This is a genomic window from Tenacibaculum sp. A30, assembly GCF_051200845.1.
Taxonomy (GTDB): Bacteria; Bacteroidota; Bacteroidia; order Flavobacteriales; family Flavobacteriaceae; genus Polaribacter.
In genome coordinates this window covers 2,253,947-2,311,617 of the sequence record NZ_CP195160.1, presented here as the reverse complement: position 1 = coordinate 2,311,617, position 57,671 = coordinate 2,253,947, and the positions used below count along the sequence as shown (strand labels likewise).

Genomic DNA, 57,671 nt, shown 5'->3' with positions numbered 1-57,671 from the left:
AACTAATTTTATAGCTATAACCTTTAGGTTTAAATTTTATAACAGTATCTAATCTTTTTTTTGTATCAATAATTTGTAGGCTTTGGAAATCAGAATCTTTGAATGCTTTCACAATTGGCTCAAGCAACTCACATTCAAGCTTTTGTTTATACGTCGAACTTTCAAAGCCTTTACGAATTTCTTTTTTGAGCTCTTTACCTTCTAACTTTTTATTGGTATTTGGAGATTTATAGAACATTTTTTTTCGTTTTCTATATCCCATTTTATTGCTGTTTTACAACTTATAAAAAGTAATAGAATAATTAATTTAGTGTATTTCATATTGAAATCTATTTTAGTTTTTTACTAATCTAAAATATTCAAGACTCTAATTCCTCTCCTAGTTGGAAACTTCTACTTTTGCTTTATTTTCATGAAACATTCCATCATCTTTTAACATTATTTCTCTTCTTATAAATATAGATTCATCCTCCATTGAATTATAACTATAAACAATAATATTATTAGAATCTATTGTAAAACACTCATGATAAGAAACATCTTCTAACCCAATCCCAGATGTAACCAACCTTACTCTATCTATTAATTTATTCTGAATGTTATTATAAGTGAGTAATTCTAAATTGTAACCTATAGGACTAATGTCTCCTTCTATAGTTTCATCAAATATTTTATTTAACAGTATAAAAAAGTCAATCTCTTTATAATTAGATTTTACTCTTTCATATAGATAATTCTCTGAAAAAAAAGTCCTTTTAATGTCTTCATCTTTATTTTCTAACAAAAAATAATAATAAGAAGGCTGATACTTTTTAGTTGAACTATTAATTTTTTCTATTGTTGTTTTATATAATAATCTATCTTCATCAGGACTTAAAACATTTAAACTATCAGTATTTAATTGAATATAGTATTCAATATTTTTAATAGTATTTTGCTCTTCTACAATATCTTTATCACAGTTATTTTCAAAAATTTTATTTTCTATAAACTTTACTTTATAAGCAAAACTTTTATTACCACTTTTCTTCACTTCCTCTTTATTAGTGTTCCCTTTATCTTCTTTTTTATTTACATTGGTAGTACATTGTGTTAAAAAAAGAAGCGAAAGAATAAATATACTTTTCATCATTTTTTATATTTTCTCTAGTTGAGAAACTTTTATTATTTTGTTTACATGAGATAAAAACTATCAAGAGTAGCATTATTAAACTACTTTTTCTCTTTAATAAATTTTTTACCATAAACATTTGATAGTTTAATCTACTCTTTATAATAAAAACTATTTACTCTTCTTTATAAAAGAACCTGTATCATTTACTGTAAACTCTTCTGAACTTAACAATTTATATTCAGAGCTTAAGTCATGTCCTTTAACTAGAAAATCATATACATATATGTGTAAGTTTTCATCAACAAAAAATACTTTTTCATTCTGTATATACATAGCCCCTAAATATTCACCCTTATAGCTTTGTGTAAAATACTCAGTAGTATTTAAAACTTCTATTTCTGCTATTATATTATTTTGAGAATCTATTGTTACTAAATATCCTCTATTGGCTTCTTCACTTTCAGCATTGAATACTTTTTCAGACATGTCCTTTCCTATCGTGGTTACATAACAAAGTGAATAGTTTCCTGTTCTATATAACACCCCATATGGATAATTCACAGTATTCCTTTCAATATACTCTATTTTAATATTATTTGGTAAATAAAATGTTTTTTTTATATCTGGGATTTCTAATCCTTCTCCCTCTATTTTAGGGTTTAGCTCTTTTAATTTTCTATACCCTAAAATTGCTTTTCCGAAATGCAATTCATCAAACCAACCTAGGTCATTGTATTCATATTTAATTAAATCTTCATTTCCAAAAGGTAAATTATTAACCTTGGGGGGTTTTGATTGCTCATTTTTAGCAATCAGTTTTTGGTTTCTTTTGTTGTTATTTTGTTGTTTACAAGAAACAGTCAAAACAAGCAGAAAAATTATTATCCTTCTCATTATTTCTTATAATTTGGAGTAAAGCTACCTGAATGTAGATGATCGTTATGATATTTATCTTTGGTTCCATGTGTATAACTCATACTACTACCTACATAGTGTAACTTAAACCCAAAGTCCCATAAAGCATTAATAAATTTTTGTTCATCCGTTTTTTTGCTTAAATAACATGTGTCAATACTTTGTCCATTAACATGAGTTGTACTAGGATAACAGCTAGAATCTTCATAAGATGACCCAGTGGATTTAACATCATTAAATCCACATTTCGCAAGAGCTCCAAGAAATCCTGCAAATAGTTCTGGATTAGAATAAACTCTTAATGTTTCATGAAAAGTAAATTTTATTTTTGTATTTCCTTTTGAATAGTTCACCTCTTTCATTTTGACTAATTTTACTTTCCCTGTGCCTTTCTCATATATTCTATACTTAATTCTAAAGCTCCCTTTTGTTATTATATCTCCATCTGAATAAATCCTTGTTTCTTCTGCATCAACCCCTTCTTTATCATATGTTATAGTCTTTACAGCTGTCTGTTTATCTTCCTCCTTTTCCTCATCTTCTCTAAATCTATTAGATGATAATGTTTTCCCCTTTTTAAGTTTATCTACTTCAATAACATCAAAGTTTCCTAAACTATGTTTGCCTCCTTCTTTATCATGATAGATATAACTCACTTCTTTCAATCCTTTAAAATCTAGTTTACTTATTTCTCCCGTATGATAAATATTTATGATATTTTGATTTATTAACTCAAACCAATTTCCTTCTCCATAATACCAGTAGTTCGGACGGTTATCAAAAATTTCCTCATATTTTACTTCAAACCAATTTTGATTTGCAGACTCTGCATCTACAACCATAAACAGCTTCGTTTTTTTATCGGTTGTTTTATTTAGAGCTTCTCTGTATTTTTTCTGATCTTTCTCTTCTTTAGGTGATAGTGTAACTGCGTCTATTGCAAAGTTTCTAAAATCTTCAGCATTTGATATGTTCTTTTTATTTTGCTCTGTAAATCTACTTACATACGTTTCAATAACACTAGTCTTTTTACCATCTTGCTGTAAAACTATAGGACTATCTTTTTCTACTAAACATTTTTTTTCGGCTTGTTTTAAACTTAACTTTATGCGTTTATTAGCCATATTTTCGGTTTCAACTACCATATACACCTCATCTCCTAAATTAGCATTAGCTAGTTTTGTAAACTCTATTTTTGGCAGAATTAAAGGAATATCAATACAATCTCCTTTTGTATATGAGTCTTTTTTAAGTACCTCTACTATGTGAGCAACTGTTGTCTGCTGTTGCTTTTTTTGTAAACCTCCCTTAATGTTTTTATAAATAATTGTTGCTATCTTTTCCTTACGAGCTTTTGTACTTGTATTATTGCTCCCTTTGAAAGTATAACTTTCTGTTTCTCCTGTTTTCTCAGTACCTTTAATCTCTTTTTTTGCCAAATAAGCTTTTTTTACTCGTTGGGTTTTAATTTTCAGAGTATTACTTGGTTTTACGGTTAATGTTGCCATAGCTAATTAATTTTGTATTGTTTCTCTTTCTCCTTCTTGTTGAACAACTACACGTAACTTCAATTTATGTTCGCTACTAGTTACCTTAAAATCTTTTATAATATCGTTTTCTATAACCTTATCGTTGTATACAAAATCTTTGGTGTGGTTACTTAAATCAATATCTATTGTTTGTCCTATAGCATTTTCTGTTTTCAATACTAAGTACACTTCTTCTCCTGTATGTGGTTCTGCTTGTTTATTACCTTCAAGGTCGGTATAGTAACAAGTAAAACGCGGTGTTGTATCTTCTTTAGCTTTGTATGGTGTAGCTTCTTTTATTGGTATAAAACTTTCTTGCCAGTGTTTTATATAACGTGTAGTACTTTTTTTACTCCAGCTAGAGTTATTAAAAAATCGGTAGTCTTGCATGGCAGGAGATATGGTTAAAGTAACCTGCATACCTGACTGATTACAAAACTTTTCATGGTAATTGATGAGTGTACCATCTTGAAAGTTGTATTCAAAAATTTCTAATCCGTCATAATCATCTTGATAAAAAACAATTTTACCGTCTCTTAACTGATATAAGTCAAAAGGATATGGTATTTTTTTGTTTTCGGTTCTGTCTGCGATTATCCACTCTAAAAAACTATCATCATACATTTGCGATTCAAATGTAACCGAGATGGTTCCTCCCATTAAGGCAGAGGTAGGTTTTCCGTTCCAATCAATAAGTCGATTGTAATTTAAATTTGTATTGAAAAGTTCTCGTTCTTCTCCACATACAAATAGCTTTGCTTTAACATTCATTTTTAGGCAATTTTCGGGTTCTTCCTAACTATTAACTAGGGCAATAGTTCTAAAGGTATGAAGTACACTTCACTTCTATAACCTTCTTCTACTTTTTGCAACTTATTTTTTAAAAATAATTCTTCTAATTTATCTATTTTTTCATATTGTTGAAAATAAAACTTTTCAAAACCATTTTTTCCTACTCTTTTTCTTGGCAATTTATATATTCCTAAACAGTAATATCCTTCATGATTTAAAGGAATTCCTGATTTAAAGTAAAATAAATCTGCTATTGTTGCTTTTCTACTTAAAACATATCTATAGGCAGCTTTGTTTAATATTTTTATTTGTTTTTGGTACAATCGTTTTATTACTCTTCGCTTTTTTCTTGTAATGGGTTTTGCCATTTGAGGAAATGTGCTGCGATAATTTTCTATTAATTCTATAATTTCATCTTTATCTAAGACATAGCCTTTTTTTATTATACTATCGTTAAGTAATGATACTTTTTGGTACAATACTTCATGTAAATTGTTTCTGCTTAATTGAAAAAGACGTAAGCTGTCTGTATTTAACTCTTTATATCTTGTTTTTATCGTTGTGCTTGGTTCACTTCTTAAAACTCCTAGTTTTTTATTAAAGTAATTTAACGAGGATATAAGCTTATTATTTGTTAATGTAGATCTTTTTAAAACAGTATCTATCGCTTTTTCTAAAGATAGAGGAGTTAATGAACTTTCTATTCTTGGAAAAATAACGCCTCCATTAAAAAGGCTATTATCTGGAGCATCGTACACATAAATATTATCTTCATCAGCAGGTATCTTTTTTAGGATATTGTTTTCTACTATAATTTCATTATCCACAATAAAATTCTTGATAAATTCATTATAATATTTTCCTGTTTTATACAAAAACTCTTTGCTTCCTAATATATAATTCTGAGATCTTACACTTTGATTATTGTCTAATTGTGCAAAAATAATTTTAGGTGATTTTTTAGCTATTTTTTCAAAAAAAGTATCTTTTTGCCTTTTAATATCATTCGTGTTTTCTTTGCTTGAAGCAATGATGAAGAAATTGTTTTCAAAACGCTTATTTTCATCTGAAAAATTATCTATTACATAATTTACTGCTTTGGGAATAGACATTGTTTTTTCAACGTATTCTACAGCTAAATTGTTTTGATTACTTTCTATAAAAGATTCAACAAAGCTAATCCACTCTGAAAAAGAGCTTGTTTTTTCTAATATTGCTGTTCCTTTTCTATCGACTAAAATTGCAGAAAAACTGTATTGAGCTTCAGTAGGTTCTTGAAATAAGGTTATGTATAAACTTTGTAATGAGTTCAATATTTTTTTTAGATGTTCGCTTTCCTCATTTTTAGAAATAAAATGGAAGTTTACTACCTTCGACTCCTCTTTCATAAATTTTATTTCTTTTGTATAAAAGCTATTTCCTTTTACATTAATAAGTTTATTTTTATCATGATTCCAAACATGTACTGGAGCTATCAAGTCTTTAGTAACATCTGTTTTTAAGTTTTTATATCCTGTATATAAGTATTTAGACAATACATCTTCACCTGTAAGTTGAATTGTATCTTTATTACTAACTGCCAATAAACTATCAGTGTCATTTATAACATATACTTGACTTTGTCCAATACGTGTAATTAAGTTTGATGGTATCCAACCTACTGTTTGAGAAATAGAGTCTTTTAAAACGGGTTTATCTGACACAAATACTGCTTTCCCTTTTTCATCGTACTTATAAGGATACACTATTTGATTAGATACTAACTTCTTATTAGACTTTGTTCTAAAAAAAGGGTCTTTAAACACATTTACAGAATCTACTTCCATATAAGGCTTTAAATCAAAAAGTCGTAATGTTTTATCAGTACCTACTTTATATTTTATTGGCTTATTGTTACAGGTTTCTATAAAAGAGTGATTGTACTCTATAACATTATTTACAGGTATCCAGCCTAAATATTCTACCTGTTCAGTATCTTTAAAGTTAAACTTATCTCCATAAAACATAGAAAACAACCCTTTAGGTTTCCCTATTTGATCTGGATTCGCTACTACTACTTCATATGAATTTTCTTTTTCATCAATTACATATAAGGGAGTTAACAATCCTTTTTTCTTAAACTTCTCTTGAACGTAAGGTCCTTTGTAAAAAGAATTGTTTTCTCTATCAGAAAAAACCATTTTTAACGAAGCGTCGTGCTTAGTTTTTACTTTTTTAAGATAGTTAAATCTATTTTCTTTTACTTCTTTTACTTTTTCATATTTCCCTATAGTTTGCGATACAATAGGAAAAGAATATAGCGACAGAAAAAAAATAAAAAGTGTTATTTTTTTTTGCATTATTATCTTAGTAAACTTTGTGTTACATTTAATCTTCTGAAACATTTAATTGTATCTATTTCAACTTTATTAATTATTATTTTGCTTCTTTTTTTATTTTCTAGGTAGTGTAAACCTTGACAGTAACTAAAAAAGTCATTATATCTCCCTCCATTAACAATTACTAGTATATCTTCAGCTTGATTACATGTATAGTTATTTTTTATATAGTTTAAGTTTTTATAAAAAGTACTCCTATCTGTAACTTTACTATCTGCTATTGCTTGAAGTCTTTTTCTAATGTCATTTTGAACAACCCCTAAAGAGTCTACTTTTTCTAGCTCTTCAACTTTTTCAAACCTTGGTAAGATTCTTATGTTATGATATATAGGATATTTTAATGTGTTTGTTTGAAGCTTTACTCTGTAATCTCCAGGTTTACTGTACCTATAAATAACTTGTTCTTCATAAGCGTCAACTGTTCCTGTTTCTCCAAACTCCCAATACCAAGTGTTTATTCCTTTTCCTTCGGTAAAAAACACTAGTTCTTCACCTACATAACCTTCATCCACTCCATGTAATGTTACCAAAGAGTCTCTAGCTGAAATCTTAGGTAAAGAAACAACTCCTATTTGTTTTGATACAGTGAATTTATCGTTTATTTTTATTGACACAAGGTACTTTCCTTCTTTACGATATTTATAGTCAATATTACCTCGTTTTACAATAGAATCTCCATTCCCCATGTGCCACACTACTTTTCTCCCCTCAACTAAACTTGTATCGTTTAGAAGAAAAAACAATTTTTCTCCAACTTCAAATTGGTAATTACTATTAGACTCAGACACATAAAAATCTAAGTTACTAAGTCTTGATTTATAGGGTGCAAATATTGCTAGTATAAGTACTAATAGCGCTATAAAAATTAAAGCCGACAATTTAAATTTATTAGACATACTCTTATATTTAAATGTTAGCTTTACATTCTTCTAAATTCTCTTTCAAAACTTTATTATTTCTTTTTAAAGCATTGTATTCTTCACTCAAGTCGAAAAACATTTTAAGCGTTTTTGATGATTGAACTCCAAAAATGTATCGGTTATTCATATCGTTATCTCTATAAATTTTTTTGTATAGTTGGATTTCTTTATCTAATTCATCTAACACCTGAATTTGAATAACATCAAAAGGTATTTCTTGAATTTTTTTATGTGTTTTTTTTATTCTTTTTGTATACTCTTCTTGAACATCAAAAATTTCTTCTGAAGCATCAATACTATTCAGTAACTCTTTGCTTTCCACTACAGGTACTTTAAAAATAAATTTTGTTAGTATTATAAATACTACTGTAGATATTATTATAAACAAAAGAGAGAACCTTATTTTTTCCCAAAAAACTTCATGTTTATCCATAGCTTAATCTTTATTTAAATCCTTATTTAAATCTTTATACTTTTCTCTACATTTTTCTAACTGCTCTTTATTAGCCTCCCTTGTATTAACTTCTTTGTTATAACTTTCAAGAAGTGACTGTATATTTCTTATTTCTGATAAAAACTCACCGTAAATTTTGTAATAGTCATTTTCTTTTTTTGTACTATCAATACTTTGTCTTATCTCAACTCTAGTATCGGTAATAATCTTTTGCATTTGCCTATATTCTCCTATATTTCGTCTTTTGTTTTTTAAGCTATATAAATTTTTAAAAAGCTCTTCCATTTTAAAATTTAACATTGCTTGTTTTTTAAAAACTTCATTGTAGTGAGATTGTTTACTCTCAATTAAAACAACTCCTTGTTCTGCAATAATTAAAGTAACATATAAACAAAAAAACACAACAACTCCTGTTAAAGAAAACGATGCTAAGAACTTAAGTATTTGTTTTTTTCTCTCTTTGTGATTTAAAGCTTTCATAAGAAATTAGTATTAATCAATTATACTCCAAGTACTATTTTTCCCTCTATTTCTATTGAACTGTGAACCTGATTCTTCGTTAATTACGATGTTATCCTTTCTTTGTCCTATATACTCTAACTCACTCATCTTTTTAAACACTCTCTCTAACATAACTACAAACCTATTTAACACATCAAAAGTCTCAGCTATTTCTATGTGATTGTATTTAACGTTTACAGCATCTACTATAGCATCAAGAAAATCAGAAGGTTTAATATCTGTCCATTGATAATAATATTGTAACAGTTGTTCTTTCTCTTTATCATCCATAATACTTAAACAAATAGAAAGCTTGTTTGCTAACACCACTAACCTATCAACCAAATACATAGGTGATCTACTAGTAGAAATATTTTCTAAATTAAAAATATTATCACTGTAGTACTCTTGCAGTTTACTGCAAATTGAAAAGGTATTGGCTACTAATTTATTACTGCTTTTTTGCCCATTATTTTTTTTGAAAATTTTAATCGAATAGTTTTTAGACTTAATAAGCATTTGTAATAACCCTTTTCCAAATCCTTCTAACCTTTCATTAGATGTTAAATTAACAACAGGAGGCACATAACTTTCATCAATAGAAAACAATCCATTTGTCCATAACACCTTTCCTATGACCAAAAAGTGTTCTTTTAAAAAGCTAGTATTAATTTTTGAAACAGGAAGTGTATGTAATTCTAATTTTGGTAAAACGTTTGGATGGTGTAGTGGTATAACCTCAGGGTCAGGAACACCTACTGGCAAATACTCAAAAGGAGACAAAGACAGCATTATATAAAACTCTTCACTTTCTGTCTTGTCAAAATCAGACGTTTTTAAAGTTACAGAAGGTGAATTTGCTCCATACAAATCACGATGGTACATAATTCTATATCCTTTTTCTGTAATTGCATTACACGATTTAAGCTTTATCACTAAAGAATTATCTCCATCACTTAAAACATCTAATTGTAAGTTTTCAAAATCAGCTCCATTTTCAATTAAACCATACTCATAATTTTTAAGAGAAACCGAATTATAATCTTTTATAGTTTCAATTGTATTATTATAGTTTTTAAAAAAATGTTCTGCAGATATTTTTACTCCGTCAGTCCAGTTTATCGGTAAATAATCCATTTTGTTATTTTTCTTATTCATCATCAATAGTATTTAGTGCAGTTCTTCTTATGTATATAGTTTGTTTATTTCTTATCCTGTTAAATTTCCCATCTTTTTCAGCATCTAAAACCTTTGTAAATAGTGGGAAGTTAAACCACTTGTTGGTATAGAATATCCAACCAATGGGTTCTCCGTCTAAATAAGTATCAATCATTCTATCAGGAAATCTAAAATTTTGATCTTCTATAAATCGATTAAACCACATACCTACTGATACTTCCATAGGTAACTTTACTGAAAAAGAGCTATAGTTTTTATCTTCTGGATTTCTTTTAATTTTCACTGTAACCTGTATTAGTTTAAAAACATCTACATTATCCCAGTACATATCACTAACCCCATTATCTGAAACATTCCAAGCTTTATAAAACGGTTTTGATATGTTTAAAAAGTAACCTAAAGACATTGAGTATAATAATGGTAACGCAAACCAAATTATTGACAACATAGCCCAAAGTGCATAAGGGAGATCACTTATTTTTTCAAAGATTAAATAATACAACCATGCAGAAAGAACCATTACTATAAAAGCAAAAAATAGTGTATGGAATTTGTTGTCTAGCCCTATAGACTTGTAAAATTTTGTATTCTGAAAAAGCATAAAGAATACACCTATAAAGAGATAACACAAAACCGTGAGTATTAATCCCACCCATACAAACTCATACTTTAATAAACTGATTAAAACAGGTGCTATCAAAATAAGGGTAAGTAACAAAACTAAAACTATCGCCTTTTTTATATTAAAAGACTTTTTAACTTTTACTATATTATTTAACACCATTAAAGAAATAATGGCTATTAATGGTGCTAAAAGAAATTTTAAAAAATATACTATTATTATGTTCATAACTTTTTCTTTTCTTATTTAGTTAAATATGAATCATATCCTAAAAATCTTTCAGATAAAACAAAAGATTGATCAGAATTTGTTTGGTAAGTAATATGAATTTTTCTTGAGGAAATTAAAAAGAAGTTTAACACTTCCTTTATTTGTAAAACACTCTTTTCTAAAACCTTAAAATTCTCAACTTCTTTTTCTAATATTACCACTACCTTCACATCATCTATCTCACTATAAAACTCTCCACTCAATCCTAGGTCAACTCCTAAAACTGCATCTCCCAAGCTTAAAAAAGGAGATTCGTTTATAACACAAGGCACATAGCTAAGTTGTACTTTTAAGCCTAAAACTACTTGTATTAACTTTTCTAATTCAACTAAATTTTCTTTAAAAAATTCAGATTTACATAAATTGAGAAATAGTTTATACAAAGACTCATCTGAAACTTGTAAATCAGAACCTATGATCTGTTTAAAAATATTTAGCAGATTTTGTTTTGATTTTTTATCTGAGAAAAAATTTAAGCTTCTGTTATTAATTCTAACTCTTTCTTTAAAAATTTCAGTATCGAAAAGAGTAAAGAAGTTAATATCTCCTTTTTCTTTTTCTCTATTCCTACGAATCGTATCAACTACTTCTTTTTTGTTATCAGAATTGACCCCTAAAGAAAGAGGATAAAATAAAATTTCTGGTAGCTGATGGTATATACTATTTCTACTTAAGTTAACAACTAAGTTCTCTTCAAATCCTGTATCTTTAGCTATAAAGTTTGAATTAATAGACAAAACATCTTTAGATTGAGCTCTAGTATTCATACCGTGATTTTTCACAATTAATACTTCTGAGACATCTTTTTTTAATAAAAACTCTAATTCTTCAATAAAAACCTCACCTATAAAGTTAGATGTCATATTACGAACAAGCTCGTCTATAACGGTATCATTTTCATTTACACTAGCTCCCATACAAGATTATTGTTTTTATAATCTAATAATACATGATCTCCTTTATTTACCTGTTCAGAAACTATCATTTTAGATATTATCTTTTTCACGTATGTTCTTACAACTCCTGCAATGGGTCTGGCTCCATACTTTTGAGAAAATCCTTTTTTTGACAAGAACTCTAAAGCTTCATCAGAAATATCTAACACTATTTGTTTTTGTTGTTCTAATTGCTTTCTTAGTTTATTAAAGTGTATTACTAAAATATCTTGTGCTACTTTTTGATTTATTGGCGCAAATGGAACTACTTCTGTTAACCTCCCTAAAAATTCTGGTCTAAAGTGTTGTGCCATTACCTCTATTAACTCATTTGAGGTCGGAATTTTTCCTCCTGTTATTTGCTCAGCAATCCATTGACTACCTATGTTAGATGTAAAAATGACAATCGCATTAGAGAAATCTCCTTCTCTTCCTAATTTATCATGAATTACTCCTTCATCCATTAATTGTAGAAAAACATCATACACAGAACTGTGAGCTTTTTCAATTTCATCAAATAAAACTACTGAATATGGACGCTGTCTAATTTTTGTTACTAACATCCCTCCTTCTTCATATCCTACATAACCTGGAGGTGCCCCATAAAGTAGCGCTGCTGAATGTTCCTCTTTAAATTCAGACATATCAAAACGAATCATTGCTGTTTCATCATCAAATAGTAACTCTGCTAATGATTTAGTTAATTCAGTTTTTCCTGTTCCAGTAGGTCCTAAAAAGAAGAAAGAACCAATTGGTTGTTTAGGGTTACTAAGTCCACTTCGCGATTCAATAATAGCATCAGAGAGTGTTTGAATAGCGTTTGACTGCCCTTTAACTCTTTCTTGTAACTTTTTATCAATATTTAAAAGACGTTCTTTTTCTTCTGTTTGAATTTTTCCTAAAGGAATGCCTGTAATTTCTGATACAACAGCTTCAATATTCATTTCACTTACAATATCAATAGGCGTCTTAGCTAGCTCTTTTAACATTGATAAGAATTCATCAACCTTCGATATTTCTTGTTGTAAATCTGGATTATCAGATACTAAATTAAATGACTTGGTAACTTTTGAGGTTTGAATAACACTAACTTTTCTATAAATAGTATTGTATATTAATTGTAAATCTGAAAATTCAAACTTTTCCGAGTCTTTAACTTCATTAAACTCTTTTTCTATTTTTCTAACCTCTGTTAATACCGTAGCGTTGCTCATCTTTACAGCTGCTACAGTTTTATCTATTAAATCTATTGCACCATAAGGTAACTTCTTTTCCTTAAAATACCTTTTTGAAAGATGTATAGATTCCTCAATTGCTCTATCTGAAATTTTAATATCAAAATGTAGTTCCAACCTTTTTTTATGTCTATGTAAACACTTTAACATCTCTAGGCTACCTAATTCCTCTAGCTTCAATATTTCTAATTTACCATCTATAGGGTGTCTTTCAAGATTTTTCCTGTATGAATCTGAATTAATTGTAAAAATCATATTAATACGCCCTTCACTTAATTGAGCGTTTAAAATATTAACAATAGCATTGGTTTTTCCTGATGCGTTTTCAAGCAATACATGAAGATCATCAATAACTAATATGGAAGGAGCATCAATAGACTCTAATTTCTCAAATAGTTCTGATATTTTCTTATTTACATCATTTTCAGAGCTTGCTCCTGCTAATAATTTTGGGACATTGAGTTTAAACACTAAGTGACTTTTCAAATACTCATCTGTACTATTACTCAATTCTCTTACGAAGTAGTTTACTGTTGCTGTTTTTCCTATACCTGAATCTCCTACTAAAATAACTCCCTTGCTTTCTGATCTTTCAAAATTTTCTAAAATCAATCGAACTTCTTTTTCTCTACCTAAGATTAAGTTTCCTTTTTGTATTACCTCTTCTGTTTGAAGGTCTTCGATATAGGAACTTATTGCAGAAATATTTTCCTTAACGTTTGATTCTAAAAAAGTGGGAGTATTAGCATTGTAATGATTTAAAATATCTTGTTCTGTTATACCTAATGTTTCTATTTGTTGTCCAGAATACACAACTCCCTCTCTTACAACTGCTGTAAAAATACATAAGGCATCAATATTTTCCGTTCCTAATTTAATTTTTGAACGTTCAGATTCTTCGAAAACCTTAGCAACTTCATGGTCTGGATTTACATCTCCAGAAGCTTTTAGTGGAGTTGACTTATACATTTCTTTCATTACCTCAAACCACTCAAGAATATAGTTAGCATCTTTACCCATGCTATCAATAATCTCTTCTAAACCAGTTGGTTCATTAATTAGCGATGTTATTAAATGACTAACACCATAGGTACTTTGATTTTCTCTGTAAGCAATACTTTTAGCTCTTTTTATGCTTGATAAAGCACTTGAACTGTAATCTTTTTCTATCATTTTTTTATAAAAAATACTTTATATGTTATATTTGATATTGATCTTTTTTCTAATTCTTTTTCAAGATAATAACTGAAAAGGTTTTGTTTTTCTTCAGAAATTAACTCTCTCTTAGTTTTTATGTATATATCTGTAGTTCTAATTAATCCTTTTTTCTTTTCTTTTGATATTGCAACACCATCTTTTATAGAAAGGCTCTCAACAAAATGCCCTATTTTATTGTTTATAAAACTTTTAACATCTTCTCTAGTTACAATTCTTTCTCTAGTAAGTAACCCATAGCGCAGTCCATTTATTTTGTCGTGCTCCTCTTTTCTTATATGCCCACCTATTGTATCTGTTTTGAGTTTTATTTTACTATCAATAAACTTACCTGTTCTATACTGATTAAAAGTATAACTAGTATTGATATCATTTGCGTGGTTTGCATTAGTTAGCCAATACTGAAATTCATAATTAAAGGCATCTTTATGTGGATAGGTTAACAAAAATGTTTTGTTATTATTTGCATTAACCTCACCAAACTCTAAATGAATTTTCTTATCAATCTCATCTAGTTTTTCATGCAAATCATCTAAATATGCTTGAATAATATCATACCCTATTGCAGAAAAAGCACTACCCTCTTCTCTTACAGTTTGAGAAGTTTTACTTAACATCATCTTAGCACTTCTTGTATCAAACCTTCCTATGTCTCCAAAGTAGAGAGAATAACCTCCTTCAAGACTTTCTGTAGAGTTTTCTATAACGTTACTATAACTATTTCCTTTATCATCACTTAAACTTTCTATATTTAAAAAGTAGTTTTCACCTTCACTCAGTACCGATAAGATCCTTCCATTTTTTCTAAAGTTATGTTGTTTATACTCTAACTTTCTATTAACTACTGGAAAAGTATTTAAACTTACCTCTATTCCTTGTAGTTTCTCTCTAGAAAAAACTTCTGGTAACTTTACTTTAAACCATAAAAGCTTTTTATCTAAATCTTCAGGCTCAATAAAAAAATCAGTTTGCTCTCCAAATAATTCATTTATTGTTTTTTGTTGTCTACAAGACTCATTTAAATTTAAAGTATAAAAACAGTCTTCATAAAAAGAAATTACATCTTCAAAGTAGTGAACTTCTTTGTTGTTATTTATTAAAACTTCCTTATCTAGAAACATTTCATTCTCATCAACATCATACACCTTCATTGTTTTTAAAAAAGGTAAAAGCGAAGTATCTTTTAGTATAAAACAAAGAGATAGATTATTAGTTTCTTCCAATAAATCATCTAAAATTTCAACACCAAACCAAAGTTCGTAATCTTTAATTTTCTTTTCTTCAGATAAATAAAGAGCATCCTCCATGTTACCAAATCGGTTTTCACAAACCAACAACTTATCATCGTACCCTAAATATTTAATAGATGCATTTATTAGCTTTTTTGTAATAATTGGAGTAAAAAAAACATCTAACTTATCTTCTCCAAATCTTCTCTTTGAGCAATAAAAATGATCTGAAACATTTAATTGTGTCGTATCGTCTTCCGGCTGAGCTTTTAATAAAGCATGTGAAGGTGATGGTAAGGACCACTTGTTACTTACCAAAATTCTGGATAACCTATCTAATAATTCTTTATCTGAAACATCTATTTGTTGGTGTAATTTTGATATTTCATAAGCAAAAGTATGTAAAAGCAAGTCTAAAATAGGATCTACACTCCTTTTATCTTTAATGCCCCATAATTCCATCGAACGCAATAGCATTCGATTTTTAATTTTCATAAAATATTCGTCTCTCATTGCTATTTTTATTTTTTTTATTGTGATAAAGGACTAATGTAAAAAAGTGTAGCAAAATTAAATGGCGCATCGGTTTCTATAATTGTACCAAATACTTTAATTTCTGCTTTTCTTCTTACATGAACATCCGTAGTCTCAGCATCATCATCTATTTCAGATAACCTTACACTAACTCTAATATCCTTGAGTCTTGGCTCATACTCAACAAAGGCATAATATAAAGAATCTTTAACTTTTTCTTCCCATTTATTAATTTTAACCAATTGGTTAAATTCTAAATCCCAAATATCGGAACCATAATTCGGTCTTCCAAAAACCTCACCTTGTTTTGAAGTAGCAATTATCATGAGGTGTTGAGCTATGGATTCTTCAAGTGTACACCCCAATCTATTATTTTCTTTATTTCTTTTTGTTATACTGGAAAAGTCTAGGGGGATCTTCAAATAATTCATTTTTCCTTAATTTTTTTCTGTAAAAATAATTTTTTTTATCAAATATTTAATAGATTCGTAGCAGAATAAAAAAAATTATTATGGCAATGTACAATTACGGAATTGGAGGCAATGAAGTTAAAGTTGATGCTAATGAATCAATCGCAAACATTTCTTCCAACAAAACTTTATTAATCCAAAAACTTACCGACGAAGCTCCTGCAACCCCCGAAGCTATCTATGGTTTAGACACAATCGAAGCTGTATTCGAGAAGTTTTCACCTTCAGTGAATCTTGAACACACCGATGAAAATGGCGCCGACGTTAAAGAATCTTTAAATTTCAACAATTTAGGTGATTTTAATGTTGAGAACATTAAGGCTAATAGCTCTTTTTTAAATAAGCTAGATATAGAAAAAGACCAGTATCTAAGAATTTCAAGACAACTATCTTCTAACAGAGCGCTAATGAAAGCACTTAGTAACCCTGAAACAAAAGATACCTTTATCAAAATTTTAGAAGAGTCAATTAAAGAAATCGAGCAAGCCGAACAATAAAACCAAAAAAAAACATAATTAGCTATGTCTACAAAAGTAAAAACGCAGCAATCGGAAGTAGTTAAACAACAATCCCCTAGTCAAGAAGTAGCTAACGCTATTGATGGCATAAAAGAGTACGGTGGTTTCTCTTTTATCGAAAACATCGTTGATGGTTACTCTAACTTGAACCCAAAAAGAAAAGCTAGAAAAAGTCTATTTTTAAACGACGAGCAGTGGAAAGGAGAAAGAAAAAACTTAAAAAACAGACTTTCTGTTTGGTTAGAAATTCTTAAAAGTAGTGACAGTATCGAATCAATGTGTGATACTGCAAAAGAAAAATCTACCAGCATAGAAAGTGTTTTAAATTACAATCTTAAGAAAACCTTAGAAAAAACAAAAGAACTAGAAACCTCTTATAGATCAGTAGCTTTATTCTACAAAAACACCGAAAAAGACAAAGTAAAAAACATCACCATCTTAAATGCCGATTTAAGTCAATTAAAAGATTTAGAAAATCCTCTTTTTATAGACTATGTATCAAATGAGTTTAAACAAAACTTTGATAGATTAGATTTAAAAGACAACTACTCTATATTAGTAGTTCCTGGTTATTTAGGATCTAACGTAGTCTTAGACAAATGGTCTAAAATAGCACATGACAACAAAGCTGTTTTATTAACAGACTTCCAAGATCTTGAAACACCTGACGACATTGTTGACATGTTCTCAAATGCAAATCACTCTGGTGGCGAAATTCACAAATCAAACACTTTAATGACTTGTAACTGGCTACTAGGAAGAAAAAAAGAAGATGCCGTGGGTGAAGAAGACAACCTATACGTTCCGCCATCTTCTGCTTTGGCTGGTAAAATATATCACACATTAATGTCTCAAGTAGTAGCAGGTAAAAAATTTGGAGGTATTAATGAGGTAGAAAGTGTACGATTCGATCTTAAAAAGAGTGAAATTTCAGAAATTGAAAAAATGGGACTTGTTCCTATGGTTAACGAATATAGTAAAGTAATGGCTTTTTCAGCCAAGACTTTATTTAACGGAGACAACTTAGGTTTACAAACTTACTCTGTTGTAAGAGTATTCGATCACATAACAAAGGTTTTATTTGACTTTTTAAATAGAAGAGCTTTTGAAAACTGGAGCTCTAGAACTGAGGCTGATTTACGTCGCCAAATAGTTAAATTCTTAGACGATATTCAAGGACCTACTAAGCTAATTGAGCGTTTTAAGGTTATAAAAATAGAACAAGATCAAAATCAAAAAGACCGTGTTTTATTAGATATTCATATCACTCCTTATTTTCCTGCTAAAAGCTTTGTTATCCAACTAGATGGACACAAAGGAGATGGTCCTGAAGATGCTGTTTGGCATAGTGAATACGTTCAACAGTAATTTTATACTACAGAGAAAAATAAAAAAGCAAAGGTTTTTAACCTTTGCTTTTTTTATTGAAAATATTTTAGCTATCACATAACTTTAAACTCATTCTTTTTGAAATTGTATCGTCTTTCACAAAAAAAAACACTTAAAACCTCTTGTCTAAGCTATAAAAAATAAAATTCAGTTTTTTATCACAATCCTTACAACTATTTTTGTAAGCTTTAAGCACTCTTTACGAATAAGATAAAAAATATTTTCATGAACATACAAGAACTAAAAAACAATATAGACTTAATAGTTAGTAATAATTCTTCTAAAGAAGAAAAACTACAACAAATCTGCGATTATTTAGCTTCAGAAATCTCTTACTATGACTGGGTTGGTTTTTACTTTAAAAATGGTGATAAAAACGAGTTAAAACTAGCTCAATTTAACGGTGAACCTACAGAACACACAATCATCCCTTTTGGAAAAGGTATTTGTGGACAAGTAGCAGTTAGCAATAAAAACTTTGTTGTACAAGATGTTAGTGAACAAGACAATTATATTTCATGTGGTTGGAAAGTAAAATCTGAAATTGTAATTCCCATCTTTGTAAACGGCGAAAACATCGGTCAAATAGATATTGACTCTCATACTGTTAACCCTTTTACTAAAAACGACGAAGATTTATTGGAATATATTTGCAAAAAAATAGCTAATTTTGTATAATTATTTTATAATCACTTGATTATTAAGTTTTTTTTTACTTTATTTGATGTGATTTTAAACAACCCCATTAATCCCCTTAAATATGAGCAATAGAGAACATCCTTCTTATGCAGCATTAGGCAGTGCTAATGCTCGTTCAAAATCTCAACAATCTTTAATAGAAAAATTCACAATCTGGTTTCGAAACTTCTTAGAAACAGCAGAGTAATTTATATTTATAGTTTTGTTGTATTAAAACACCACCAAAGAATATTTTTGGTGGTGTTTTCAATCTTAAAAGCTAAAAAAATATTGTGTGTCGACTACTCTTTTACTAGCTTTGCAAGCTTAACAACACAACAATAATGAACAATATAAAAACTATTAAATCAGCGTTAATTTCTGTTTTTCACAAAGACGGATTAGAGCCTATTGTTAAAAAACTTAATAATCTAGGTGTTACTATATACTCTACGGGAGGTACTGAAAAATTCATCAAAGACTTAGGTGTTAATGTAGTACCTGTAGAAGATGTTACTTCATATCCTTCTATCTTAGGAGGAAGAGTAAAAACGTTACACCCTAAAGTTTTTGGCGGCATCTTAAACAGACAAGATCACGAAGGCGATATTACTGAGATGGAAGAATATAACATTCCTCAGTTAGATTTAGTAATTGTAGATTTATACCCTTTTGAAAAAACAGTTGCTTCTGGAGCTTCAGAGCAAGATATTATTGAAAAAATTGATATCGGTGGGATTTCGTTAATCCGTGCAGCTGCAAAAAACTTTAAAGACACTGTTATTATTTCTTCAATGGAACAATATGAAGATTTCTTAACTATTATTTCAGAAAGCAACGGAGAAACTTCGTTAAACGATAGAAAAAAGTTTGCTGCTAAGGCTTTTAATATCTCCTCTCATTATGACACTGCCATTTTCAATTATTTCAATGAAGATGAAGTTGTATATAAAGCTAGTGAAACTACATCTAAAGTATTACGTTATGGAGAAAACCCTCATCAAAAAGGTTTTTTCTTTGGCGATTTAGATGCTATGTTTGATAAGCTACATGGAAAAGAATTAAGCTATAATAACTTATTAGATGTTGATGCTGCTGTTAATTTAATAGAAGAGTTTAAAGGTGAAGATCCAACATTTGCTATTTTAAAACATAACAATGCATGTGGTTTTGCTCAACGTAAAACAATTCATCAAGCTTATATAGACGCTTTAGCTGGTGACCCTGTTTCTGCGTTTGGAGGGATTTTAATTTCTAACACGAAAATTGATAAAGCCACTGCCGAAGAAATTCACAAATTATTCTGTGAAGTAGTTATTGCTCCTGCTTATGATGCTGATGCTTTAGAAATTTTAAAAGGTAAAAAGAATCGAGTAATATTGATTCAAAAAGAAATTGAATTACCTAAACAAACAGTTAGAACTGCTTTAAACGGAGTATTAGTTCAAGATAAAGATTATATTACAGACAAATTAGATGATTTAACTTACCCTACTAACAATAAACCATCAGAAAATGAGTTAGAGGATTTGTTATTTGCATCTAAACTATGTAAAAACACTAAGTCTAATACTATTATTTTAGTAAAGGACAAGCAATTATTAGCTGGGGGAACAGGTCAAACAAGTAGAGTTGATGCTTTGAGACAAGCTATTGAAAAAGCTAATAGTTTTAACTTTGACTTAAACGGAGCTGTTATGGCTAGTGATGCTTTTTTCCCTTTTCCTGACTGTGTAGAAATAGCAGATAAAGCAGGTATAAAAAGTGTAATTCAACCAGGGGGATCTATTAAAGACCAATTAAGTATTGATTATTGTAATGATAATAATGTAGCAATGGTTTTTACTGGAACTAGACATTTTAAACATTAATTATATTGAGTGTAAAATACCCACAGATTTTTATTAGATTTGTGAGAATACATTAAAATTAAATATAAATAACGAAATCTTTATGGGTTTTTTCGATTTCATGACAGAAGATATTGCAGTAGATTTAGGTACTGCAAATACACTTATAATCCACAATGGTAAGGTAGTTATTGACAACCCCTCTATTGTTGCTAGAAATAGGCTCACTGGTAAAATTATCGCTACAGGTCACGAAGCCAGTAGAATGCAAGGAAAAACCCATGAAAACATCAAAACTATACGCCCCTTAAAAGACGGTGTAATTGCTGATTTTCAAGCTTCTGAAGAAATGATCAAGGAATTTGTAAAACAAATTCCTGCTATAAAAAAGAGATTATTTCCACCATCATTACGAATGGTAATCTGTATTCCTTCTGGAATTACTGAAGTTGAAAAACGAGCAGTTATTGATTCTGGTCGTCACATGAATGCTAAGGAAATCTATTTGATTTACGAACCAATGGCAGCAGCTATTGGTGTTGGTGTTGATATAATGGAGCCTAAAGGAAACATGATTATTGATATAGGTGGTGGTACAACTGAAATTGCTGTTATAGCACTAGCTGGTATTGTCTGTGATCAATCAGTAAAAGTTGCTGGAGATTTATTTACCAGCGATATTATGTATTACATGCGTACGCAACACAATTTATATGTTGGGGAAACTACTGCCGAAAAAATAAAACTACAAATAGGTTCAGCTACAGAAGATTTAGACACACCTCCTGAAGACATGATGGTTCAAGGACGTGATTTATTAAGTGGAAAGCCTAAACAAATACAAGTTTCTTATCGTGAAATTGCAAAAGCTCTAGATAAATCAATTTTACGTATTGAAGATGCCGTAATGGAAACACTATCTAAAACACCACCTGAACTAGCTGCCGATATTTATAATACTGGTATTTATCTTGCTGGTGGAGGATCTATGCTTAGAGGTTTAGATAAGCGTTTGTCTAGAAAAACAGATTTACCAGTATACGTTGCTGAAGATCCGTTACGTGCGGTTGTACGTGGTACTGGTATTGCGTTAAAAAACCTAGAAAAATACAAAACAGTATTAATCAAATAAAATTGAATGATTATTTATGCAACAGCTTATTTATTTCTTTCAGAAGTATAAGTTCTTCTTATTTTTTCTATTTCTAGAAATTATAGCTGTTGCATTAATCATTAACAACCACTCTTTTCATAAAAGTAAATTTATTAGTTCTACTAATTTTATTACTGGTGGATTATATCAAAAATCATCTAATTTATCGGATTACCTTAGCCTAAAAGAGAAAAATTCAGTTTTAGTTGAAGAAAACCTATCTCTAAAAAATAAATTAGAAAGACTTAACAGTTATTTTGACAGTATTTCGAGTCATCAGGCTATTGACACAGTTAAATTGAATCCTGATTACATTTATACTTCTGGAAAAATCATCAAGAACTCCTATAGTAAAACGGATAATTTTATAACAATTAACAGAGGAAAAAACGACAACGTTGCAAAAGAAATGGCTGTAATTAACAGTAAAGGTATTATTGGAATTACTGATAATGTATCTAATAATTTTACTAGAGTACAATCTATTTTAAACTCTAAAAGTAACATTAATGCTAAGTTTAAAAACAATCATCATTACGGAACATTAGTTTGGAATGGTGAAGATTATAATATTGTTCAGTTAACTGATATTCCTCGTCAAGCAGTATTTCAAGTAGGTGACACGATTATTACAGGAGGTAGATCTACTATTTTTCCTGAAGGAATCCCTATTGGTACTATCATAAAAGTTCCCGAAGAATTATCTGCTGTTAACAATATTGATATTAAACTTTTTAACGACATGTCTAACTTAGGGTACATTTATGTCGTAACGAATCTTCATAAAGAAGAAATTAAAAATTTAGGAAACTATAATGAATAGAACTATTTACTTAATACTTTTATTTGTTTTTCTCTTGTTACTACAAGTGCTTGTTCTTAACAATATTTTATTTTTAGGATATGTAAACCCTTATATATACATTGTATTTATCTTTCTATATCCTATAAAAGAAAATCGTTTTCCTGTTCTAATTACAGCTTTTTTATTAGGACTTTCGGTAGATGCATTTTCTAACTCTGGAGGTATACACACTTTCGCTACCTTGTTTATAGCTTACCTTAGGCTATTTTTTTTCAAGGTTATCTTTAAAAAATCGACTACAGACTATCAACTTTTTAACTTAAGACACGAATCTTTTGATAAGGTGTTTAACTACACTGCTATTTTAACACTTATTCATCATTTTATCTTGTTTAGTTTAACTAACTTTAGCTTTTACAATTTCACTAACGTGCTTATCAACACACTATTTTCTAGTTTTTTTACGTTACTCTTGTATTTTTTAGGAAGTTTTATATTTAGGAAAAAGCTGACATGAAACGAAGTTTTTTACTCATATTTTTAATTACCCTTATCGGAATTATTTATATCTCCAGATTGTTTCACTTACAAATCATGAAAGGAAGTGAAAACAGTCTAACTCATAGCGCTACAATTAAAGTTGAGTATGATTACCCTGAACGAGGTTATATATACGACAGAAACGGAAAATTACTAGTCGCAAATCAATTATCTTATGATGTGATGATTGTTCCAAAAGAAGTAGAACCACTTGATACTTTAGAGTTTTGTAGTCTTTTAAAAATAGATAAAGAAGATTTTAAGAAGCGATTTTCTAAAGCTGAAAATTACGCAAGATGGTTACCATCTGTATTTTTAAAACAATTAGCCAAAGAAGACTACGCTTATCTTCAAGAAAAATTACCTAAATACAAAGGCTTTTATATTCAAAAACGTATTATCAGAAACTACCCTGTAAAATCTGCTGCCAATGTTCTTGGGTTTATTAGTGAGGTCAGTGAATATATTGCAAAAAATAGCGAATACTATGAACAAGGAGAGTTAATAGGTAAATTAGGTGTAGAAAAGCAATACGAAAAAGAGTTAAGAGGAATAAAAGGTAAGAGGTATTATAAAAGAAACAACCTAAATGAAATTACTGGTTCCTTTAAAGGTGGAATGTATGACACTTTAGCGGTACCTGGAAAAGACTTAACATTAACTATTGATAGTGAATTACAAGAATATGGTGAATTATTAATGGCAGGGAAAAGAGGCGGCATTGTAGCTCTTGAACCTCAAACAGGTGAGATCTTAGCATTGATTACAGCTCCTTCTTATGACCCAAATTTATTAGTTGGAAGAAAACGCTCTCCAAACTCAGTAAGACTATTTAACGACAGTATTAACATGCCTACTTTCGACAGAGGTTTACAAGCATCATACGCACCTGGCTCTCCTTTTAAAATACTTACAGGTTTAATTGGCCTACAAGAAGGTGTAATTGATGAAAACTCAGGTTTTTTCTGTAATCATGGTTATCGTTATGGTAGAAGACCAAACGAATTCATGGGCTGTCACTGTAATATTGTTGGTCGTCCTGTTCGTTTAAAAACAGCTATTGCTAAATCATGTAACACATATTTTGCTAACACTTACAGAAAAATTGTCGATAAATACGAAAACGCAACCATTGGTACTGATGCTTGGAGTGAACATGCCAAAAGTTTTGGTTTAGGAAATTATTTAGGGTATGACCTACCTTCTGGTCAAAAGGGACGAATTCCTGACGGAAGATTCTACGATAGAAGTTATGATTTTAGATGGGGAGCAACAACCACTATTTCCAATTCTATTGGTCAAGGTGAAGTAGAAACCACCCCTATTCAACTAGCAAACATGACTGCTGCAATTGCCAACAAAGGCTATTATTACACCCCTCATATTGTTAAGAAAATTGAAGATAAACCTAATCTTGATTCAATATATACAACTCCTAGAAAAACAACAGTTTCCCCTGAACATTTCCCTATTGCTATTGAGGCAATGTATGAAACATTTACCAGAGGTACAGCTAGATATAGTCAAGTTAAGGGAATAGATATTTGTGGGAAAACAGGAACGGTTGAAAACTTTATTAGAGTAAATAAGAAAAAAGTTCAGTTAACAGATCACTCTATTTTTATAGCCTTTGCTCCAAAAGAAAACCCCAAAATAGCCATAGCTATTTTTGTAGAAAACGGAGGATATGGATCTACAATTGCGGCCCCTATTACCAGCTTACTAATTGAAAAATACTTAAACAAATCTATATCAAGAAAACATCTTGAAAACCGTATGATTAACCTAAGTCTTCAAGAAAGATATGACAATCAATTATTAATTCAAAAAAGCGATACTATTGCGACAGGAACGAAATAATATTTTTGCTGGAGTCGACTGGCTACTTGTTTTTCTCTATATACTATTAGTTGGTTTTGGATGGGTTAATATCTATGCTGCATCTTCTACAGAAGAATCTAGAGAACTATTTGACTTCTCAACAAAATACGGTAAACAACTTATTTTTATAGGGTTGAGTGTTCCTGTGATTATTTTTATTCTGTTCTTCAACTCCAAGTTCTACGAACAATTTGCCAGCGTTTTATATATAATATCATTAGTACTATTGGCAGGAGTTTTAGTCTTCGGAAAAAAAATTAACGGAGCAACCTCTTGGTATAATTTTGGAGGAATTGGACTGCAACCCTCTGAATTTGCAAAAGCTTTCACTGCTTTAGCCTTAGCTAAATTGATGAGTGATCGGCAATACAACCTTAAACTATTAAAAAACCAAGCAAAAGCCTTTGTCCTCATTTTTTTACCCGCATTTTTTATTGCATTACAACCTGATATGGGGTCAGTATTAATTTATTTTGCGTTCTTTTTTGTGTTAAACAGAGAAGGACTTACACTAAGCTATATCTTATTCGGAGTAACAACCATTATTTTATTTATTTTAACCGTTTCTTTTGGCGCCAAATGGGTACTGATTTCTTGTTTATTAATTATAACACTTGCCACACTTTACGGAATTTATAAAGACAAGCGTTTTTTCCGTTTTAACGCATTAAAAATACTTAGCTCATATCTCTTTACTACTTTGTTCATAATAGGTATAAGTTATACCTACAATAACGTTCTTGAGCAACATCAAAAAGATAGATTTGACATTTTATTAGGAAAAGTTCAAGATAATAAAGGGATTGGGTACAACTCTTTTCAATCAGAAAAAACCATTAGTTCTGGTGGCCTCTCTGGAAAAGGTTTTTTACAAGGAGATAGAACACAAGGTAATTTTGTTCCTGAACAACACACCGATTATATATACAGTACCGTAGGTGAAGAATGGGGCTTTATAGGAAGTTCCTTCGTTATTATTTTATTTATGGCGCTTCTATATAGAATCATATACCTTTCAGAAATTCAAACTAACAAATTTGCAAGAATATATGGTTACAGTATAGCCTCTATCTTCTTTTTTCATGTTGCTGTGAATATAGGTATGGTAATCGGTTTATTTCCTACAGTAGGAATTCCGCTCCCATTTTTCAGCTACGGTGGTTCTTCTTTGTGGGGATTCACACTACTCTTATTCATCTTTATTCGTTTAGATGCTCATAAAAAGTACGATTGGTAACACCTTAGGTTTTTCTTTTTTAATCGAATAATAAGAATAGAAAAGGATTGAAAAAAATAGCTAGAAAAACCTTCTTCAATAAAACGATCTAAAAACCTAACGAGTTAATTAACACTTGAAATTATAGATTTTGTAACCTCTATCCCACTCTATGAGCTTATCCTACAGATTATATATGGAATAAACTGATTCTGTTAGTTTATTTACAGCCGTCGTTAGTGATTTATATTACTAATTTCGAATCAAAAAAAAAGAAAGTACATTTTAAACTTAACTATAAAACAAAAACGCCCCGATAAAATCGGGGCGTTTTTAACTATTAACTAACCTTAAAACTCTTATAAAGCTGCAACGTGTTTAGCCAACTTTGACTTTAAGTTTGCTGCTTTATTCTTATGAATAACGTTGTTCTTTGCTAACTTATCTAACATAGATACAACAGTCGAAAACATTCCTTCTGCTTCCTTCTTATCTTCTGTAGCTCTTAATTTTCTAACAGCATTACGTGTAGTTTTATGCTGATATTTATTTCTTAAGCGCTTCGCTTCGTTACTTCTGATTCTCTTTAATGCTGACTTATGATTTGCCATTGTACTAAATTCGTTAATTGTTTATAAAAAACTTGTAGTCCGTACGGGAATCGAACCCGTGTTACCAGGATGAAAACCTGGCGTCCTAACCCCTAGACGAACGGACCAAAACAATCGTTCTGATTGCGGGTGCAAATATACAACTCTTTTTGTTATTTGCAATAATTTTTATCTTTTTATTAGTTTTATTTTTACTCTAAAACTAGCTTAAGAACTTGTAGTCCGTACGGGAATCGAACCCGTGTTACCAGGATGAAAACCTGGCGTCCTAACCCCTAGACGAACGGACCAAAACAATCTATTTTGCGATTGCGGGTGCAAATATAGAAACTGTTTTTTATTACACAAAGCTTTTTTTTATTTTTTTTAATAAGCCTTGGCAAAAAGCACTCTTTTAGTAGATGGTTTCCCTGTAAACACACATACTCCCTCCTCTTCTTTTGCGTCGTTAGGAATACATCTTATCGTTGCTTTCGTTAATTCTTTAATGGTATCTTCTGTTTCAATAGTACCATCCCAGTGAGCAGAAACGAATCCTCCTTTGTTTTCTATCACATCTTTAAACTCATCGAATGTGTTTACCTCTGTAATATGATCGTTTCTGTAGTTTAGCGCTCTTGTATATAAATTCTCTTGGATCTCTTCCAATAAGTTCGCTACGACATCTACTACCTCTTCTCTAGAAACTGTTTGTTTTTCAAAAGTATCACGACGTGCAACCTCAACTGTACCGTTTTCTAAATCACGAGCTCCCATAGCAATTCGAACAGGCACTCCTTTTAATTCGTATTCTGCGAACTTAGCTCCTGGTCTAAAAGTGTCTCTATCGTCAAATTTTACTGATATTCCTTTAGCTCGTAATTCTTTTACAATTACATCTACCTTTTCTGAAATAGTGTCTAATTGCTCTTCTCCTTTGTGTATAGGAACGATTACTACTTGAATTGGCGCTAACTTTGGAGGTAATACTAAACCTGCATCGTCAGAATGTGTCATAATCAACCCACCAATTAAACGAGTTGACACTCCCCAAGATGTAGCCCAAACATATTCTTGCTTTCCTTCTTTTGATGTATACTTTACATCAAACGCTTTTGCAAAGTTCTGACCTAAGAAGTGTGATGTTCCTGCTTGTAAAGCTTTTCCATCTTGCATTAACGCTTCAATAGTTAAGGTGTCATCAGCTCCTGCGAAACGCTCACTCTCACTTTTTGCACCTTTTACCACTGGCATTGCCATGAACTCTTCAGCAAAAGTTGCATATACTTCTTGCATTTGCTTTGCTTCTGCAATTGCTTCAGTTTTTGTAGCATGTGCTGTATGACCTTCTTGCCATAAAAATTCTGCTGTACGTAAAAATAAACGTGTACGCATTTCCCAACGTACCACATTCGCCCATTGATTTATTAATAATGGTAAATCTCTGTGTGATTGAATCCATCCTTTATAAGTATTCCAAATAATTGCTTCGGAGGTTGGACGAACTACTAACTCTTCTTCTAACTTTGCTTCAGGATCTACACGAAGCTTTCCTTCTCTTTCAGGGTCGTTCTGCAAACGATAATGTGTAACTACCGCACACTCTTTTGCAAAACCTTCAGCATTTTTCTCTTCAGCTTCAAACAAACTTTTGGGAACAAAAAGAGGAAAGTATGCATTTTGATGTCCTGTTTCTTTAAACATTCTATCTAACTCTTTTTGCATGTTTTCCCAAATTGCAAATCCGTAGGGCTTAATTACCATACATCCTCTAACCGCTGAGTTTTCAGCTAAATCAGCTTTGACAATCAATTCGTTATACCATTTCGAGTAATCTTCGACTCTTTTTGTTAAATGTTTGCTCATATTCAAAAGTTTGGCATAAATATTGTTATTTTTTATGCGTAAATTGTGTCTGCAAAACTACATTAAATAAGGTAACAAGCCCAACAAAGAAATTAATTTTTGCTGCTCAATAAAAAAATAATTTGTATTAACTAAAAACCTAAGGTCATGAAGTTCCAATACGCCAATACCAAACTTCCTCTTTTTATTCTATCGCTTTTTACGGTAGCAACATTCGTTTCTTGTGGATCTGCACAAACGACTACTGGTTACGATGATGGAATTTATGCAGACGACATTGAACAACCAGAACGTAGAGTAATTATTGTTGACGAAAGAGAATATGATGATTACGAAGAAAATTACTTTACTAAAGAAGTAGAACGTTTAGGTACTTTAAACGGAACAGATATTTTTACAGATATAGAAAACTACAAATCTGAAAATGCTGATTATTATGAAGAGGAAGATATTTACGAAGAAGAACCTCAAACAAGAATTACTTATAATAACGAACCTTGGGGGTATACAAGTAACAGCAGCGATGTAGTAATTAATATTAATACTTACCCTAGATGGGGAAGTTACTACAATTCTTGGTATTACGACACCTATTATGACTATTACAGACCTTGGTGGAGACCTCGTTACTACAACTATTGGGGGTATAACCATCATTGGCACCCTTACCATTGGAACTCTGGATTCTATGTTGGTTTAGGAGGTGGTTATTATGGTTCTTACTGGAACTCTCCTTACTACGGATACAATTATTACAGACCTTATTATTACAACAGATACTACAACAACACCTACTACAGACCTTATAGAGGCGCTAACTACTATAGAAACAACCGAGTAGCTTCAAGCTCTAGAAGAGGATATACGACTAATCGTAGAGGAACTACTGTTTCAAGACGTTCTTCTGATGTATATAGAAGAAGCAACGACAGAACTTATCGTAGTTCTAGAAATACTCGTTCTACAAGAGACACTAGAGGTTATAACACAAGAAGCAACAGATCTAACAACAGAACTATAAATCGTTCTACCAGAACAAGAAGTTACAATTCTAGCGGAACTCGTTCTAACGGAAGTTACAGAAGCGTACCACGTACTACTAGAAGTAGAAGCTCTAGAGGACATGCTGTAAGAAGCAACAATGATAATCCTTACAACAACAGAAGTGTAACAAGGTCTACAAGAAACTCTAGAAGTTACAACGCAAACAATAGTAATAGAGCTGCAAAAAAATCTACTTCAACAAGAAATTCTCGTAGCTATAATAGATCTAATAACCGAAGTAAAAAAGAATACGCTTCTCGCAACAACAACACTAGAAACAACAGAAGCTATTCAAGATCTTCTAACAGCTCTTCTCGTAGTTATTCTGCACCATCTAGAAGTTCTCGAAGTAATTCTTCTGGAAATAATTCAAGCTCAAGAAGCAATAGTTCAAGAAGCCCTAGGAGATAATTAAAAAAATAAACAGATGAAAAGAATTTTAGCTTTAGCAATTGGTATTGCCAGTACGTTTACTGCCTATTCACAATATTTAAACTATAATGATTTAGGAGTTTTATTTTCTAAAGACGACAACTACGGAACCGCTCGTTTCGAAGCCATGAGTGGTGCTTTCGGTGCCTTAGGAGGCGATATTTCTTCCTTCGGAATTAACCCTGCAGGTAGTGCAGTTGCTATTAAAAGTACCTTTGGTGTTACTTTAGGTAATAGAAACACAGAATACACCTCTAATTACTATGGAAATTCTACGAATACAGAAGATGATTTTTTCAACTTAACGCAAGCAGGAGGTATTTTATCTTTTGATTCTGCACTTAACTCTGATTGGAATCGTTTTGCGTTGACTTTTAATTACCGAATCAAAAAAGATTTTAGCGGATTTCATGCTGCAGAAGGTAATAGTCAATATTTAATTTATAACGAACATGTTGCCGATCCAAAAGCAATAAAAACTCAGTTTGATAGAAGTCTCGACCAATACAACTCAAGTTATATTGACGGAAAATCGAGTGTATTTAGTTTAGGGTTTTCATCTGTACACCAAAACAAACTACATGTTGGTGCATCTTTAAACTTTCATGATATAGAATTTTACAGAGAACATTTGTTTAATGAAATAAATGATGATATAGATGGCAATATTTTAGATGTAGAAAATTATACCGAAAGTTATATACAAGGAACAGGTTTTTCAATCGGTTTAGGATTCATTTACAAACTCGACCAGAATATTAGACTTGGTTTAGCTTATGAAACACCTACATGGTATCAAGAAGTTTTAGAAGATTATTACGATGAACTTTACATGGATAGAGTTGAAAACCTAAACATTTCTGAAGATCTTGATATTATTGGCCCTGAGGCTTATTTATATAAGTTCAAAACCCCTAGCAGATTCACCGCAAGTGGAGCTTATGTAATAGGTAAAAAAGGTTTAATTAGTGTAGACTATACCTATAAAGATTTTAAAAACATAAAGTTTAGCGACGGAGACTTTTCGAGCACTAACGCTAGTTTTACTCACGATTACAGAAATACTCATGCTTTAAATATCGGTACCGAATGGCGCTTTGATAACATGAGCGTACGAGGTGGATACCATTACGAAAAAGATCCTAATTTACTTTTAGGCGGTAATACTGACGATGATAACATACAAGGTTTCTCTGCTGGATTAGGATACAACTTTGGCAATATGAAAATTGACTTAAGTTATACCAAATCTAACAACAAAGAATATTACACAATTTATCAAAACAGCGATTTAGCAATTAAAAACAATACCTCAAGAATTTCTGGAACCGTAACATTCAGTTTATAATTCTTGAAAAGACCATATAAAAGTCCTGCTTTATGCAGGATTTTTTATATATCCATATCTCAGTTTTTTACCTTAATTTTGCTCCTTATTTAAAACTTATGAGTTCTATCAAAATAAACATACAAGAAACCAATAACGAAACCATCTTAAAGTTTGTTAGCAACAAAATTTTAGTCAATGGTGGTAGTTATGAATACAACAATATTGACGAAGCTAAAAACTCACCTTTAGCTCAACAACTTTTTTATCTTCCATTTGTAAAAAAAGTATTAGTGACTGCTAATTTTATAGCAATTCAACGATACGATATCGTACAATGGGAGGATGTTGAAGAAGAAGTTAGAGAACAAATTGAAGCTTATATTCAAAGTGGAAATTCGGTAGTTAAAGAAGAAACTACTAAAAAAGACGCTATTGAAGTGTATGCGGAAGTTACTCCGAATCCAGCTGTAATGAAATTCGGAACTAACAAAGCGTTAACACAAACTGACGTTGAGTTTACAAATATTGAAGAAGCTAGTAAGTCTTCTCCTCTAGCCCAAGCCTTATTCAATTTTCCTTTTGTAAAAGAAATTTTCATTTCTGAAAACTATATTTCTATTACAAAATACGATATGATTGAATGGAATGAAGTTTACCAAGAGGTTCGTACATTTATTCGCAACTTTATCCAAGAAGGTAAAGAAATCATTACTGAATTACCAAAGCAACAAACAAAACAAAACGTTGAAATTCCTAAAGAGAATTTAACTGATGTTGAAAATAAAATTGTTGATATTCTAGATGAATATATCAAGCCTGCTGTTGCTTCTGATGGAGGAAACATTGCTTTTCAGTCATACGACGCAGAAAGCAAACGAGTAAGCGTTATTTTACAAGGAGCATGTAGCGGATGTCCGTCTTCAACAGTAACCTTGAAAAATGGTATTGAAACCATGCTAAAAGAAATGTTACCAAATCAAATTAACGAAGTAGTCGCTATTAACGGATAATTCACCGTAAACCATACAAAAACACATGTCTGAAAACATCAAACCATATAAAGATTCTGAATTAGGAAAGAAAGAGCAAGTTGCTAAAATGTTTGACAATATTTCTGAAGATTATGACGGATTAAACCGTGTTATTTCTTTTGGAATAGATGTTAGCTGGCGTAAGAAAGTAGTAAAGCTGGTAGGAGAAAATAATCCGAAACAAATTTTAGATATCGCTACTGGTACTGGTGATTTAGCCTTAATGATGTCTGAATTAAATCCTGAAAGAATTGTTGGTTTAGACATTTCTGAAGGAATGCTACAAGTAGGTAGACAAAAAGTTGCCAAAGCCAACTTATCAAACAAAATAGAAATGGTTGTTGGCGATAGTGAAAACATCCCTTTCCCTGACAATACTTTTGATGCTATTACAGTTTCTTTTGGTGTTAGAAATTTTGAAAATTTAGATAAAGGTATAACCGAAATACTTCGTGTACTAAAACCTGGGGGTAAATTTGTGGTGTTAGAAACCTCAAATCCAACCAAATTTCCTTTTAAACAAGGGTATAAATTGTATACTAATTTTATTTTACCTGTTATCGGTAAACTATTTTCAAAAGACAAAGTTGCCTACGCTTATTTATCTGAAACAGCAAATTCTTTTCCTTTTGGAGAGGCTTTCAACAATATTTTGCAAAAAAATGGGTTTAAGAATGCAAAGAATATACCTGTAACCTTTGGTGTTGCATCAATTTATACCGCTTTAAAATAGTATGTTAAAAAGGCTTTTACTTTTCGGATTTTTCGCAGTTTCTATTGCTGCTCAAGCTCAAAGAGAAAAAATATTAAAACTTCCTAGTTTTGATAAACCTCTTTTTCACTACGGTTTTTATTTAGGAGCCAATAATAATGGTTATAAAATTGGCTACAAACCAAGTAGCATTGACAATCCCGAAATTGAAGTAGAGTCGTCTGTTGGGTTTAATGTTGGTTTAATTGCCGATTTAAGACTTCACAACAACATAAACCTACGTTTTGAGCCTGGTTTAATGTCAAATACCAAAACATTACGTTTCAATCATATATCTGGTCCAGAAAACATAACTACGCGTGAAGTTGGTGCTACATACTTACATATGCCTTTATTATTAAAATTTAGCACAAACAGACTTAATAACATGAGACCTTATGTGATAGGTGGAGTTTCGTACGATCATAATTTTTCGAGTAACGAACGAAATAGCGATGATAATTTTGCTGGAGAATTTAGAACAACAACCAACAACTTTATGTACGAAGTTGGTATTGGAGTAGATTTTTACTTAAGTTACTTTAAATTTTCTCCTTCAATAAGAGGTGTTTTTGCTATAAATAACGAAGTTAAATACGATAACAAAGCTTCTCAGTGGACAGATCCTATTAATTACTTAGGAACCAGAGGTGTATTTTTACACTTAGCTTTTGAATAAGACTATATTTTTATTTTCTATAATAGAAAAGGCTATCAGAATTCTGATAGCCTTTTTCTTTGCATTAGATAGAAATCCCCCGAAATCTATTTACTATATAGTTAGACACGTTTTACATTTATAAGTCACATTCATAAAATAAAAAAAGGTCACTTTCGCGACCTTCTTTCATAAAGATTTCTCTTTATTATTAGATAGAAGTCCCCCGAAATCTATCGTACTGTAAAAAACATTGTTTTTAGTAAAGTCAAAGATATAAAAAATGTTAAATTTTTACTAATTTTTTATAACTATTTTGTTATCTACCACATCTTTAATTGGTAAAATAACCTTCCCATCTACAGTAGCAATGGTTACACAAATATTATCTATAGCAACAACAACTCCTTCAACATCATTAATAATAACCTTAGATCCTATCTCTATATTCTTTCTAGAATAATACCCGAAAAGTAATCTAGCAACGGCTTCTCTTGCACCAAAACCAAAGGCTAAAGTAAAAGCTAAAAGCACTGATCCAATTAATAATGTTACGTTACTTTTTATTACTGAAGTATCCACTCCTGCTTGATCTAATGCTGTAATCGATAAAAAAACAACGATTAAATAAAAAGCTATATTCCCTACCAAGTTTCCTCCTGAAACTTCAAGAGACTTAAACATGGATTGGATTGCTTTTTTTACTACAGTTCCTAAATAGGCTCCTGCAACAAAAATTCCTAACGCAGTTAATAATTTAGGCAGGTAAGCGAAGAAGCTTTTTATCCCGTCTGAAACGATGTTTAATCCAAACATTTCAGCTCCCACCATTACAAAAACAAAAATTAAAAACCACTTTAAAACAGCTAAAATCACATTGGTTAATACAATATTTATTGTACTATCACCAAAAATTTCTGTTTTTCGTAGTTTTTTAGACCATTCATCAATTTTAGTCTTCGCTAGTGCTTTTCTTACTACGTATAAAAACACTTTTATTACTAACCATGAAAGAATAACAAAGAGAACAAACATGGCTATCATAGGCAGCGTGTTTATAATCTCTTGAAAAATATCTTTAAAAGGCTGTAAAATATCTATTTCTAAAAAATTCATAACTAGTATTCTATATTTGGTTCAATTAATTAGTCTCGTCTTTTTTTTCTTTCGCTTTTCCTCCTCCTACTAAATCGATGATGGTGCTAGGGTATTTAACAACAAATAAGTCAGCCATGTCTATGGATAGTTTTATCATTGCCACGTCATTAAGCACTTTGCTTTTAAGTACTTCGGGCAACTCTTCGTTATGTAATATTTTTTTGAACGGATTATCCATAATTATTACAATTCATTATACGCTTTTACTACTTTATCCTTTGCTCTTTTTAAGCGCATTTTTACTGCACTCTCTCCTAATTCTAATCCTTCAGAAATATCTTTTATGCTCATTTCATCTTGATATTTCATTAATAAAATCATTTTTTCTGAAGGAGAAATCATTTCGAGTGCTTTAGCTAATTTGTCTGACTTTAACTCGAATAGTGTCGCATCATCAATATCTTCAATATTGCTTTCTTCTTTTATTTCATCTGTTACTACAGTTACTTTTTCTCGTTTCTTTTCTTTATCTCTTTGTACGTAGTTTACACAAAAATTGTACGTAAAAGAATATAACCAAGTAGAAAACTTCGATTTTCCTTTAAAAGTTCTCAATTTTACAAATAAACGAATAAACACATCATGAGTTAAGTCTTGCGCTTCCTCTTTACTTGATGAAAATCCATAACATTTGTTATATACCACACCAGCATAACGGTCGTATAAAGCAGCAAATAAATGAGTATCATTTTTCTCTACTATTTTACGCACCAATTCTTCGTCGCTTAATTTTGTTACATCAATACTTTCCAAGGGGCAGTATAGTTAGTTTTCCTTTAGTTATAGTAGTAAGACACAGTATTTAAAAGAAGGTCACTTACTTTTTCTTTTTTTAACCTACAAAGTTAACCAATATTGAACAACCAAATAAATTATCTCAAAAAAAACATCTTTTTTGTAACAAAAGACTCAATGCTTACGTATAAGATAATGTAGACTGAAATTAAAATACATTTGAAGTAGAATGAGACAACTTAAAATTACAAAACAGGTTACCAACAGAGAAACCGCGTCTTTAGACAAATATTTGCAAGAAATAGGAAAAGTAGACTTAATTACTGCCGATGAAGAAGTAGAATTAGCGCAAAGAATTAAAGCTGGTGACCAAAGAGCTCTTGAAAAACTAACCAAGGCTAACTTACGTTTTGTGGTATCGGTTGCAAAACAATACCAAAATCAAGGATTAACTCTTCCTGATTTAATTAACGAAGGAAATTTAGGATTAATTAAAGCTGCTAAACGTTTTGACGAAACTCGTGGTTTTAAATTTATTTCATATGCTGTATGGTGGATTCGTCAATCTATCTTACAAGCCTTAGCAGAACAATCTCGTATTGTACGTTTACCGTTAAACAAAATTGGTTCGATCAATAAAATTAACAAAATGTATGCTTTCTTAGAGCAAGAAAATGAGCGCCCACCAAGTGCTGAAGAAATTGCTAAGAAATTAGACATGACTGTTAACGACGTTAAAGAATCGATGAAAAACTCGGGTCGTCACGTATCAATGGATGCTCCTTTAATCGAAGGTGAAGATTCTAACTTATACGATGTATTGAACTCTGGTGAATCACCAAACCCAGATAAAACTTTATTACACGAATCGTTACGTATTGAGATTAATCGTGCTTTAGAAACTTTAACTCCACGTGAAGCTGATGTTGTTAAGCTATACTTTGGTTTAGGTGAACACCAACCAATGACCTTAGAAGAAATTGGAGAAACTTTCGATTTAACTCGTGAACGTGTTCGTCAAATTAAAGAAAAAGCTATTAGAAGATTAAAGCATACATCTCGTAGTAAGATTTTAATGACATATTTAGGATAAACCTATATACAATAACAAATAGTTATCATAACTATTCGTTTTTTGATTAATGAATGAAAGCTCTCTATACGAGAGCTTTCTTTTTGGTTTTAATGCACTTGGTTTTAACTATATTTGCATCAAATAACAACACAACAACTTATAGTAATGAAAAAACTTGTAGCCCCATCAATTTTAGCGGCTGATTTTGGAAACCTACAACGTGATGTTGAAATGGTTAACAATAGTGATGCTGATTGGTTTCACATTGATATTATGGACGGTGTTTTTGTACCAAATATCTCTTTTGGAATGCCTGTTTTAAAATCAATTACAAAACATGCTAACAAAACTATTGATGTACACTTAATGATTGTAGATCCTGATCGTTATATTCAAACTTTTGCCGATTTAGGAGCTGACATCTTAACCGTACACTACGAAGCTTGTACTCACTTACATAGAACAATTCAAGCTATTAAAGCAGCTGGAATGAAAGCAGGAGTTGCTTTAAATCCGCATACACCAATCGCTGTTTTAGAAGACATCATCAAAGACTTAGATGTGGTTTGTATTATGAGTGTAAATCCTGGGTTTGGTGGACAGTCATTTATTGAAAATACGTACAAAAAAATTCAACAATTAAAAAACTTGATTGAATTTAGCGAGGCATCTACCTTAATTGAAATTGATGGAGGTGTAACTGACCAAAATGCAAATAAGCTAATCGAAGTGGGTGCTGATGTACTAGTAGCAGGTAGTTTTGTTTTTAGTAGTGATAACCCTACAGATACAATTGAAAACTTAAAAAATATTATAAATTAAAAAAGGAGGCTAAAAAGCCTCCTTTTCTTTTAAAATTGTTCTAGTAAAAAGTTAATTAAATCAGTCGTTGTTACGATACCCACCAATTCATTATTATCTACAACAGGCAATGCATGAAATTCTTTTTTCGCTAAAATCTCCGCAACCTCTTTAACAGTTGTATCTGAATTTACGGTTACTAAGTTTTTTGCCATTACTTGGTTTATTGTAAACATATTGTATACCACAGTGTCTACATCTGTTTCATTATCATCAACAGCATCTGCAAAACTAATTCGTAACAAATCTGTATAACTTAACATTCCTTTAATTTCGCTTCCACTTACTACTGGAATATGTCTTATCTTCTCTTTTTTAAATATTTTTTCCGCAGTCATTAAATCATCCGTACTACTTAACGTAATTACTTCTTTGGTCATTATAGCTGAAACTGGAGTTCTTTTTTTCATTTTACTATAGTTTTATGTTATTAACTATTTCAAATTTCAGTATTAAATTCAACTAAAAAACTGATTAAAATCATAGATTAACTACTATTTTATGTATATCTAAAGTGTAAATAATTACCTATTTTTACAAAAAATATTTTATCTTGATTGAAGACTTACAGAAATACTACGGGTATTTATTTGAAGATGCATTATTAAAAGAGATAGCTGATGTTGCCATAGCAAAAGATGTAAAAGCAAATGATGTAATTATTGATATAGGAAGCTACATTACCTCTATACCTCTACTTTTAAGTGGTGCAATTAAAATCTTACGTGAAGATAAAGAAGGTGACGACCTCGTTTTATACTATATTGAAAAAGGTGATACTTGCGCCATGACGCTTTCATGTTGTATGGGTGAAACTAAAAGTAAAATAAAAGCGGTTGCAGAAACTGATGTAAAACTTTTAATGATACCTAAGCAAAAAATGAGTGAATGGCTTAGTAAATATAAAAGTTGGCAAGAGTTTATTTTACATAGTTATCATAGTAGACTACAAGAATTTATTGATGCTATTGATACTATTGCTTTTCTAAACATGGATCAACGTTTGTTAAAGTATTTAAAAGATAAAGCTCTAGTAAACCAAAACGAAACAATTAGCGTAACACACCAACAAATAGCTAACGACTTACACACCTCTCGAGTTGTTGTATCTAGACTTTTAAAAGCGTTAGAAAAAAAAGATAAAATAGAGCTGAATAGAAATCAGATTAAAGTGTTAGAACTTTAACCTTGTAACTTAAGTTACATTTTTTATAAGAGAATCGTTCTACCTTTATACTAAATATTAGAACGATGAAAAAATTAATAGCCTTACTTACAATTTTATCTATTGTTAGCTGTAATCAAACTAAAAAAAGTGATTACTCTAAAAAAAACACTAAAGACATTACAACTGTAGAAGCTAGTATTCCTCCAGGGAAAAAATTGCTTGAAACAAGCTGCTTTGTATGTCATAATGCTTCTACACCTCATGACGAAAGAGTAGCTCCTCCAATGATTGCTATCAAAGCTCATTATGCTAATGCAAATACTACGGAAGAAGAATTTACTAAAAGTTTTGTAAGTTTCGTACTAAATCCTACAGAAGAAAGCGCTAAAATGAGAGGTGCTGTTAAACGATTTGGACTAATGCCGTATCAAAAATTTGAAGAAGAAGACCTTAAAAAAATAGCTGATTATTTGTACAACTATCAAATTGAAGAACCTAGTTGGTTTAAAGAGCATTGGGAGTCTAAACAAGGTAAAAGCTATATCAATTCAGGTAGAAAAGTAAGCAGTACTGAACCTGACAAAACTCCAGAAGAAATTGGACTAGAATACGCCATGGAAACCAAAAAAGTATTAGGTAAAAACTTAATGGGAGCTATTCAAAAACAAGGAACTTTACACGCTTTACAATTTTGCAACGAACAAGCTTACAAATTAACCGATAGTATGGCTACGAAGTTCAATGCTACAATCAAAAGAGTTTCTGATAAACCTAGAAACCCTAACAATGCTGCTAACAAAGAAGAATTAGAGATTATTGAAGGCTATAAAAAAGTGGTAAGCAACAACGAAACCATCAAACCCGTTACGAAACAGGTAGGAAGCACAACCCAATTCTATTATCCAATTATAACGAACAACATGTGCTTACAATGCCATGGAACTCCTAAAACACAAATAAAAACCGAGACTTTGCAAGAATTAGCTCTTTTATATCCTTCGGATAAAGCGCAGGGTTACGATGTAAATCAAGTACGTGGTATTTGGAGTATTTCATTTAACAACGACAGTAAATAATTCATTTAAAATTAAAACATGGGAAATTTTTCAGACATAATAAAAGGTAAGAAACCTGTATTGGTTGATTTCTTTGCAGAATGGTGCGGTCCATGTAAAATGATGGCACCAATTTTAAAGGAGGTTAAACAAGATTTAGGTGAAAATGTTACTATTTTAAAAATAGATATTGATAAAAATCCGCAAATAGCAAACACCTATCAAATTAGAGGAGTACCTACTTTTATGCTTTTTAAAGAAGGCAAACTATTATGGAGACAATCAGGAATGTTATATAAGAACGATTTGATTAGTATTATTAATAGTCATGTGAAATAATATCATTATTTTTATTACACCTTATTGCTACTAAAAAACGTTCTTATTTAATAACCTCATAAACAATCTTCGGTATGGAAGACATGCTCTTTTATGACAGAATGCAGTTTGCTTTCACTATTACTTTTCACTACTTATTTCCACAATTAACAATGGGACTATCACTAATGATAGTCTTCTTTAAATGGAAATTTTTAAGAACTAAACTTGAAAAATACAACGACGCTGCTAAGTTTTGGATGAAAATCTTTGCTTTAAACTTTGCCATGGGAGTTGTTACTGGGATTCCTATGGAATTTCAATTTGGAACTAACTGGGCTAAGTTCTCTGAGCTTACTGGTGGTATTATAGGTCAAACATTAGCTATGGAAGGGATGTTTTCTTTCTTTTTAGAATCTTCCTTTTTAGGGCTGTTTTTATTTGGAGAGAAAAAACTAGGACATAAGCTTCATTTTTTAACTGGATTCCTTGTCTTTTTAGGTTCTTGGGCGAGTGGTTTTCTAATTATAGCTACACATTCTTGGATGCAAAATCCTGTAGGATATGAAATACTAGCCAACGGTAAATTTGTACTAAATAACTTTTCAGCCTTATTCTCAAACCCGTGGTTATGGCCTTCTTATTTACATAATCAAGCAGCTTCTTTGGTTACTAGTTCTTTTGTAGTAGCTGGTATTGGAGCTCTATATCTTTTAAACAAGAAGCACTTAGAATTTGGTAAATTATTTTTAAAAACTGGAGTTATTTTTGGTGTTATTGCTTCTATTTTGGTTGCTTTTCCTACTGGCGATTTAGCTGCTAAAAATGTTGTCAAATATCAACCTATAACCTTTGCTGCTATGGAAGGAATATTTGAAACAGAAAAAGGAGGCTCTGAAATAGTGCTGATTGGACAACCAAATATGCTGGAGAAAAAATTAGACAATAAAATTGCTGTTCCTAACATCTTAAGCTTTTTAACCTATCAAGAATGGAATGCTGAGATTAAAGGACTCAATGAATTTGATGAAAAAAACTACCCAACAAATATACCGGGTTTGTATTATGCATATCATATAATGGTGGGATTAGGAACTATTTTTATTGCTTTGATGCTAGCTAGCATTGTTCAATTATTTAGAAAAAAGTTATATGATACAAAGTGGATTTTATGGTCATTACTCTTCATGATTCCATTTCCTTATATTGCTAACACCACTGGTTGGTATACTGCTGAACTAGGTCGTCAACCTTGGTTAGTTTATAACTTATTACGAACATCTGCTGGAGCATCTCCTACAGTATCATCAGGAAACACTTTATTTACTCTTTTAGGGTTTATAGGTTTATACTTACTATTAGGAATGTTATTTTTAATTTTAGTTGGAAAAATAATTAACAAAGGACCTCAAACAACACGTTAAGTTATGGAACTATTTTGGTATGTAGTATTAGTTACAATGTTAGCCATTTATGTTATTTTAGATGGTTATGATTTTGGCGCAGGAATTATTCATTTATTCTTTGCTAAAAAAGAAGAAGACAAAAAAAAGGTTGTAAAAGCAATAGGTCCTTTTTGGGATGCAAACGAAGTATGGTTAATCGCTGCAGGTGGTGTCTTATTTTTTGCTTTTCCTACTTTATATGCTTCTTCATTTAGTGGTTTTTATCTTCCTTTAATGATGGTTTTATGGTTACTAATTTTTAGAGCTATTGGTTTAGAGCTTCGCGGACAAATACATAATAAAATATGGGAAAGTATTTGGGATAAAGCTTTTGGAATTGCCAGTTTACTTCTTGCCTTATTTTTTGGAGTTGCATTAGGAAATGTCGTACGTGGTGTTAATCTAGGAAATGTGGTAAATGGTATTTCAACTCATGAGGCACATTATTTCTTCCTTCCTTTATGGAATTCGGAATTCTCTCCTCATTCTGAAACACTTGGAGTTATAGATTGGTTTACTTTACTTCTGGGAATTATTGCAGTGGTATCACTAACTATCCATGGTGCTAATTGGGTTATTTTCAAAACTAATGCTAGTATTAACAACCAACTAAAAAAGGTTGTTTTTACTCTTTCTTTTGTTTTATTAGGTTTAGTAATTATTTCATTAATCGCTTGGCATGTTATAGAGCCTAAACCATTTCATAATTTCATAGAGCATCCTTTTTTATGGATTTTCCCTCTGCTAACTTTTGTAGGGTTATTTGGTTTATTCAACGTAAAAAAGCACAAAAAACACATCACTGGTTTTTTATATTCTTCTTTGTTTTTATTAGGAGGTTTGGCAACTACAGTCGCTTCAATTTTCCCTAAAGTTTTACCTTCAACCAATAACATAAATCCCGATTTAACAATTTATAATGTAGCTGCTAACGAGTATGGTTTGTCCGTAGGTTTAAATTGGTTTTTTATAGCTGCAATCCTAGTAGTTGTTTATTTTGTTATTCAGTATAAAGTTTTTAAAGGAAAAATGGATGATGTAGACTATGGCGAGCATTAGTCTAGTTCTTATACTTAACTAAATAAAAGACATTCTATTAAAACCTTACTCCTATGTAACTAAAGTTGCAGACTACAGCCTACACAATATTTAAATTAGTATATAATTTAAAAGCTGTTATTATGAAAACATTAAACACAATAGGCTTGCTATTCTTATTACTTTTTTCAAGTGTTAGTAGCTCTTGCCAGAATACAAACAATACCGATCTTACTCTTTCTCAACAAGAAAAAAACGAAATGCTTTTGATGTTAGAGGAAGAAAAATTAGCTTTTGATGTTTATAACTTCCTTGATGAAAAATGGAACCTACGTGTTTTTGGAAACATCAGTCAAAGCGAAGAACGACATATGAACGCCATGAAAGGTTTATTACAATACAATAATATTGTCTTTACCTTAAATAAAGAAAGAGGTGTTTTTAAAAATTCTGAACTTCAAAAGTTATATGATGAATTAATAAGTAAAGGACAAAAATCTAAACTAGATGCACTTGAAGTAGGTAAGCTAATTGAAGAAAAAGATATTGAGGATCTACAGTTAGCTATTAAGAACACCAATAATGAATACAGTATAAATGTATATACCAATTTATTAAACGCTTCATACAATCACTTAAACGCATTTAACAGAAACATTTCCAAGTATTAGTTGATTTTTAATTGTTAGTAAATAACGTCTAGACTTTTGTTTAGGCGTTTTTTCATTGTAACATTAGTTACTGACTACTGTGTTTTATGCCACTAAATTTGCTGTAACAAAATAGTTAAGATGAAAAAATCATATGTTAGTTTATTTATAGTCGCTTTTTTTATGGCTACTACTATAAAAGCTCAAACTAAAATTTCCATTTCAAAAGGTGAAGTTTTAAAAAGAGTTCAGGAAAATAACACCTCTTTAAAAATATCTGAACAAAACTATCAGCAAGCACGTGCCGATTATAAGCAAACCAATGCTGTATTCTTACCAAATATTACTGCCTCTCATACAGGAATTGTAACAACCAATCCATTAATGGCATTTGGTAGTAAATTGAATCAGGAAATTTTAACGCAAGCAGATTTCAATCCTGATTTATTAAACAATCCAAAGCGAACACAAAACTTCGCTACTAAAATTGAAGTACAACAACCTTTAGTGAATTTAGATGGTATTTACCAACGTAAAGCCGCTAAAACCAAAATGGAAGCAACCAACTTGCAAACGCAACGTACTCAAGAGTATTTATTGTTAGAAGTAGAAAAAGCATACATGCAATTGCAATTAGCCCACAAGGGAGTTTCAGTATTAGAAAAAGCCTTAAAAGCCGCGGAAGCCAACCAACAAATGGCAGAAAACAGCTTTAAGCAAGGGTATTTACAACGTGCAGATGTATTAGCTGTTGAAGTTAGAGTTACCGAAGTAAAAAATCAATTACAATCAGCAAAAAGTAATGTACTAAATACCTCTAACTACTTGTCTTTTTTAATGAACGAAAAACAAAACAACATTTATGAACCTTCAGATAGTTTGCAAGTACACTTAACGAATCAACTAGCTGACGTTACTATTTCTGAAAATCGTTCAGACATTAAAGCAATGGAGTTAGCTTCTGAAGCCTATCAAAAAATGCACAAAGCAGATAAAATGGATTTTCTTCCACGCTTAAATGCTTTTGGTAGTTACGAACTGTACGATGATAAAATTTTCAATGCAGATGCTAGTGGATATGTAGTTGGAGCACAATTAACTTGGGATATTTTCAAAGGTTCTAAACGCTACGGAAAAGCGCAAAAAAGTAAAGCTCAGTATGAAAAATCAAGATTAGAATACGAGCAGTACAAATCTAAAAGTCAATTAGAATTAAATAATACCAAACGATTGTTAAACGATGCTGAGGAACAGTTAAAACTAACCGAATTAGCCTTAAAACAATCAGAAGAAGCCTTACGAATCAGAAAAAACAGGTTTAAAGAAGGGTTAGAAAAAACATCCGATTTATTAACCGCTGAAACACAATACGCTCAAAAGCAACTAGAATATTACCAAACCGTATATCAATACAACTATACCAAAGCTTATTTAGATTTTTTAACTCACTAAGTGAGATTTAAAATGCTCCGACACTTGTGTCGATTTTTAAAAATCAATTTCCTTTGGATACCTCATAGATTTATTTTGAGATAGTAAACTAAAAAATAATCAATAGTAAAAACGAACAAATGAAAACTATATATACAATCGCTCTTGCCGCATCACTTTTAGTAGTAAGCTGTGGTAAAAAAGAAACAACAAACAATAACAACAAACCAACAGTAGCTGTAAAAGTTGCTAAAGTAACCGCTAATGATAACAATCCGTTTATAACAGCAAGCGGAAAAGTGGAAGCTACCAACAGTGCTGAATTAAGTACTCGTATGATGGGCTATGTAACCAACATACACGTAAAAGTTGGTGATAAAGTAAACAAAGGTCAATTATTACTGTCTATCAACAATAGTGATTTACAAGCCAAAAAAGCACAAGTAGAAGCTAACATTATTAAAGCGAAAACAGGATTTTCAAGTGCTGAAAAAGATTACAATCGTTTTAAAAACTTATTTGAACAGAACAGTGCTTCTCAAAAGGAGTTTGACGATATCACTGTTCATTACAATGTTGCCAAAGCTAATTTAGAAGCAGCAAAACAGATGAGAAATGAAATCAATTCTCAGTTTGCTTACACGAATATCAGAGCCCCATTTTCAGGAGTAGTAACGAACAAATTTATTGATAAAGGTGCAATGGCGAATCCTGGAATGCCTTTACTATCTGTAGAAGGAAAAGGCGGATTTGAAGTAACTGCGTTGGTACCTGAAAGTGATATTTCTCAAATTAAAAAGGATACGAAGGTTGATGTAGCTATCAAATCAATTAACAAAACGGTTACAGGAAAAGTATCGGAAGTAAGTACCTCAGCAAAGAATACAGGGGGGCAATACTTAGTTAAAATTGACTTAGATAAAACGGATTTCAACTTGTTATCAGGAATGTTTGCTACGGTTCAGTTTCCTGTTGAAAAAACACAAAAAAGTACTGACATGGTTTTAATTCCGTCAGAAGCTTTAGTAAACAAAGGACAACTATCAGGAATTTATACGGTAAGTCAAAGTAATACCGCTGTTCTACGTTGGTTACGCTTAGGAAGAACTTTTGGAGATCAAGTAGAAGTATTATCAGGCTTATCAGCCGATGAAAGCTACATTGTTTCTTCTGAAGGCAAGCTATACAACGGAGCGAAAATTACAATTCAATAAAATCAATTTGAAAATTTGAAAATGAAACAGTCACCCCATTTTCAAATCATCAAATCAACAAATTTTCAAATTATATAACATGAAAGAAGGTTTAGCAGGAAAAATAGCCAAAGGGTTTATAGGCTCTAAACTTACCATCTTATTAATGGTAGTGTTTATGGTAATTGGTGTGTACAGTTCTTTTTTAATTCCGAGAGAAGAAGAACCACAGATTGATGTACCAATGGCTGATATTTTTGTAGGATATCCAGGAGCGAGCCCTACAGAAGTAGAATCGAGAGTTATCAAACCCTTAGAAAAAATAATTTCGAACATCAAAGGAATAGAATACGTATACTCTACTTCGATGAAAGAACAAGGAATGGTCATTGTTCAGTTTTATGTTGGAGAAGACATCGAACGCTCGTTTGTAAAACTATACAATGAGATTAACAAACATATGGATCAAATGCCGAAAGGTGTTACGATGCCTTTGGTAAAAACACGTGCAATTGATGATGTACCTATGTTAGGGTTGACCTTATGGAGTGAAAACTATGATGACTATCAATTAAAACAAATAGCACAAGAACTTACCAACGAAATCGAAAAGGTAAACGATGTAGCGATTACTCAAAAAATTGGAGGTAGAAATCGTGAAGTACGTGTGGTCGTAGATAAAGACAAACTAGCCGCTAGTGGGCTAGACTTTTTATCGGTTACTGAAATGCTAAAAGCCAGCAATCAGCAGCTAAGTGCAGGAAGTTATGATAAAAATGACACTGAGTTTTTAGTAACTACAGGAAAGTTTTTACAATCTGCTGAAGATGTAAAAAACTTAGTGGTTGGTATACAACAAAATCAACCGATTTATTTAAAACAAGTTGCGAACGTACTAGACGGTCCAGAAATTCCTAAAAACTATGTAAGTTTTGGGTACGGACAAGCCAGTAGTAATGCTTCGACGTATCAATCAGAATATCCGGCTGTAACTATTTCGGTAGCTAAACGAAAAGGGGCTGATGCAATGCAAATTGCCGATGTTATTTTAGCTAAGGTTGATCATTTACGTACCAACTTAATTCCTGATGATGTACATGTTGAAGTTACCCGTAACTACGGTGAAACTGCCTCTCAAAAAGTATCAGAATTATTATTACACTTAATCGGTGCCATTATAGCTGTAACCTTGGTAGTAATGTTAGCCATGGGTTGGCGTGGTGGATTGGTTGTATTCTTATCAGTTCCAATCACCTTTGCGCTTACCTTATTAAGTTACTATATGCTTGATTATACCTTAAACAGAATTACCTTATTTGCTTTGGTATTTGTGACGGGTATTGTGGTAGATGATTCCATTATTATTGCTGAAAACATGCACAGGCATTTTAAAATGAAGCGACTACCATTTAAACAAGCAGCCTTGTATGCTATTAACGAAGTAGGGAATCCAACCATATTGGCAACCTTTACCGTAATTGCTTCGGTGTTACCTATGGCGTTTGTATCTGGATTAATGGGGCCTTATATGAGTCCGATGCCAATTGGAGCTTCTATCGCTATGATTTTGTCATTATTTGTTGCATTAACGATTACTCCATATTTAGGATATATTTTCTTACGTGAAAAAGACAAGCACGGTGCTGAGGAAAAATTTGAAGCAGATGAGACTAAAGCAATGCAAAGTACATTAATCTACAAGTTATATGAGCGATTCGAGCGTCCTCTTATTGAAAACAAAACTAAACGTTGGGTTTTCTTAGGAATCACGATTGTTTTATTGTTAGGTTCTATGTCGTTGTTCTTTACCAAATCGGTAGCTGTAAAAATGTTGCCTTTTGATAACAAGAACGAATTCCAAGTAGTAATTGACATGCCTGAAGGTACTACTTTAGAGCGTACCGATGCGGTAACTAAAGAAATTGCACAGTACTTGGCTACCAGACCAGAAGTAGTAAACTACCAAAGTTATGTGGGTACCTCTGCCCCTATTACCTTTAATGGATTGGTTCGTCACTACGATTTACGTGGGGGAAGTAATATGGCAGATATTCAAGTAAACTTGGTTGATAAAAAAGATAGAAGTATACAAAGTCACGGCATTGCAAAATCGATGCGTGCTGATATTCAAAACATAGCTAAAAAGTTTAAAGCTAATGTAAAATTAGTGGAAGTTCCACCAGGACCACCTGTATTATCTACGATTGTTGCGGAAATATACGGACCAGATTATGACAAGCAAATTGAAATTGCCAACGAAGTTCAAAACATCTTACACAATACAGCCGATGTAGTAGATATCGATTGGATGGTAGAAGACAATCAAACGGAATATGAATTTGTAATCGACAAGGAAAAAGCAATGTTATACGGTGTAGCACCTCAGCAAATTGCTTACACTTTGAATATGGCATTGTCTAACAGAGCGGTTTCAACTTTATATGATGAAGATGCCTCTAATCAAGTAGGAATTGTGTTTTCTTTGGATGAAAAAGAGAAGTCTTCTGTTCAAGATATTGCTCAGTTACAGATTAAATCGCAACACGGCAACATGGTTTCTATAAGTGATTTGGTTGCTGTTGAAGAAAAGAACAGTGCAAAAAGTATTTACAGAAAGAATCAAAAACGTGTGGTATATGTGATGGCTGATATGGCCGGTGAATTAGAGAGTCCTGCGTATGCAATTTTAGGGATGGAAGAAAAATTAAAAGAGATTCCACTTCCAAAGGGATATAAATTGAATGAATTATACATTAAACAACCTGATTTTGAAGATGATTACACCGTAAAATGGGATGGTGAATGGCAAATTACCTTAGAGGTGTTTAGAGATTTAGGAATTGCCTTTTTAGGAGTAATCATCATTATTTACATGTTAATTGTAGGATGGTTCCAAAACTTTAAAGCGCCAATAGTAATGATGGTTGCAATTCCATTATCAATGGTAGGAATTATTTTAGGACACTGGATGATGGGCGCTTATTTTACAGCTACTTCATTTATTGGAATGATTGCCCTAGCAGGAATTATGGTACGAAACTCAGTCTTATTAATTGATTTTGTCAACTTACGTTTAGCAGAAGGAGTTCCGTTAAAACAAGCTGTTATAGAAGCTGGTGCAGTACGTACCACTCCTATTCTACTAACTGCAGGTACGGTAGTTATTGGTGCGTTTGTAATCTTATTTGATCCTATTTTCCAAGGATTGGCTATCTCTTTAATGGGAGGAACGATTACAGCAACAATATTAACCTTATTGGTAGTGCCTTTGGTATATTATTTAATTGAACGTAAAAATTATAAGTAAGATGAAACTATTAATCATAACTGTAGTTGATGGGCTTCAAAATGAAGTACTAAAACTATTAAAAGAAGCAGCTATAGATAATTTTAGTGCTTCTGATATTGAAGGTTTTCGAAATTCTTTTCCTGTAATTTCTGTAAATGATTGGTTTTCTGGAAATGAAAAAGCAACTGGTTCATATATGTATTTCTCATTTACTGAAACTGATAAAATAGATACACTGTTTAACTTAATTGAAACTTTTAATAAAAATTTAGAAACAAATAATCCAATACGAGCTGTTGTGGTTCCTATTGATAAATATATTTAATTATGAAGAATAGAATTGTACGTGGTATTGCTGGTAGTTTTATACTTATTAGTTTAATCTTAGCAATTAAAGTAAATATTAATTGGTTGTGGTTTACTGCTTTTGTAGGTGCCAATTTATTACAATCATCATTAACCAAATGGTGTTTACTAGATGATATTTTAACCAAAGTTTTTAAAGTAAAAGATTAACTTATTTATTCTACAGAATAATTCAACATGAGTTGAATCTTTTTATACAATTGTGGAAATTGTTGCTGTAAATCTTCTGGAGTTTCAAAAAAGTGCTCCATAATTACAGCAACAAATTCCAATTTATTTGTAAGCGCATATGCTCTAAAATATCCTGAAGTTTCAATTCTTTCAATATTCTCTTCCTTTTTCATAAACGCTGTTATTTCTTCAAATAATCGATAATAAATTCGAGCACTAACATCTTTAGATTTTCTTCCATGAAAAGTTAACGCGTGAGAAAATTCATGAATCCCTAAGTTTAGATTATCATTTAATATAATGTTTCCCATCAAAAAATCTTCCCAAGAAAATACAATAGATTTTAACCTCGGGTTAAACTCTCCTTTATGATATTGTTTTGTTATTGTTGAATAAAAACTGGTTGGATACACTATAATTTTATCGAATGTAGAGGTAAGATATCTTCGCATACCAAAAGTGAGCTTTATATACGATGCTGCTATCAAAACCTTTGCTTCTGGTGTTAGCTCAAAATTATCTCTTTCAATAAAATCGTACGTTCTGATAAACTTGGTTAATCGATGCTCGAAATATGCTTTTTGCTTTTCGTTTAACTTCTGATAAAAGGCTATATTTTCTACTAAAAATTCTTTTTTCTTTTTAGGAAGTTTCTTTTTTACTAAATAAAAGTGTACAAAAATAGGTCGGTTAAATAGAGATACGTAAATAGACTCTATAATGTTAACTCCAACACCTACAACTCCGATAAAAATAGCAGTATATTTAATTAAAAAGATGGGTTTCATATCAATTTGAAAAACTCAAATATAACTTATGTAACTTAGGTTAGATTACAAGACAATAGCTTTTTTTAATTTTACGGTCAGTTAAGCAACATTTCCCCAAACATCTACCCTTAAAGATAAAAAACAGCAGAAAACTCTGCTGTTTTTTTGTTTTTTGCGACCCAGAGAGGGTCACATTACATTATTTATCATTATCTCTATTTTTTCAAAACCCCAACAACAAAGCTACATATACGGATACCATTGTTTATAAATGTTCATTAAAAAAACTAAAAAATACATTTTTTCTTACCACGATATTTACCACTATTGTATCTTTGGGGTAAGTAAAAAAACAAAAAATGTATTTCTATTTAAAAGAACCTAAGTCAGAAAAAGAGACACTGATAATTATTCAATTCTATGTAAAGAACGAAAAGGCTATTTTCAAATATTCAACTGGCGAAAAAATAAATCCTGAGAATTGGGATTTTGAAAACAGACTACCAAAATCCAAAAAAGGAATCGGTGGAGCGAAGTTAAAAAAAACAACTTCCAATATAATGCGCTATGATACCTTTTTGGAACGATTGATTGATAACTGTAAAATCAATAATACACCTCTAACTCGAAAGTTTTTAAAAACAGAATTTGACAAACATTTCAAGAAAAAGGTTGCAGCAGAAAAAAAAGGATTTGAATACCTTACTGATTTTATCGATGATTTTCTTATCAAAGCGCCTAACCTTATCAATCGTTCTACAAAACGAAATTATACAGTAGACAAGATAAAACACTATAAAAAAACAAACAACAGATTAAAAGAGTTTGAAACATACAGACGCTCTAAAATCAAAATAAACAAATTTGATATTGTTGTCTATGATGCCTTGGTACACTACCTCACGGATAACAAAAAATACTCAGTCAACTATACAGGAGATTTGATAAAAAACATTAAAAAACTACTTAAAGTAGCCGATGTAGAATTTGGCTACGATGTTCATAAGGATTATGAACGAAGTGAGTTCTCCGTTATCAAAGAAGAAAGTGTATCTATAGCGCTAAGCGAAAATGAAATCGATACACTTTTCAATCACGATTTTTCAAAAAATGAACGTTTGCAAAATTGTAGAGACATGGCTATTATTGGTCTTTGGACAGGGTTAAGAGTCTCTGACTTTCTTAACTTACCTCAAATTAATACGGATGATAAGTTTATTACTGTACAGCCTAAAAAGACAAAAAATTCGTCAGGGGTTAAAGTCGTTATCCCCCTACACCATCAAATTAAAGAAGTCATTAATAAAAGAGGGATGCCTAGAATGATTACTGATGTAAAATTCAATGAATATATTAAAGAGGTTTGTCTAGAAGTAGGATTTACCGATAAGGTAAAAGGTTCACTCATGGTTAAAGATGAAAAGACAGACGTCTATCGTAAAAAAGTAGGTATATACCCTAAATATAAATTGGTAAGTTCCCACACTTGCCGTAGGTCTTTCGCAACGAATTTATATAAGATGAACTTCCCTTCTCTTTCTATCATGAAAATTACTGGACACTCTTCTGAAAAAAGTTTTTTATCATACATTAAAGTTACTCCAACAGAACATGCAGAGAAACTACTCAATCACTGGAATGAATATTACAGTCAAAAAAGAGTTGATTAAGTTTAAAACGTTCTTTTAATTACCTTAAAAATTTGATACACCTCATTAAGGTCTAACTCAAAATCTGAATACTCGGGACTTTTATTTCTACTATGGCAAATAATCGTCCCTTTTTCTTTATCCAGTCCGATAATATCCTTGTGAAAAACATTGTGCTTAGAAAGAATTATCCATCCGTATAAAGTAGGGTTGAATCCATCCATCCAATGATGGCGTCCAAGCTCTCTACCCAATACCAAGGCTCTGTTAGGGGTATCATTTATCCCGCCACCGTTCATACTATCGTTTTTAGTCCTAAATGCTTCGTAATTACCACGACCGTACTTTTCTACATTAAAAGTTACTTCCTCCCATTCATAAATTACATTTGCATCATCTAGCGTTTCTAAAAAAGAAGAATAGGCATCAAAAGGAATCAATCGTGTAGTTACGTTAAAACTACCATCAGGTTTTTCCACAAAAACATTTCCATTGGTATTCACCATAATATCCTTGTTGACAAGCTCTCCCTCTCCTGTGAGTAAATACATGTAGTTAATCTCTTTATATCTATTAGTAATCGCTTTGGCAAGCTTTGGGCTTATCTTACTTCTTCCATTTCTTACATAGTAGATACGAGAATTGCTATTGTCTCCAATCTCTACCGATAAGCGGTTTGCTTTGATACCTAAATGGTCTAATAACTCCTGTAAAATTTCCGAACTGGTTTTCAACATCTTATCAATTTCTTTAAATTATTTTGTCCACAATTTATTCTAAAAGTTGACAATTGATTTTATTTTTGCGTCGTAATTGTCCACAAATATAACAATTAACGATAGATTATTGGTGTTTGTGAGCAAAAATTAAAAAATAGCACAAAAACTTAAAAAATTGAATATGACCCAAGCAGACTTATTAAAAGTAAACCTTAAAGCCTTAACCATTTTTAATGCCAATGATACGATGCTTACTGTAGATGGTTGCGCAAAGTATTTAAAGGTACATCCTAACACGGTTAAAAACCGCATCCATAAAAATACCATTCAAGCAATCTTTCAAGACGGTAAATACCATATTCCTAAAATTCAATTCTTAGAAAAGATAGTAGAGAGCTTTGAACAATAATCGTGAAAAAGAAAGCGCAATGAAAAACGCAAAAAGCGCAAAGACACCACAGCGATAAGTAAGCACTTATTGTAAGTAGCTCACAACAGTGTTGTTGTGGGTTACTTTTTTAAAACAAAAAACGGTTAGTCGTCACTAACCGTTAAAAAATTGCTATGAAAAAAGTTCTGCAAGAACGCAGAACTTTAAGAACCTCGAATATATGAAAAAAAACAATACATCACTAACAAAAATAGGACTGTACAATCAAAAAGTACATGAACATTTACAAGGCACAACGTTGGATGCCATTACCCAACTAACCATTAAGCTATTTAAAGACAATGCGCAGCGCAATAAGCTGAACGATGCGCAATACAACAAAGCCGTAGAGGAATTTAATACCCAACATGGTTATTTGCTTTTAAAAAAGGGAAAAGAGCATGAAAAAGCGATAAGTAAACACTACAACTATATCAACTATCCTTTTTTAGATAGAAGTGCTATGAAAAGCACGATGGATAACTACCGTCAATATGTACATAGCTACAATCAGCAAGCTGTAGACTATAACAAAGCCATAGCTGAGTACAACAAAACGGTTATAGTTCCTAATACTCCAACACTAGCCCAACAAGTCGCAGACTTTACAAAGAAACACCGTAGTGAATTTACAAGTACCTACAACAAGGCTGTAGCAAAATTCAATGCGCAAAAAAACGCAAACTATATCGCAAAAAAGCGCAAACCAACTATCAAGTACACCACCGAGCTTTTATTTAATGTCTTGGTAGGCTTTTACATCGCCCAATTAAAACAACGCAATTCATATCTCTTAGAAATGAATCGTCCGACCAGTGTCTTAAAAAATGCCTTACCAAAGCTAACCATAGACCACCGTAAATTAGCAACACATACTATTGCAGAGATACCAAGACTTGCTATTTGTAAAAAGACAGCACAAAACCACATCAAACGCCTTAGAGAAGCCAACATCTTAATCAACTATACATATACCAACCAATACAAACCGATAACCGTTAATTTCCACCCTGAAATCCTAACGATTTTAGACGGAAATCCACCAAAACCCAAAAGAATTGAAAACCAATTTTTTAAACAGGAGAACTGGAAAGAATTACCAGATAATAATGATACTACTAGAACCTTTTTATTAAAAGAAAAAGAAATAAAAGACTGTGTAAACAACACAGAGTTTCAAAAGGAAGAATTTACATGTCCTGCGGACGGCTTCTACAAGAACACCACAGTGATAAGTAAGAAAACAATTCGCCCGCGCCAAACTTCCGAAGCAGTCAAAGTCCTATTGCCTGATTTTTTAAAACAAAAAAAAACGAGCCAAGGCACAAACAGTCCGCTTACGCATAATTTTTTAGCTCGATTGCAAGACGATAGAGAACTAGCGCAAGAACTAGCAGACGGTGTGTATGATAATTACAAAGGATTACGTTATGACTATCTGCAAAAAATAGAACTCTACGCCAATGTAACGACTGAAGAATTTAAGGCAATTTTACTACAAGATTGTATCAAAACTTCTGCAAAACTATGGAAACAGCACAATGTCTATGTAGGCGAATGGAAAAAAGCTATCAATTACCTAAACAACGAACTATTTACAAACATCACTCAAAAGACAACCCTAATTCAAAAACTCAAAGAATATCGTTGGAAATTGGAGTTTGCTCGCAAGTGGTTTATTAAATCACAAGTAACCGCATTGTATCCCTCATTGTACTTTGATAAAACACGTACCCAATCCCATGAAATAGGCTTTTTCGGCTTGCACAAAGTATGGAAAACCCATGTAAAGTATCAGGAAAAAAAGGCAATAGAAAAAGCGCAACGACAAACGCAACAAAACGCAAGAAAGCGCAAAGCGACCTATCAAAAAAAAATTACAACAGCCATCAAGAAATATGAAAAAGGCAATTATACGGCAAAACAGCTATACACCTATGTACAAACCAACCTACCACATAGTTATCTGTCAGCATTGCCTACGATGATACACTATAATCATTAAAACAGAATCTATAAAATGAGCAAAAAAGAAAACCGATGCCATTGCGGAACAGGATACAAAATCACTTGTCCAAAATGTAGCAAGCTAAAAATGGTTATCCTCTTAAAAAATGGGAACAGTCATTTAAAGTATAAAACAAGCCATACCAACTATGCAAACCCCGTTTGGTATAACCATTTGAGTAAAAATAGTAAAACCATCAACACCTTAATCAATAGCATGTATAAACGATTTCAAAAGTCAAAATACATAGACGCTACCAACAAGCTCATGTTTTTTGACAATCAGACCAAACAACATATCACGACAATAGTAACCGCATAAAAAGAACAACAAAGCATCAACCAACACAGAAAAAGGGTTTGTAGTACGAGACTGAAACTCTGAAACCCCGAAATACCCATTAAGCTCGCCAGTAAATCAGTCTATCGTTGGGAGATCAGAATTAGATAAAAAATAAACAATGAACAGTTATCAAAAATGGTGTGAACTCCAAGAAGAAAATCAGTATTGGAAGACGCAAGAAAAACGCAATAAAGCGCAAGGAAACGCAAAAAAGAGAAGTACAATTAAAAAGAGAACATGAAAATACAACAATCAGCAAATGGTAATATAGTTATCACAGGAACATCAGGAGTGATAGAACACATCTTACCCACAATAACTATTCACAAACACCCGAGATACCCTAACGAAGCAATACTAATAACCCACAATACCAATTACAAAGACGAACAACAAGGCATTACCATACTCGCAAGAAACGTAACCCATGTAAATGATATGAGATTTTATGGAAACGCACAGAGTCTAAAAAGTATGTTAGAAAACGAATTGAAATTACAAGGAGGAACAAAGGAAGCTCCACCCAAAACCAAAGAACAAGACCCCATGTATGTCGCTTACTTACAAGCCAACACTTACGAAAAGTTGCTAAGTTTTGTTAAAGAACATCAAGACAATATCGGAGGAAAAAGATACCATGAAGACGGTAGAATAAGCGAAGAAGAATTTTTTTGTCAGTTTGAAACATTTATCATTCGAGTAACCTTGCGTTACTACTACAAGCTAGACAATCAAAGCCTTATCAATTACATTCTAATGTCAGGAAGTACCAGTTACGTACACGAACCCAAAAAGGTATATGTGTATGATGGCAACAATACCATTACAGGGCATGTCTATGAGAAAGCCTATTAGCAGTAAACACACGAACAATGACCGCTATTTACAGTAAAAAGAAACTATTTGAAAAATACTATTACCTACCAGAAAGAGAAATGCGTGTAACGATTAATGAGATTATCGCAGAGATACGCCATTTACCTTTTGAGGTAGCCAAACATAAAAAGAAACTACGACCAAGTGAAGTAAGAAGATTTTTAGAAGTATATGATTTAGTATAAAAGGAAAAAGAAAATTAACCTTTTATCATTTCAATATAATCAAAATAAAAACTGATAACTACTTATTAAATAGATGATTACTTGGTGTTAGAATTAATGTTTTTCACAATTTTATAAGTCTAGAAATAATAATTTTCACTAACTTTACGCCAACTTACTACTAACCTAAGAGTACGGAGGACAGCGGGGCGAATTGCTGTGCGTAGAAAAAATTGAGCATTCATATTATTTATGAATGCTCTTTTTTGTTTTCAAACTACTTTATTTATTAAAATAATCATAAGTATATAGTATTGTAAGTCTAGAAATAATAAATTTCAGTAACTTTACGTTATTAATCACTAACTGAAGTGTACAGACAACTGCGGGGGCTGATTGCTGTACATTAAGAAGATAGAGCATCCAAAATATGGATGCTCTTTTGTTTCTTTAAAAACTATTTCATGTATAGAACCCTCCCCAATCTTACCAAACCCTCCCAAAAGTTAACTAATTACAGCATAACTTAGCGAAGCCTTTCAAACCCTGAACCCCCACAAAACACTTCAAGTACTTTTGACTCAGCAAAAGAAAAAGAAGTGAATCCCGAGGCAATTAATACCATCTTATACAGACCCATCCAAAAAGGAAGTAGATACGACAAGTTACTTCCACATAGCGACTGTAGTAGTGTAAAAATTGCCAATGGAGACACCAAGGTAGCAATTGAAAGTAT

Annotated in this window: 57 protein-coding genes and 2 tRNA genes (2 of these 59 running past the window's edge); 34 read left to right on the top strand and 25 right to left on the bottom strand. The window is 31.4% G+C overall.

What is annotated here, in order from left to right:
• The 15 genes from ACR9ES_RS11125 to ACR9ES_RS11055 all read right to left on the bottom strand — a co-directional run.
• Positions 1-262, bottom strand: partial view of a hypothetical protein gene (locus ACR9ES_RS11125; RefSeq protein ID WP_435254258.1) — the beginning only. 323 nt of this gene lie to the left of the window's left edge; 262 of the gene's 585 nt are visible here — the first part of the coding sequence; its start codon is at positions 260-262; the stop codon falls past the left edge of the window.
• A gap of 117 nt (positions 263-379) precedes the next feature.
• Positions 380-1,132 (bottom strand): hypothetical protein, encoded by a 753-nt coding sequence (locus tag ACR9ES_RS11120; protein ID WP_156167116.1) that lies wholly within the window; start codon positions 1,130-1,132, stop codon positions 380-382.
• Between the two features lie 150 nt (positions 1,133-1,282).
• Positions 1,283-2,008 (bottom strand): hypothetical protein, encoded by a 726-nt coding sequence (locus ACR9ES_RS11115; protein WP_274633751.1) that lies wholly within the window; start codon positions 2,006-2,008, stop codon positions 1,283-1,285.
• On the bottom strand, positions 2,008-3,537 hold the full coding sequence (locus tag ACR9ES_RS11110) for a hypothetical protein (protein ID WP_274633750.1): 1,530 nt from the start codon (positions 3,535-3,537) through the stop codon (positions 2,008-2,010). The genes ACR9ES_RS11115 and ACR9ES_RS11110 overlap by 1 nt, the downstream gene beginning before the upstream one ends.
• Positions 3,538-3,543: 6 nt before the next feature.
• The gene (gene tssD / locus ACR9ES_RS11105) at positions 3,544-4,329 is read right to left on the bottom strand and encodes a type VI secretion system tube protein TssD (RefSeq protein WP_073184343.1); all 786 of its coding nucleotides are present in this window, start codon (positions 4,327-4,329) and stop codon (positions 3,544-3,546) included.
• 35 nt (positions 4,330-4,364) lie between these two features.
• Entirely contained in the window at positions 4,365-6,689 is a 2,325-nt protein-coding gene (gene tssR / locus ACR9ES_RS11100; protein WP_435254257.1) for a type VI secretion system protein TssR domain-containing protein, read from the bottom strand.
• Positions 6,690-6,691: 2 nt separating this feature from the next.
• Entirely contained in the window at positions 6,692-7,624 is a 933-nt protein-coding gene (locus ACR9ES_RS11095; protein ID WP_435254256.1) for a PKD domain-containing protein, read from the bottom strand.
• 10 nt (positions 7,625-7,634) lie between these two features.
• Positions 7,635-8,081: a type VI secretion system TssO gene (tssO, locus tag ACR9ES_RS11090; RefSeq protein ID WP_435254255.1), complete on the bottom strand. Its 447-nt coding sequence runs from the start codon at positions 8,079-8,081 to the stop codon at positions 7,635-7,637.
• Between the two features lie 3 nt (positions 8,082-8,084).
• Positions 8,085-8,582, bottom strand: a complete 498-nt coding sequence (gene tssO, locus ACR9ES_RS11085; protein WP_435254254.1) for a type VI secretion system TssO — start codon at positions 8,580-8,582, stop codon at positions 8,085-8,087.
• 12 nt (positions 8,583-8,594) lie between these two features.
• Positions 8,595-9,761: a hypothetical protein gene (locus tag ACR9ES_RS11080; protein ID WP_435254253.1), complete on the bottom strand. Its 1,167-nt coding sequence runs from the start codon at positions 9,759-9,761 to the stop codon at positions 8,595-8,597.
• A complete protein-coding gene (locus tag ACR9ES_RS11075) occupies positions 9,754-10,632 on the bottom strand; it encodes a TssN family type VI secretion system protein (protein ID WP_435254252.1) in 879 nt (292 codons plus the stop codon). The genes ACR9ES_RS11080 and ACR9ES_RS11075 overlap by 8 nt, the downstream gene beginning before the upstream one ends.
• A gap of 14 nt (positions 10,633-10,646) precedes the next feature.
• The gene (locus tag ACR9ES_RS11070; protein ID WP_435254251.1) at positions 10,647-11,591 is read right to left on the bottom strand and encodes a hypothetical protein; all 945 of its coding nucleotides are present in this window, start codon (positions 11,589-11,591) and stop codon (positions 10,647-10,649) included.
• Positions 11,576-14,017: an AAA family ATPase gene (locus ACR9ES_RS11065; protein ID WP_274633746.1), complete on the bottom strand. Its 2,442-nt coding sequence runs from the start codon at positions 14,015-14,017 to the stop codon at positions 11,576-11,578. The genes ACR9ES_RS11070 and ACR9ES_RS11065 overlap by 16 nt, the downstream gene beginning before the upstream one ends.
• Complete coding sequence (locus tag ACR9ES_RS11060; RefSeq protein WP_274633745.1) at positions 14,014-15,801, bottom strand: hypothetical protein; 1,788 nt, start codon at positions 15,799-15,801, stop codon at positions 14,014-14,016. The genes ACR9ES_RS11065 and ACR9ES_RS11060 overlap by 4 nt, the downstream gene beginning before the upstream one ends.
• Before the next feature lie 17 nt (positions 15,802-15,818).
• On the bottom strand, positions 15,819-16,253 hold the full coding sequence (locus tag ACR9ES_RS11055) for a GPW/gp25 family protein (RefSeq protein WP_047790408.1): 435 nt from the start codon (positions 16,251-16,253) through the stop codon (positions 15,819-15,821).
• Positions 16,254-16,333: 80 nt separating this feature from the next.
• Between ACR9ES_RS11055 and ACR9ES_RS11050 the strand changes: the two genes are divergently transcribed.
• The 9 genes from ACR9ES_RS11050 to rodA all read left to right on the top strand — a co-directional run bounded on the left by ACR9ES_RS11050 (position 16,334) and on the right by rodA (position 26,343).
• Positions 16,334-16,789, top strand: coding sequence for a hypothetical protein (locus ACR9ES_RS11050; protein ID WP_047790407.1), 456 nt, complete (start codon positions 16,334-16,336; stop codon positions 16,787-16,789).
• A 24-nt stretch (positions 16,790-16,813) separates the two neighbouring features.
• Positions 16,814-18,178, top strand: a complete 1,365-nt coding sequence (locus ACR9ES_RS11045; protein ID WP_047790406.1) for a DUF5458 family protein — start codon at positions 16,814-16,816, stop codon at positions 18,176-18,178.
• 246 nt (positions 18,179-18,424) lie between these two features.
• Positions 18,425-18,877 carry a GAF domain-containing protein gene (locus tag ACR9ES_RS11040; RefSeq protein WP_047790405.1) on the top strand — a complete coding sequence of 151 codons (453 nt, stop codon included), beginning with the start codon at positions 18,425-18,427 and terminating at the stop codon, positions 18,875-18,877.
• Between the two features lie 344 nt (positions 18,878-19,221).
• Positions 19,222-20,748 (top strand): bifunctional phosphoribosylaminoimidazolecarboxamide formyltransferase/IMP cyclohydrolase, encoded by a 1,527-nt coding sequence (gene purH, locus ACR9ES_RS11035; RefSeq protein ID WP_073184329.1) that lies wholly within the window; start codon positions 19,222-19,224, stop codon positions 20,746-20,748.
• An 82-nt stretch (positions 20,749-20,830) separates the two neighbouring features.
• Complete coding sequence (locus tag ACR9ES_RS11030) at positions 20,831-21,859, top strand: rod shape-determining protein (RefSeq protein WP_047790403.1); 1,029 nt, start codon at positions 20,831-20,833, stop codon at positions 21,857-21,859.
• A 16-nt stretch (positions 21,860-21,875) separates the two neighbouring features.
• Positions 21,876-22,703: a rod shape-determining protein MreC gene (gene mreC / locus ACR9ES_RS11025; protein ID WP_435254250.1), complete on the top strand. Its 828-nt coding sequence runs from the start codon at positions 21,876-21,878 to the stop codon at positions 22,701-22,703.
• Entirely contained in the window at positions 22,696-23,202 is a 507-nt protein-coding gene (gene mreD, locus ACR9ES_RS11020; protein WP_435254249.1) for a rod shape-determining protein MreD, read from the top strand. Before mreC ends, mreD begins: the two co-directional genes overlap by 8 nt.
• On the top strand, positions 23,199-25,085 hold the full coding sequence (gene mrdA / locus ACR9ES_RS11015; RefSeq protein WP_435254248.1) for a penicillin-binding protein 2: 1,887 nt from the start codon (positions 23,199-23,201) through the stop codon (positions 25,083-25,085). The genes mreD and mrdA overlap by 4 nt, the downstream gene beginning before the upstream one ends.
• Positions 25,066-26,343, top strand: a complete 1,278-nt coding sequence (rodA, locus tag ACR9ES_RS11010) for a rod shape-determining protein RodA (protein ID WP_435254247.1) — start codon at positions 25,066-25,068, stop codon at positions 26,341-26,343. Before mrdA ends, rodA begins: the two co-directional genes overlap by 20 nt.
• Before the next feature lie 338 nt (positions 26,344-26,681).
• On the opposite strand, the gene rpsT is transcribed toward rodA, so the two are convergent.
• The 4 genes from rpsT to proS form a co-directional block, all read right to left on the bottom strand.
• Positions 26,682-26,933, bottom strand: a complete 252-nt coding sequence (rpsT, locus tag ACR9ES_RS11005; RefSeq protein WP_435254246.1) for a 30S ribosomal protein S20 — start codon at positions 26,931-26,933, stop codon at positions 26,682-26,684.
• A 35-nt stretch (positions 26,934-26,968) separates the two neighbouring features.
• Positions 26,969-27,040 (bottom strand) — tRNA-Glu (locus ACR9ES_RS11000).
• 111 nt (positions 27,041-27,151) lie between these two features.
• A tRNA-Glu gene (locus tag ACR9ES_RS10995) sits at positions 27,152-27,223 on the bottom strand.
• 76 nt (positions 27,224-27,299) lie between these two features.
• A complete protein-coding gene (gene proS, locus ACR9ES_RS10990) occupies positions 27,300-28,778 on the bottom strand; it encodes a proline--tRNA ligase (protein WP_435254245.1) in 1,479 nt (492 codons plus the stop codon).
• A 147-nt stretch (positions 28,779-28,925) separates the two neighbouring features.
• Between proS and ACR9ES_RS10985 the strand changes: the two genes are divergently transcribed.
• From ACR9ES_RS10985 to ACR9ES_RS10965, 5 genes are all read left to right on the top strand, one after another.
• Positions 28,926-30,233: a hypothetical protein gene (locus tag ACR9ES_RS10985; protein WP_435254244.1), complete on the top strand. Its 1,308-nt coding sequence runs from the start codon at positions 28,926-28,928 to the stop codon at positions 30,231-30,233.
• A gap of 16 nt (positions 30,234-30,249) precedes the next feature.
• Complete coding sequence (locus tag ACR9ES_RS10980; RefSeq protein ID WP_298996480.1) at positions 30,250-31,602, top strand: OmpP1/FadL family transporter; 1,353 nt, start codon at positions 30,250-30,252, stop codon at positions 31,600-31,602.
• 98 nt (positions 31,603-31,700) lie between these two features.
• Positions 31,701-32,594 carry a NifU family protein gene (locus ACR9ES_RS10975; protein ID WP_435254243.1) on the top strand — a complete coding sequence of 298 codons (894 nt, stop codon included), beginning with the start codon at positions 31,701-31,703 and terminating at the stop codon, positions 32,592-32,594.
• A gap of 25 nt (positions 32,595-32,619) precedes the next feature.
• Positions 32,620-33,348, top strand: a complete 729-nt coding sequence (ubiE, locus tag ACR9ES_RS10970; protein ID WP_435254242.1) for a bifunctional demethylmenaquinone methyltransferase/2-methoxy-6-polyprenyl-1,4-benzoquinol methylase UbiE — start codon at positions 32,620-32,622, stop codon at positions 33,346-33,348.
• Position 33,349: 1 nt separating this feature from the next.
• Positions 33,350-34,045 (top strand): porin family protein, encoded by a 696-nt coding sequence (locus tag ACR9ES_RS10965; protein WP_435254241.1) that lies wholly within the window; start codon positions 33,350-33,352, stop codon positions 34,043-34,045.
• Positions 34,046-34,321: 276 nt separating this feature from the next.
• On the opposite strand, the gene ACR9ES_RS10960 is transcribed toward ACR9ES_RS10965, so the two are convergent.
• From ACR9ES_RS10960 to ACR9ES_RS10950, 3 genes are read right to left on the bottom strand one after another with little or no spacing between them, the layout of a single operon-like run.
• The gene (locus ACR9ES_RS10960) at positions 34,322-35,140 is read right to left on the bottom strand and encodes a mechanosensitive ion channel family protein (protein ID WP_435254240.1); all 819 of its coding nucleotides are present in this window, start codon (positions 35,138-35,140) and stop codon (positions 34,322-34,324) included.
• Positions 35,141-35,165: 25 nt separating this feature from the next.
• A complete protein-coding gene (locus ACR9ES_RS10955; protein ID WP_274633731.1) occupies positions 35,166-35,360 on the bottom strand; it encodes a hypothetical protein in 195 nt (64 codons plus the stop codon).
• A 5-nt stretch (positions 35,361-35,365) separates the two neighbouring features.
• Positions 35,366-35,935, bottom strand: coding sequence for an RNA polymerase sigma factor (locus ACR9ES_RS10950; RefSeq protein WP_435254239.1), 570 nt, complete (start codon positions 35,933-35,935; stop codon positions 35,366-35,368).
• 211 nt (positions 35,936-36,146) lie between these two features.
• Here ACR9ES_RS10950 and ACR9ES_RS10945 point away from each other — a divergent pair, with 211 nt between their 5' ends.
• Complete coding sequence (locus tag ACR9ES_RS10945; RefSeq protein ID WP_028891227.1) at positions 36,147-37,010, top strand: sigma-70 family RNA polymerase sigma factor; 864 nt, start codon at positions 36,147-36,149, stop codon at positions 37,008-37,010.
• A gap of 147 nt (positions 37,011-37,157) precedes the next feature.
• Positions 37,158-37,814, top strand: a complete 657-nt coding sequence (gene rpe / locus ACR9ES_RS10940) for a ribulose-phosphate 3-epimerase (RefSeq protein ID WP_274633729.1) — start codon at positions 37,158-37,160, stop codon at positions 37,812-37,814.
• A gap of 29 nt (positions 37,815-37,843) precedes the next feature.
• Here rpe and ACR9ES_RS10935 read toward each other — a convergent pair whose 3' ends face one another.
• Complete coding sequence (locus tag ACR9ES_RS10935) at positions 37,844-38,263, bottom strand: CBS domain-containing protein (RefSeq protein WP_435254238.1); 420 nt, start codon at positions 38,261-38,263, stop codon at positions 37,844-37,846.
• Positions 38,264-38,406: 143 nt separating this feature from the next.
• Between ACR9ES_RS10935 and ACR9ES_RS10930 the strand changes: the two genes are divergently transcribed.
• The 11 genes from ACR9ES_RS10930 (at position 38,407) to ACR9ES_RS10880 (ending at position 49,956) form a co-directional block, all read left to right on the top strand.
• A complete protein-coding gene (locus ACR9ES_RS10930; RefSeq protein WP_274633727.1) occupies positions 38,407-39,039 on the top strand; it encodes a Crp/Fnr family transcriptional regulator in 633 nt (210 codons plus the stop codon).
• A 65-nt stretch (positions 39,040-39,104) separates the two neighbouring features.
• On the top strand, positions 39,105-40,097 hold the full coding sequence (locus ACR9ES_RS10925; protein ID WP_435254237.1) for a Tll0287-like domain-containing protein: 993 nt from the start codon (positions 39,105-39,107) through the stop codon (positions 40,095-40,097).
• An 18-nt stretch (positions 40,098-40,115) separates the two neighbouring features.
• On the top strand, positions 40,116-40,415 hold the full coding sequence (trxA, locus tag ACR9ES_RS10920; RefSeq protein ID WP_274633725.1) for a thioredoxin: 300 nt from the start codon (positions 40,116-40,118) through the stop codon (positions 40,413-40,415).
• Positions 40,416-40,489: 74 nt separating this feature from the next.
• Positions 40,490-41,818, top strand: a complete 1,329-nt coding sequence (locus tag ACR9ES_RS10915) for a cytochrome ubiquinol oxidase subunit I (RefSeq protein ID WP_435254236.1) — start codon at positions 40,490-40,492, stop codon at positions 41,816-41,818.
• A 3-nt stretch (positions 41,819-41,821) separates the two neighbouring features.
• Positions 41,822-42,898 (top strand): cytochrome d ubiquinol oxidase subunit II, encoded by a 1,077-nt coding sequence (gene cydB / locus ACR9ES_RS10910; RefSeq protein WP_435254235.1) that lies wholly within the window; start codon positions 41,822-41,824, stop codon positions 42,896-42,898.
• 122 nt (positions 42,899-43,020) lie between these two features.
• The gene (locus ACR9ES_RS10905; protein ID WP_274633723.1) at positions 43,021-43,548 is read left to right on the top strand and encodes a ferritin-like domain-containing protein; all 528 of its coding nucleotides are present in this window, start codon (positions 43,021-43,023) and stop codon (positions 43,546-43,548) included.
• 120 nt (positions 43,549-43,668) lie between these two features.
• Positions 43,669-44,979, top strand: a complete 1,311-nt coding sequence (locus ACR9ES_RS10900; protein ID WP_435254234.1) for a TolC family protein — start codon at positions 43,669-43,671, stop codon at positions 44,977-44,979.
• Positions 44,980-45,098: 119 nt separating this feature from the next.
• Positions 45,099-46,172, top strand: coding sequence for an efflux RND transporter periplasmic adaptor subunit (locus ACR9ES_RS10895; protein WP_435254233.1), 1,074 nt, complete (start codon positions 45,099-45,101; stop codon positions 46,170-46,172).
• Positions 46,173-46,251: 79 nt separating this feature from the next.
• On the top strand, positions 46,252-49,458 hold the full coding sequence (locus ACR9ES_RS10890; protein WP_435254232.1) for an efflux RND transporter permease subunit: 3,207 nt from the start codon (positions 46,252-46,254) through the stop codon (positions 49,456-49,458).
• Between the two features lies 1 nt (position 49,459).
• Positions 49,460-49,765 carry a hypothetical protein gene (locus tag ACR9ES_RS10885; protein WP_274633719.1) on the top strand — a complete coding sequence of 102 codons (306 nt, stop codon included), beginning with the start codon at positions 49,460-49,462 and terminating at the stop codon, positions 49,763-49,765.
• Positions 49,766-49,767: 2 nt separating this feature from the next.
• Complete coding sequence (locus ACR9ES_RS10880; RefSeq protein WP_408028309.1) at positions 49,768-49,956, top strand: YgaP family membrane protein; 189 nt, start codon at positions 49,768-49,770, stop codon at positions 49,954-49,956.
• Between the two features lie 5 nt (positions 49,957-49,961).
• Here the strand turns inward: ACR9ES_RS10880 and ACR9ES_RS10875 are convergent, their stop codons facing one another.
• Positions 49,962-50,765, bottom strand: a complete 804-nt coding sequence (locus tag ACR9ES_RS10875) for a zinc-dependent peptidase (protein ID WP_435254231.1) — start codon at positions 50,763-50,765, stop codon at positions 49,962-49,964.
• Positions 50,766-51,106: 341 nt separating this feature from the next.
• On the opposite strand from ACR9ES_RS10875, the gene ACR9ES_RS10870 reads away from it, so the two are divergent.
• Positions 51,107-52,417 carry a tyrosine-type recombinase/integrase gene (locus tag ACR9ES_RS10870; RefSeq protein WP_369918446.1) on the top strand — a complete coding sequence of 437 codons (1,311 nt, stop codon included), beginning with the start codon at positions 51,107-51,109 and terminating at the stop codon, positions 52,415-52,417.
• A gap of 2 nt (positions 52,418-52,419) precedes the next feature.
• On the opposite strand, the gene ACR9ES_RS10865 is transcribed toward ACR9ES_RS10870, so the two are convergent.
• Positions 52,420-53,133, bottom strand: coding sequence for a hypothetical protein (locus tag ACR9ES_RS10865; RefSeq protein WP_121146958.1), 714 nt, complete (start codon positions 53,131-53,133; stop codon positions 52,420-52,422).
• Between the two features lie 163 nt (positions 53,134-53,296).
• Here ACR9ES_RS10865 and ACR9ES_RS10860 point away from each other — a divergent pair, with 163 nt between their 5' ends.
• The 6 genes from ACR9ES_RS10860 to ACR9ES_RS10835 form a co-directional block, all read left to right on the top strand.
• A complete protein-coding gene (locus ACR9ES_RS10860) occupies positions 53,297-53,524 on the top strand; it encodes a helix-turn-helix domain-containing protein (RefSeq protein ID WP_099214612.1) in 228 nt (75 codons plus the stop codon).
• 202 nt (positions 53,525-53,726) lie between these two features.
• The gene (locus tag ACR9ES_RS10855) at positions 53,727-55,550 is read left to right on the top strand and encodes a hypothetical protein (RefSeq protein WP_435254230.1); all 1,824 of its coding nucleotides are present in this window, start codon (positions 53,727-53,729) and stop codon (positions 55,548-55,550) included.
• 15 nt (positions 55,551-55,565) lie between these two features.
• On the top strand, positions 55,566-55,874 hold the full coding sequence (locus ACR9ES_RS10850) for a hypothetical protein (protein WP_369918365.1): 309 nt from the start codon (positions 55,566-55,568) through the stop codon (positions 55,872-55,874).
• A 258-nt stretch (positions 55,875-56,132) separates the two neighbouring features.
• Positions 56,133-56,750: a hypothetical protein gene (locus ACR9ES_RS10845; RefSeq protein ID WP_435254229.1), complete on the top strand. Its 618-nt coding sequence runs from the start codon at positions 56,133-56,135 to the stop codon at positions 56,748-56,750.
• Between the two features lie 17 nt (positions 56,751-56,767).
• A complete protein-coding gene (locus ACR9ES_RS10840) occupies positions 56,768-56,956 on the top strand; it encodes a hypothetical protein (protein WP_121146007.1) in 189 nt (62 codons plus the stop codon).
• A 578-nt stretch (positions 56,957-57,534) separates the two neighbouring features.
• Positions 57,535-57,671, top strand: the start of a protein-coding gene (locus ACR9ES_RS10835) for a hypothetical protein (RefSeq protein ID WP_435254228.1). Its footprint extends 1,420 nt past the window's final position; the window shows 137 of its 1,557 coding nt (coding positions 1-137); its start codon is at positions 57,535-57,537; its stop codon lies off the right edge, out of view.

Coding starts and splice junctions, on each gene's coding strand:
- ACR9ES_RS10855 (WP_435254230.1), top strand. CDS start 53,727: ATGAAAAAAAACAATACATCACTAACAAAAATAGGACTGTACAATCAA.
- ACR9ES_RS10885 (WP_274633719.1), top strand. CDS start 49,460: ATGAAACTATTAATCATAACTGTAGTTGATGGGCTTCAAAATGAAGTA.
- ACR9ES_RS10975 (WP_435254243.1), top strand. CDS start 31,701: ATGAGTTCTATCAAAATAAACATACAAGAAACCAATAACGAAACCATC.
- ubiE (WP_435254242.1), top strand. CDS start 32,620: ATGTCTGAAAACATCAAACCATATAAAGATTCTGAATTAGGAAAGAAA.
- ACR9ES_RS10850 (WP_369918365.1), top strand. CDS start 55,566: ATGAGCAAAAAAGAAAACCGATGCCATTGCGGAACAGGATACAAAATC.
- ACR9ES_RS10945 (WP_028891227.1), top strand. CDS start 36,147: ATGAGACAACTTAAAATTACAAAACAGGTTACCAACAGAGAAACCGCG.
- tssR (WP_435254257.1), bottom strand. CDS start 6,689: ATGCAAAAAAAAATAACACTTTTTATTTTTTTTCTGTCGCTATATTCT.
- ACR9ES_RS11080 (WP_435254253.1), bottom strand. CDS start 9,761: ATGAATAAGAAAAATAACAAAATGGATTATTTACCGATAAACTGGACT.
- mreC (WP_435254250.1), top strand. CDS start 21,876: ATGCAACAGCTTATTTATTTCTTTCAGAAGTATAAGTTCTTCTTATTT.
- ACR9ES_RS11060 (WP_274633745.1), bottom strand. CDS start 15,801: ATGAGAGACGAATATTTTATGAAAATTAAAAATCGAATGCTATTGCGT.
- tssO (WP_435254255.1), bottom strand. CDS start 8,081: ATGGATAAACATGAAGTTTTTTGGGAAAAAATAAGGTTCTCTCTTTTG.
- ACR9ES_RS10980 (WP_298996480.1), top strand. CDS start 30,250: ATGAAAAGAATTTTAGCTTTAGCAATTGGTATTGCCAGTACGTTTACT.
- purH (WP_073184329.1), top strand. CDS start 19,222: ATGAACAATATAAAAACTATTAAATCAGCGTTAATTTCTGTTTTTCAC.
- ACR9ES_RS10985 (WP_435254244.1), top strand. CDS start 28,926: ATGAAGTTCCAATACGCCAATACCAAACTTCCTCTTTTTATTCTATCG.
- ACR9ES_RS10895 (WP_435254233.1), top strand. CDS start 45,099: ATGAAAACTATATATACAATCGCTCTTGCCGCATCACTTTTAGTAGTA.
- ACR9ES_RS10905 (WP_274633723.1), top strand. CDS start 43,021: ATGAAAACATTAAACACAATAGGCTTGCTATTCTTATTACTTTTTTCA.
- ACR9ES_RS10845 (WP_435254229.1), top strand. CDS start 56,133: ATGAAAATACAACAATCAGCAAATGGTAATATAGTTATCACAGGAACA.
- rpsT (WP_435254246.1), bottom strand. CDS start 26,933: ATGGCAAATCATAAGTCAGCATTAAAGAGAATCAGAAGTAACGAAGCG.
- ACR9ES_RS10875 (WP_435254231.1), bottom strand. CDS start 50,765: ATGAAACCCATCTTTTTAATTAAATATACTGCTATTTTTATCGGAGTT.
- ACR9ES_RS10860 (WP_099214612.1), top strand. CDS start 53,297: ATGACCCAAGCAGACTTATTAAAAGTAAACCTTAAAGCCTTAACCATT.
- cydB (WP_435254235.1), top strand. CDS start 41,822: ATGGAACTATTTTGGTATGTAGTATTAGTTACAATGTTAGCCATTTAT.
- ACR9ES_RS10890 (WP_435254232.1), top strand. CDS start 46,252: ATGAAAGAAGGTTTAGCAGGAAAAATAGCCAAAGGGTTTATAGGCTCT.
- ACR9ES_RS10935 (WP_435254238.1), bottom strand. CDS start 38,263: ATGAAAAAAAGAACTCCAGTTTCAGCTATAATGACCAAAGAAGTAATT.
- ACR9ES_RS11110 (WP_274633750.1), bottom strand. CDS start 3,537: ATGGCAACATTAACCGTAAAACCAAGTAATACTCTGAAAATTAAAACC.
- trxA (WP_274633725.1), top strand. CDS start 40,116: ATGGGAAATTTTTCAGACATAATAAAAGGTAAGAAACCTGTATTGGTT.
- ACR9ES_RS11050 (WP_047790407.1), top strand. CDS start 16,334: ATGGCAATGTACAATTACGGAATTGGAGGCAATGAAGTTAAAGTTGAT.
- ACR9ES_RS10965 (WP_435254241.1), top strand. CDS start 33,350: ATGTTAAAAAGGCTTTTACTTTTCGGATTTTTCGCAGTTTCTATTGCT.
- mreD (WP_435254249.1), top strand. CDS start 22,696: ATGAATAGAACTATTTACTTAATACTTTTATTTGTTTTTCTCTTGTTA.
- tssD (WP_073184343.1), bottom strand. CDS start 4,329: ATGAATGTTAAAGCAAAGCTATTTGTATGTGGAGAAGAACGAGAACTT.
- ACR9ES_RS11065 (WP_274633746.1), bottom strand. CDS start 14,017: ATGATAGAAAAAGATTACAGTTCAAGTGCTTTATCAAGCATAAAAAGA.
- ACR9ES_RS10915 (WP_435254236.1), top strand. CDS start 40,490: ATGGAAGACATGCTCTTTTATGACAGAATGCAGTTTGCTTTCACTATT.
- rpe (WP_274633729.1), top strand. CDS start 37,158: ATGAAAAAACTTGTAGCCCCATCAATTTTAGCGGCTGATTTTGGAAAC.
- ACR9ES_RS10870 (WP_369918446.1), top strand. CDS start 51,107: ATGTATTTCTATTTAAAAGAACCTAAGTCAGAAAAAGAGACACTGATA.
- ACR9ES_RS10865 (WP_121146958.1), bottom strand. CDS start 53,133: ATGTTGAAAACCAGTTCGGAAATTTTACAGGAGTTATTAGACCATTTA.
- ACR9ES_RS11030 (WP_047790403.1), top strand. CDS start 20,831: ATGGGTTTTTTCGATTTCATGACAGAAGATATTGCAGTAGATTTAGGT.
- tssO (WP_435254254.1), bottom strand. CDS start 8,582: ATGAAAGCTTTAAATCACAAAGAGAGAAAAAAACAAATACTTAAGTTC.
- mrdA (WP_435254248.1), top strand. CDS start 23,199: ATGAAACGAAGTTTTTTACTCATATTTTTAATTACCCTTATCGGAATT.
- ACR9ES_RS10960 (WP_435254240.1), bottom strand. CDS start 35,140: ATGAATTTTTTAGAAATAGATATTTTACAGCCTTTTAAAGATATTTTT.
- ACR9ES_RS10900 (WP_435254234.1), top strand. CDS start 43,669: ATGAAAAAATCATATGTTAGTTTATTTATAGTCGCTTTTTTTATGGCT.
- ACR9ES_RS10955 (WP_274633731.1), bottom strand. CDS start 35,360: ATGGATAATCCGTTCAAAAAAATATTACATAACGAAGAGTTGCCCGAA.
- ACR9ES_RS10925 (WP_435254237.1), top strand. CDS start 39,105: ATGAAAAAATTAATAGCCTTACTTACAATTTTATCTATTGTTAGCTGT.
- proS (WP_435254245.1), bottom strand. CDS start 28,778: ATGAGCAAACATTTAACAAAAAGAGTCGAAGATTACTCGAAATGGTAT.
- ACR9ES_RS11045 (WP_047790406.1), top strand. CDS start 16,814: ATGTCTACAAAAGTAAAAACGCAGCAATCGGAAGTAGTTAAACAACAA.
- ACR9ES_RS11115 (WP_274633751.1), bottom strand. CDS start 2,008: ATGAGAAGGATAATAATTTTTCTGCTTGTTTTGACTGTTTCTTGTAAA.
- ACR9ES_RS11070 (WP_435254251.1), bottom strand. CDS start 11,591: ATGGGAGCTAGTGTAAATGAAAATGATACCGTTATAGACGAGCTTGTT.
- ACR9ES_RS11075 (WP_435254252.1), bottom strand. CDS start 10,632: ATGAACATAATAATAGTATATTTTTTAAAATTTCTTTTAGCACCATTA.
- ACR9ES_RS11095 (WP_435254256.1), bottom strand. CDS start 7,624: ATGTCTAATAAATTTAAATTGTCGGCTTTAATTTTTATAGCGCTATTA.
- ACR9ES_RS10840 (WP_121146007.1), top strand. CDS start 56,768: ATGACCGCTATTTACAGTAAAAAGAAACTATTTGAAAAATACTATTAC.
- ACR9ES_RS11120 (WP_156167116.1), bottom strand. CDS start 1,132: ATGATGAAAAGTATATTTATTCTTTCGCTTCTTTTTTTAACACAATGT.
- ACR9ES_RS10880 (WP_408028309.1), top strand. CDS start 49,768: ATGAAGAATAGAATTGTACGTGGTATTGCTGGTAGTTTTATACTTATT.
- ACR9ES_RS11040 (WP_047790405.1), top strand. CDS start 18,425: ATGAACATACAAGAACTAAAAAACAATATAGACTTAATAGTTAGTAAT.
- ACR9ES_RS11055 (WP_047790408.1), bottom strand. CDS start 16,253: ATGAATTATTTGAAGATCCCCCTAGACTTTTCCAGTATAACAAAAAGA.